At 71.0% G+C, this 49,581-nt stretch carries 46 protein-coding genes (1 of these 46 only partly in view); 26 read left to right on the forward strand and 20 right to left on the reverse strand.

What is annotated here, in order from left to right; all coding sequences use genetic code 11:
• On the forward strand, positions 1 to 206 hold the 3' portion of the coding sequence (locus tag ABD808_RS23960; protein ID WP_344900405.1) for a cupin domain-containing protein. The gene continues 151 nt to the left of window position 1, outside the view; only the last 206 of its 357 coding nucleotides appear in the window; its start codon lies off the left edge, out of view; its stop codon occupies positions 204 to 206.
• A gap of 4 nt (positions 207 to 210) precedes the next feature.
• Here the strand turns inward: ABD808_RS23960 and ABD808_RS23965 are convergent, their stop codons facing one another.
• Together ABD808_RS23965 and ABD808_RS23970 are read right to left on the reverse strand one after the other, a co-directional pair.
• Entirely contained in the window at positions 211 to 858 is a 648-nt protein-coding gene (locus tag ABD808_RS23965; RefSeq protein ID WP_344900407.1) for a maltokinase N-terminal cap-like domain-containing protein, read from the reverse strand.
• A gap of 10 nt (positions 859 to 868) precedes the next feature.
• A complete protein-coding gene (locus ABD808_RS23970) occupies positions 869 to 1,699 on the reverse strand; it encodes a TetR/AcrR family transcriptional regulator (RefSeq protein ID WP_344900409.1) in 831 nt (276 codons plus the stop codon).
• A 91-nt stretch (positions 1,700 to 1,790) separates the two neighbouring features.
• On the opposite strand from ABD808_RS23970, the gene ABD808_RS23975 reads away from it, so the two are divergent.
• The 8 genes from ABD808_RS23975 to ABD808_RS24010 all read left to right on the forward strand — a co-directional run bounded on the left by ABD808_RS23975 (position 1,791) and on the right by ABD808_RS24010 (position 9,784).
• Positions 1,791 to 2,774, forward strand: a complete 984-nt coding sequence (locus ABD808_RS23975; RefSeq protein WP_344900411.1) for an ATP-binding cassette domain-containing protein — start codon at positions 1,791 to 1,793, stop codon at positions 2,772 to 2,774.
• Positions 2,771 to 3,598 carry an ABC transporter permease gene (locus ABD808_RS23980; protein ID WP_344900413.1) on the forward strand — a complete coding sequence of 276 codons (828 nt, stop codon included), beginning with the start codon at positions 2,771 to 2,773 and terminating at the stop codon, positions 3,596 to 3,598. Before ABD808_RS23975 ends, ABD808_RS23980 begins: the two co-directional genes overlap by 4 nt.
• Before the next feature lie 176 nt (positions 3,599 to 3,774).
• Positions 3,775 to 4,560 carry an SAM-dependent methyltransferase gene (locus tag ABD808_RS23985; protein WP_344900415.1) on the forward strand — a complete coding sequence of 262 codons (786 nt, stop codon included), beginning with the start codon at positions 3,775 to 3,777 and terminating at the stop codon, positions 4,558 to 4,560.
• A 4-nt stretch (positions 4,561 to 4,564) separates the two neighbouring features.
• Positions 4,565 to 5,443 (forward strand): SAM-dependent methyltransferase, encoded by an 879-nt coding sequence (locus ABD808_RS23990; protein WP_344900417.1) that lies wholly within the window; start codon positions 4,565 to 4,567, stop codon positions 5,441 to 5,443.
• Between the two features lie 77 nt (positions 5,444 to 5,520).
• A complete protein-coding gene (locus tag ABD808_RS23995) occupies positions 5,521 to 5,874 on the forward strand; it encodes an effector-associated constant component EACC1 (protein ID WP_344900419.1) in 354 nt (117 codons plus the stop codon).
• Positions 5,871 to 8,012, forward strand: a complete 2,142-nt coding sequence (locus ABD808_RS24000) for a caspase, EACC1-associated type (RefSeq protein ID WP_344900421.1) — start codon at positions 5,871 to 5,873, stop codon at positions 8,010 to 8,012. The genes ABD808_RS23995 and ABD808_RS24000 overlap by 4 nt, the downstream gene beginning before the upstream one ends.
• Positions 8,013 to 8,037: 25 nt before the next feature.
• Positions 8,038 to 9,129, forward strand: coding sequence for an adenosine deaminase (locus ABD808_RS24005; protein ID WP_344900423.1), 1,092 nt, complete (start codon positions 8,038 to 8,040; stop codon positions 9,127 to 9,129).
• Positions 9,130 to 9,136: 7 nt separating this feature from the next.
• Positions 9,137 to 9,784, forward strand: coding sequence for a PH domain-containing protein (locus ABD808_RS24010; protein ID WP_344900425.1), 648 nt, complete (start codon positions 9,137 to 9,139; stop codon positions 9,782 to 9,784).
• Here ABD808_RS24010 and ABD808_RS24015 read toward each other — a convergent pair.
• The 3 genes from ABD808_RS24015 to ABD808_RS24025 are packed head-to-tail and all read right to left on the reverse strand — an operon-like array spanning position 9,777 to position 12,707.
• Positions 9,777 to 11,447 carry a phospho-sugar mutase gene (locus ABD808_RS24015; protein WP_344900427.1) on the reverse strand — a complete coding sequence of 557 codons (1,671 nt, stop codon included), beginning with the start codon at positions 11,445 to 11,447 and terminating at the stop codon, positions 9,777 to 9,779. The genes ABD808_RS24010 and ABD808_RS24015 overlap by 8 nt on opposite strands.
• Entirely contained in the window at positions 11,444 to 12,244 is an 801-nt protein-coding gene (locus ABD808_RS24020) for a purine-nucleoside phosphorylase (protein WP_344900429.1), read from the reverse strand. Before ABD808_RS24020 ends, ABD808_RS24015 begins: the two co-directional genes overlap by 4 nt.
• Before the next feature lie 10 nt (positions 12,245 to 12,254).
• Positions 12,255 to 12,707: a gamma-glutamylcyclotransferase family protein gene (locus tag ABD808_RS24025; protein WP_344900431.1), complete on the reverse strand. Its 453-nt coding sequence runs from the start codon at positions 12,705 to 12,707 to the stop codon at positions 12,255 to 12,257.
• 124 nt (positions 12,708 to 12,831) lie between these two features.
• On the opposite strand from ABD808_RS24025, the gene ABD808_RS24030 reads away from it, so the two are divergent.
• Complete coding sequence (locus ABD808_RS24030) at positions 12,832 to 14,217, forward strand: NAD(P)H-quinone dehydrogenase (protein WP_344900504.1); 1,386 nt, start codon at positions 12,832 to 12,834, stop codon at positions 14,215 to 14,217.
• Positions 14,218 to 14,231: 14 nt separating this feature from the next.
• On the opposite strand, the gene ABD808_RS24035 is transcribed toward ABD808_RS24030, so the two are convergent.
• Together ABD808_RS24035 and ABD808_RS24040 are read right to left on the reverse strand one after the other, a co-directional pair.
• Complete coding sequence (locus ABD808_RS24035; protein ID WP_344900433.1) at positions 14,232 to 15,515, reverse strand: ArsB/NhaD family transporter; 1,284 nt, start codon at positions 15,513 to 15,515, stop codon at positions 14,232 to 14,234.
• Positions 15,516 to 15,534: 19 nt separating this feature from the next.
• On the reverse strand, positions 15,535 to 15,966 hold the full coding sequence (locus ABD808_RS24040) for a CBS domain-containing protein (RefSeq protein ID WP_344900435.1): 432 nt from the start codon (positions 15,964 to 15,966) through the stop codon (positions 15,535 to 15,537).
• A 323-nt stretch (positions 15,967 to 16,289) separates the two neighbouring features.
• Between ABD808_RS24040 and ABD808_RS24045 the strand changes: the two genes are divergently transcribed.
• Positions 16,290 to 16,925, forward strand: a complete 636-nt coding sequence (locus ABD808_RS24045) for a response regulator (protein WP_344900437.1) — start codon at positions 16,290 to 16,292, stop codon at positions 16,923 to 16,925.
• Here the strand turns inward: ABD808_RS24045 and ABD808_RS24050 are convergent.
• The 6 genes from ABD808_RS24050 to ABD808_RS24075 all read right to left on the reverse strand — a co-directional run bounded on the left by ABD808_RS24050 (position 16,922) and on the right by ABD808_RS24075 (position 27,864).
• A complete protein-coding gene (locus tag ABD808_RS24050; protein WP_344900439.1) occupies positions 16,922 to 17,980 on the reverse strand; it encodes a hypothetical protein in 1,059 nt (352 codons plus the stop codon). The genes ABD808_RS24045 and ABD808_RS24050 overlap by 4 nt on opposite strands.
• A 26-nt stretch (positions 17,981 to 18,006) precedes the next feature.
• Entirely contained in the window at positions 18,007 to 19,008 is a 1,002-nt protein-coding gene (locus tag ABD808_RS24055; RefSeq protein WP_344900441.1) for a HAMP domain-containing sensor histidine kinase, read from the reverse strand.
• Positions 19,009 to 19,146: 138 nt separating this feature from the next.
• Positions 19,147 to 20,436 carry a hypothetical protein gene (locus ABD808_RS24060; RefSeq protein ID WP_344900443.1) on the reverse strand — a complete coding sequence of 430 codons (1,290 nt, stop codon included), beginning with the start codon at positions 20,434 to 20,436 and terminating at the stop codon, positions 19,147 to 19,149.
• A 60-nt stretch (positions 20,437 to 20,496) separates the two neighbouring features.
• Positions 20,497 to 22,260, reverse strand: a complete 1,764-nt coding sequence (locus tag ABD808_RS24065) for an acetyl/propionyl/methylcrotonyl-CoA carboxylase subunit alpha (RefSeq protein WP_344900445.1) — start codon at positions 22,258 to 22,260, stop codon at positions 20,497 to 20,499.
• Between the two features lie 547 nt (positions 22,261 to 22,807).
• Complete coding sequence (locus ABD808_RS24070) at positions 22,808 to 26,869, reverse strand: FtsK/SpoIIIE domain-containing protein (RefSeq protein ID WP_344900447.1); 4,062 nt, start codon at positions 26,867 to 26,869, stop codon at positions 22,808 to 22,810.
• Positions 26,870 to 26,919: 50 nt separating this feature from the next.
• Positions 26,920 to 27,864, reverse strand: a complete 945-nt coding sequence (locus ABD808_RS24075) for an NAD-dependent epimerase/dehydratase family protein (RefSeq protein WP_344900449.1) — start codon at positions 27,862 to 27,864, stop codon at positions 26,920 to 26,922.
• 122 nt (positions 27,865 to 27,986) lie between these two features.
• Between ABD808_RS24075 and ABD808_RS24080 the strand changes: the two genes are divergently transcribed.
• Positions 27,987 to 28,733, forward strand: coding sequence for a TetR/AcrR family transcriptional regulator (locus ABD808_RS24080; RefSeq protein WP_344900451.1), 747 nt, complete (start codon positions 27,987 to 27,989; stop codon positions 28,731 to 28,733).
• A 151-nt stretch (positions 28,734 to 28,884) separates the two neighbouring features.
• On the opposite strand, the gene ABD808_RS24085 is transcribed toward ABD808_RS24080, so the two are convergent.
• Complete coding sequence (locus ABD808_RS24085) at positions 28,885 to 29,043, reverse strand: Arc family DNA-binding protein (protein ID WP_344900453.1); 159 nt, start codon at positions 29,041 to 29,043, stop codon at positions 28,885 to 28,887.
• A 50-nt stretch (positions 29,044 to 29,093) separates the two neighbouring features.
• On the opposite strand from ABD808_RS24085, the gene ABD808_RS24090 reads away from it, so the two are divergent.
• The 12 genes from ABD808_RS24090 (at position 29,094) to ABD808_RS24145 (ending at position 39,972) form a co-directional block, all read left to right on the forward strand.
• Complete coding sequence (locus ABD808_RS24090; protein ID WP_344900455.1) at positions 29,094 to 29,498, forward strand: hypothetical protein; 405 nt, start codon at positions 29,094 to 29,096, stop codon at positions 29,496 to 29,498.
• Between the two features lie 166 nt (positions 29,499 to 29,664).
• Positions 29,665 to 29,922, forward strand: coding sequence for a hypothetical protein (locus ABD808_RS24095; protein WP_425548972.1), 258 nt, complete (start codon positions 29,665 to 29,667; stop codon positions 29,920 to 29,922).
• A 182-nt stretch (positions 29,923 to 30,104) separates the two neighbouring features.
• Positions 30,105 to 30,992, forward strand: a complete 888-nt coding sequence (locus ABD808_RS24100) for a hypothetical protein (RefSeq protein ID WP_344900457.1) — start codon at positions 30,105 to 30,107, stop codon at positions 30,990 to 30,992.
• A 2-nt stretch (positions 30,993 to 30,994) separates the two neighbouring features.
• Entirely contained in the window at positions 30,995 to 31,900 is a 906-nt protein-coding gene (locus ABD808_RS24105) for a hypothetical protein (protein ID WP_344900459.1), read from the forward strand.
• Entirely contained in the window at positions 31,901 to 33,199 is a 1,299-nt protein-coding gene (locus tag ABD808_RS24110; protein WP_344900461.1) for a TadA family conjugal transfer-associated ATPase, read from the forward strand.
• Positions 33,199 to 34,137, forward strand: coding sequence for a type II secretion system F family protein (locus ABD808_RS24115; RefSeq protein WP_344900463.1), 939 nt, complete (start codon positions 33,199 to 33,201; stop codon positions 34,135 to 34,137). The genes ABD808_RS24110 and ABD808_RS24115 overlap by 1 nt, the downstream gene beginning before the upstream one ends.
• A complete protein-coding gene (locus ABD808_RS24120) occupies positions 34,134 to 35,060 on the forward strand; it encodes a type II secretion system F family protein (RefSeq protein ID WP_344900465.1) in 927 nt (308 codons plus the stop codon). The genes ABD808_RS24115 and ABD808_RS24120 overlap by 4 nt, the downstream gene beginning before the upstream one ends.
• A gap of 75 nt (positions 35,061 to 35,135) precedes the next feature.
• Positions 35,136 to 35,357, forward strand: coding sequence for a Flp family type IVb pilin (locus ABD808_RS24125; RefSeq protein ID WP_344900467.1), 222 nt, complete (start codon positions 35,136 to 35,138; stop codon positions 35,355 to 35,357).
• Positions 35,358 to 35,404: 47 nt separating this feature from the next.
• Positions 35,405 to 35,797 carry a TadE family protein gene (locus ABD808_RS24130; RefSeq protein ID WP_344900508.1) on the forward strand — a complete coding sequence of 131 codons (393 nt, stop codon included), beginning with the start codon at positions 35,405 to 35,407 and terminating at the stop codon, positions 35,795 to 35,797.
• On the forward strand, positions 35,794 to 36,225 hold the full coding sequence (locus tag ABD808_RS24135; RefSeq protein WP_344900469.1) for a TadE/TadG family type IV pilus assembly protein: 432 nt from the start codon (positions 35,794 to 35,796) through the stop codon (positions 36,223 to 36,225). Before ABD808_RS24130 ends, ABD808_RS24135 begins: the two co-directional genes overlap by 4 nt.
• Positions 36,222 to 36,740: a TadE/TadG family type IV pilus assembly protein gene (locus ABD808_RS24140; RefSeq protein WP_344900471.1), complete on the forward strand. Its 519-nt coding sequence runs from the start codon at positions 36,222 to 36,224 to the stop codon at positions 36,738 to 36,740. The genes ABD808_RS24135 and ABD808_RS24140 overlap by 4 nt, the downstream gene beginning before the upstream one ends.
• Before the next feature lie 64 nt (positions 36,741 to 36,804).
• Positions 36,805 to 39,972: a BTAD domain-containing putative transcriptional regulator gene (locus ABD808_RS24145; protein ID WP_344900473.1), complete on the forward strand. Its 3,168-nt coding sequence runs from the start codon at positions 36,805 to 36,807 to the stop codon at positions 39,970 to 39,972.
• 18 nt (positions 39,973 to 39,990) lie between these two features.
• On the opposite strand, the gene ABD808_RS24150 is transcribed toward ABD808_RS24145, so the two are convergent.
• The 4 genes from ABD808_RS24150 to ABD808_RS24165 form a co-directional block, all read right to left on the reverse strand.
• On the reverse strand, positions 39,991 to 41,154 hold the full coding sequence (locus ABD808_RS24150; protein WP_344900475.1) for a YncE family protein: 1,164 nt from the start codon (positions 41,152 to 41,154) through the stop codon (positions 39,991 to 39,993).
• Positions 41,155 to 41,317: 163 nt separating this feature from the next.
• The gene (locus ABD808_RS24155) at positions 41,318 to 42,376 is read right to left on the reverse strand and encodes an NYN domain-containing protein (protein ID WP_344900477.1); all 1,059 of its coding nucleotides are present in this window, start codon (positions 42,374 to 42,376) and stop codon (positions 41,318 to 41,320) included.
• A gap of 55 nt (positions 42,377 to 42,431) precedes the next feature.
• Positions 42,432 to 42,668, reverse strand: coding sequence for an acyl-CoA carboxylase subunit epsilon (locus tag ABD808_RS24160; protein WP_425548968.1), 237 nt, complete (start codon positions 42,666 to 42,668; stop codon positions 42,432 to 42,434).
• A gap of 144 nt (positions 42,669 to 42,812) precedes the next feature.
• Positions 42,813 to 44,405, reverse strand: a complete 1,593-nt coding sequence (locus tag ABD808_RS24165; protein ID WP_344900479.1) for an acyl-CoA carboxylase subunit beta — start codon at positions 44,403 to 44,405, stop codon at positions 42,813 to 42,815.
• Between the two features lie 144 nt (positions 44,406 to 44,549).
• On the opposite strand from ABD808_RS24165, the gene ABD808_RS24170 reads away from it, so the two are divergent.
• Positions 44,550 to 47,117, forward strand: a complete 2,568-nt coding sequence (locus ABD808_RS24170) for a phosphoenolpyruvate carboxylase (RefSeq protein WP_344900512.1) — start codon at positions 44,550 to 44,552, stop codon at positions 47,115 to 47,117.
• Between the two features lie 3 nt (positions 47,118 to 47,120).
• Positions 47,121 to 47,558 carry a GNAT family N-acetyltransferase gene (locus tag ABD808_RS24175; RefSeq protein WP_344900481.1) on the forward strand — a complete coding sequence of 146 codons (438 nt, stop codon included), beginning with the start codon at positions 47,121 to 47,123 and terminating at the stop codon, positions 47,556 to 47,558.
• A 49-nt stretch (positions 47,559 to 47,607) separates the two neighbouring features.
• Here the strand turns inward: ABD808_RS24175 and ABD808_RS24180 are convergent, their stop codons facing one another.
• Both ABD808_RS24180 and ABD808_RS24185 read right to left on the reverse strand, forming a co-directional pair.
• Positions 47,608 to 48,363 carry an HNH endonuclease gene (locus ABD808_RS24180; protein ID WP_344900483.1) on the reverse strand — a complete coding sequence of 252 codons (756 nt, stop codon included), beginning with the start codon at positions 48,361 to 48,363 and terminating at the stop codon, positions 47,608 to 47,610.
• Between the two features lie 4 nt (positions 48,364 to 48,367).
• The gene (locus ABD808_RS24185) at positions 48,368 to 49,513 is read right to left on the reverse strand and encodes an AAA family ATPase (RefSeq protein ID WP_344900485.1); all 1,146 of its coding nucleotides are present in this window, start codon (positions 49,511 to 49,513) and stop codon (positions 48,368 to 48,370) included.
• Positions 49,514 to 49,581: the final 68 nt, after the last annotated feature.

Genomic DNA, 49,581 nt, shown 5'->3' on the forward strand with positions numbered 1-49,581 from the left:
GCACGGACCTGTGCGAAGTGCATCACAACGGCTACGTCGTCGAAGGACGGATGCGCATACGCATGCGGGACGGCTCAGAAGGAGAGGTCGGCCCAGGCGACGTGTTCGTCGCCACACCCGGTCATGACGCGTGGGTCGTCGGCGACGAACCCTGCGTGGTGTTCGACTTCGCCGGGGGCATCGGCGAGTACGCGAGGAGCGGCTGACGGGTCAGGCGCGCAGGACGGCGAACGGGCCACGACGCTCGACGCCGTCCCGTGAACGCCAACCGGCGGTGAGGTGGCCCGCGACCTCTCCGGGCTGAGTCTCGCGGAGGACGCGCGTCACGCCGATGGTCAGCGGGCCGCCCGGCGCGGTCTCGACCGTGATGTCGGTGCCGTGCCGGGCGTCCTCGGCGGCTGTCAGGGCGACCATGTCCGAAATCTCGGCGCCGGTGAAATGGCTGGTGACGGACGGGGCAGGGGTGTCGCTCTCGGTCTGGTGCTGCGCTTCGGCGCGGCCTTGGAGGAGAGCGAGGAACTGCCCGACGAGGACCGGGTCTCGCGTCCCGTCGTAGACCCAGCGGCGGCCAAGCACGCCGTGTTCGGTCGTGCCGACCAGCGCGTCGTCGGCCCCGTCGAGTGGTGCGCCCCGGTAGGAGAGCGGCACGTGGTAGGCGACGGGGCTGCCGCCGGACGTGTCCACGACCACCATGAACTCCATACCGACCTCGCCGTCCGGGTCGTCGAGCCGGAAGCCGCCCGCCCTGCCCAGCTCGGGCCCGTCCGGGGCGCCCGCGTACCAGGGGCGCGACGGCAGCCACGCGGCGAGAAGGTCCAGCTTGCCGGGCGTGAGGGTGGTGTCGTGGATGACGGCCATGGCGCCGAAGCTACCCGGCGCCCGCGCGGCCCTGTCCGGCGGGCCCGTCGAAGACGGACGCGAAACCCTCGTGAAGGCGGCTCAGGCCGAACTCGAAGAGCTGCTCCTGGGAGAAGTCGAAGGCGTGCGGGTCCAGGTCGGCCATGGTCGGGAAGGCGCCGCCGCGCAGGGCGCTCTCCAGTGTCGGCGCCTGCTCCGCCCAGAACTCCTCGTTGGTCACGCCGGTGCGCGCGACGGCGCGGCGTTCGTTGATGTGGCCGCGCGCGGCGCCGTTCACGTAGTCGTACTGGACGCCGATCACCATCATCAGTGACCGGTCGTCCGGCCCGAACGGGCGCAGCGCGCCAATGAGCTGGTCGAGCCCGCGCAGGGAGTTGGGGCCGAGCAGCGGACGGCTCTGGTCCACGAACGGATACCAGGGATGGTCCAGGCAGAGCCGCCAGTGCCCGTGCGCGTCGGCCGACAGGATCTCGCGCCAGCCGAGCCCGTCGAGCACGTCTCTCTCGTGGGGCTCGACGACGTGGTCGAGCATGAGGTCCAGCAGTTCGCTCTTGCCGGGGACGTACCGGTACAGCGACATCGTGCCGATGCCCAGGCGGTTCGCGATGCTCCGCATCGACAGCGCCTCCAGTCCCTCCGTGACGGCCAGCTCGTCGGCGACCTCCACGGCGGCGGCGACGATCCGGCCGAGGTCGAGCGCGGGTGGACGGCCCCGGGGCGGGCGGGTCCGGTCGCCCCACAGCAGTCTCAGGCTGCGTCCGAGATCGCGCTCGTCGCCGTGCTCCGTCGTCATCGTCCGTCCGCTCTTCCCATGTCCGGCGCCCGCCTGGTGGCCCGTCATGACGCTACCGCCCGGCCCGGTGAGGAGCCGCCCTTATTTCGGGTATGCTGTACGCTAATTTGCGTATGGCATACGCGAAATGGGAGGCGGCATGCCGGAGAACGCGATCCTCGCCGAGGGGATCCGCAAGGAGTACGGAAAGAAGCGGGCGCTCGACGGCTTCGACCTCGCCGTCCCGAGCGGGACGGTCTATGGCCTGCTCGGCCCGAACGGCGCAGGTAAGACGACCGCTGTGCGCATCCTGAGCACGCTCGTCCGGCTGGACGGCGGGCGTGCCGAGGTCGCCGGGCTGGACGTCGCCACGCGCCCCCGCCAGGTGCGCCGCCGCATCGGCCTCGCCGGGCAGTACGCCGCGGTCGACGAGGTCCTCACCGGGCGGCAGAACCTGCGCATGTTCGGCCGCCTGTTCCACCTGGGCAAGCGCCGCGCCGCCGAACGCGCCGAGGAACTGCTGGCACGGTTCGACCTGCTGGAGGCCGCCGACAAGGGCCTCAAGGAGTACAGCGGCGGGATGCGCCGACGGCTCGACCTCGCCGCCAGCATGATCCTCGCGCCGGACGTCCTGTTCCTGGACGAGCCGACCACCGGCCTCGACCCGCGCGGCCGCAGCGAGGTCTGGGACTCCGTCCGGTCGCTCGTCGCGCAGGGCACGACCGTCCTGCTGACGACCCAGTATCTGGACGAGGCCGACCAGCTCGCCGGGCGCATCGCCGTCATCGACCGGGGCAGGGTCATCGCGGACGGCCCGCCCGAGTCGCTGAAGCAGGTCATCGGCGGCGACCGCATCGAGGTCGTGGTGCACGACACCGCCGACCTGTCCGCGGCGGCGGCCGTGCTGGCGCGCGTCTCGTCCGCCGAACCGAAGATCGACGCGGCGGCCGCGCGGGTGCACGCGCCGGTCGCCGACCGGGTCGCCGCGCTGACCGAGGTCGCCCGCACCCTCCAGGACGACGGCATCACCGTCGACGACATCGGCCTGCGCCGTCCCACCCTGGACGAGGTGTTCCTGCGCCTCACCGGCCACCGCGCGCAGGAGAACCCCGACACCGTGACGAAAGAGAAGGTGGAAGCGTGAACGCCCAGGCCAACGCCGCCGAGGAGGGGATCGGCGCGCGCCTGTACTGGGCCGCCGCCGACTGCTGGACGATCGTCCTGCGCGGCCTCACCCACTACGTCCGGCAGCCGAGCAACATCGCCTGGCAGCTCGGCTTCCCCATCGTGTCCGTGCTGCTGTTCGGGTACGTGTTCGGCAGCGCGATGTCGGTGCCCGGCGGCGGCGACTACCGCGAGTTCCTGATGCCGGGCATGTTCGGCATGACGATGGCGATGGGATTCATGAACACCGCGTACGCCGTCGCGCACGACAGCACGCGCGGCGTCACCGACCGGTTCCTGTCGATGCCGATGGCGCCGTCTGCCGTCGTCACCGGACGCGGCGTCGGCGACCTGGTCGGCGCGTCCCTCGACCTCGTCGTGCTGGGTCTGACGGCGCTGGCGGTCGGCTGGCGCTCCAGCGGCGGCCCGTTCGACACCCTCGCCGCGTTCGCGCTGCTCCTGCTGCTGCGTTTCGCGCTGATCTGGGTGGGTGTGCTGTTCGGCCTGCTCGTGCCGAACGAGGAGGCGGCCGGGAACCTGTTCGCGGTCGCGTTCCCCTTCGCGATGATCTCCAGCGCGTTCGTGGCGCCGTCCCTGATGCCGGACTGGCTGGGCGCCATCGCGCGGTGGAACCCGGTCTCCTCAACCGTCACCGCGTGCCGCCAGCTGTTCGGCAATCCGGCGGCCGTCGGGGACACCTGGATCGAGCGGCACGCGACGCTGATGGCCGTCGTCTGGCCGATCGTCATGACGGCGGTGTTCCTGCCGCTCGCCGTCCGCCGCTTCCAACGCCTGAGCCGCTGACTGTCCGGGCCGCGCCGCTCCCTTCGTGACGGCGTGGCCCGGCGCGGTGCGGCCTGGCGGGGGGTGACAGGGGAGCCGACTGGGCGGTCAGGGTGTCCGGACAGGGCAAGAACGTTCCGGACGCGACGCCGCCGGTGCGAGGATCGAGGCTAACGATCTTGACGAAAGGACCGCGCATGGCAGCGTCCCCGGAGTTCGACACCTCCGTCGCACACCCCGCCCGGGTGTACGACTACTGGCTCGGCGGGACCGACAACTTCCCGGCGGACCGCGAACTCGGGGACGCGATGATCCGCGCCATCCCGACGCTGCCCGCGATGGCACGTGCCAACCGGTCCTTCATGGAGCGGGTGACCCGGCACCTGGTCGAGTCGGGCGTCACCCAGTTCCTCGACATCGGGAGCGGCATCCCGACGTCCCCGAACCTGCACGAGATCGCGCAGGGGGTCGACCCGTCCGTCCGGGTCGTCTACGTGGACAACGACCCGCTGGTCGCCGAGCAGGCGCGGGCCATGCTCGCGGACGTGCCCGGTGTCGCCTACGTCCACGGCGATCTCACCGACCCGGCGACGATCCTCAACGATCCGTTGGTCCCCGGGACGCTCGACCTGACCCGTCCGGTCGCGCTGATGGTGGTCGCGCTGCTCATGTACTTCCCGCCCGAGCGGCGACCGGAACGGTGGGTGGCGACGCTGCTCGGCTCGCTCCCGTCCGGCAGCCAGGTCGCGATCTCGCACCCCACCGCAGACTTCGACCCGGAGGCCGTCGCCGTCGCCAACGCCGCAGCGAACGCGGCCGGGATCCCGCTGGTCTCCCGCACGCGCGACGAGTTCACGGCCCTGTTCGGCGCGGCCACCCTCCTCGAACCCGGCGCGGCGCCGCTCGCCGCCTGGCGTCCCGACACGCCCCCGGCCGACCCGCACGAGGTGTACTACTACGCCGGGCTAGCCCGGAAGGACTGACCCGGTGACGGATCGGCCGGACGACGCGCTCGGTGGCACGCCATGGGAAGATCGACAAGCACGGCAGTCGGACTCCCGGAAGGCCGAGGGCATGGCGAACCTCCCGGAACTGAACACCGCGGTCGCGCACGAAGCCCGCGTCTACGACTACTGGCTCGGCGGCAAGGACAACTACGCCGCCGACCGGGAACTCGGGGACGCGATGACACGCGCGATCCCCACGCTCCCCCTGATGGCGCGCGCCAACCGGGCGTTCATGGAACGCGTCGTGCGACACGTCGTCGCCGAGGGCGTCACGCAGTTCCTGGACATCGGCACGGGCATTCCGACGTCGCCGAACCTGCACGAGGTCGCGCAGCGGATCGAACCGTCCTCGCGGGTCGTGTACGTCGACAACGACCCACTGGTACTCGCCCATGCGCGGGCGCTCATGCACAGTGACCCGGCGGGCGCGACCGCCTACATCCACGCTGACCTCACCGATCCGGACACCATCCTCGCCGACCCGCTGTTCACCGGGACGCTCGATCTGACCCGTCCGGTCGCGCTGACGATGGTCGCGGTGCTGATGTACTTCACCGACGACTCGGCGCCCGAACGATGGGTGATGACGCTGCTGGACGCGCTCGCCCCCGGCAGCCTCGTCGTGATCTCCCACCCGACCGCGGACTTCGACCCGCCCGCGGTGGCGGCGGCGGTCGACGCCGCGGCCGCCGCCGGGATCACGCTTGTCTGCCGCGACAGGATCGGGGTGGAGACGCTGTTCGGCGGGGCGACGCTGCTGGATCCTGGGGTGGTGCCGCTCGCCGCCTGGCGTCCCGACATGCCCCCGTCCGACCCGCACGCGGCGTACTACTACGCGGGCCTCGCACGTAAGAAATGACCCCTGTCCGGGGAATGTGAACCTTCGGTAGAGCCCGCACGTCGGTTGATGTAGTGGCGGCACGGGGAGGCGGCGGCATGCAGGCTCGGCTCAGCATCGGGGACGCGTCGGACGAGGCGGAACTGAGGTCCCTGTATCGGTGGCTGACGGACGACCCGGACGTCCGCCGACAGGCGAAGGTCACGGCCGTCGACGCGCCGACGCAGCGCGGCGACATGGGCCCGACGCTCGAACTGGTCAACGTTGTGCTGAGCAACAGCATCGCGCTGAGCAGCCTCGTCGTCGCGGTCGCGTCCTGGATCGGGTCCCGCCGGACGTCGAACGGGACCGTGGTGTGGATCGAGTACGAGGGCGTGCGCGTCGCCGTCGACGCCGACTCACCTGAGGCGATCGAGGCCGTCATACGGGCCCTCCAGGGTGGCGCTGAGTGACAGGGCTGCCCGACCCGAATGCCTCACGCGCGGTGCTGATCGGCGTCCACCAGTACGAGACCCTGGACGCCCTCCCAGCGGTCGAGCAGAACCTGACCGGCCTGCGTGACGTGTTCACCGACCCGGCGCTGTGGGGCCTGCCGGAGAGTAACTGCGTCCTGGTTTCGCAGCCGCAGTCGTCTCGGGCGGTCCTGGACGTCCTGTGGGAGACGGCCCGGCAGGCCACGGACGCGCTGATCGTCTACTACGCCGGGCACGGCCTGACCGATCCGCGTTCGGACGAGTTGTGCCTGGCGCTCCCCGACTCAGATCCCGAACGCTCCTACACGGCGCTGCCTTACGAGTCGGTGCGCCGCGTGGTCCTGGAGGCGGGCGCCCAGGCCGTCCGCAAGGTCGTGATCTTGGACTGCTGCTACAGCGGCAGGGCCCTGGGCCCCGGCATGAGCGCGTCCACCCAGATCGCCGATCAGGCCGTGGTGGACGGTTCCCACCTGTTGACGGCAACGGCGGCGACCCGCAAGGCGCTGGCTCCGCTGGGCGAACGGTACACGGCGTTCACCGGCGAACTGATCTCGACGCTGACGGAGGGTGTTCCCAACGGTCCAGAGCTACTGGACATGGAGACGGTGTACCGGCGGCTCCACGCCCGTCTGGCCGCGCGGTCGCTCCCGACCCCGCAGCAGCGCAACCGCAACGCGGGCGGCCTCATCGCCCTCGCCCGCAACACGGCCTTCGGCGTCGCCCCCGAGCCACCGCCCACGGCGCTGCCCTCGGCGCGGGTTGCCCAATCCACGTCGGACGACGTCCGCGAGGGCTTTGTACGGCTTGCCACGAGCATCGCCCGAACTCTCGGCCCGAGACCCACCCCATTCATGTACACCGAACCGGGAGGTGCCCACGCCGTCACCACGGACCCGGCGGTGATCTGCGCGGTCACTGCCGGGTCCGGCACTGGAACCGATCCCGGGGGCGACCTGGTCCGCGCGCTGGTCGACCAGATGCGCCGCGATTGGTCGGACGGCGCGGCCACCGCCGTCGTCATGGCCCAAGCGATGATCAGGGCCGCGCTCGACTTCTTGCGCGTCGACGGCGTGCTTCCCGCCCAACTCGGCGCCGAGCTGCTGAGGAACGGCGACTGGGCCGCTGAGACGATCCGCGGCACAGCCACTAAGGCACGGGAGAGGGACCAGCTCATCAGGGTCATAGCCGCCGCGACTGACAACCGGTCCGAGGCGACAATGCTGGTCAGGGCGGCCGGTCGGGTGGGGCGGGAGGGCGTGATCCAGGTGAAGCCGCGACCCTCGCGGCCGATGATGTTGGAGACCCATGAGGGGGTGTTCTTTCCGGCCAAGATTGGGAACTATCCCGCGCACACGTTCGCCGACGAGGCCCTTCTGCTGCTCCCGGGGCAACGGCCGCGCGACCTGCGGCGGTGGGCCCGGAAGGTGTACGGGACGGCGGTCCTCCTCCAAGCCCAGACGGACCAGCTGGTTCTCACGTTCGTCGGGGGGAGCCTCGCGCCGTGGTACATCAAGCTTGGTGACCCCCTCGGTGTGCTGGGCGACATCGCACGGCTGATCGGCGCCGACCTCACGGACCCACGGTGCTTTGTAGTGGTCCCGAAGATCAGGGTCGACGGCGATGGTCTCTATGTCGAGCGCGGCCCCCGTTACGACGCCGGTGAGGTCGCCCAGCAGGTCGAGGTGTTGCGCGTCATGTTGGCACACGCGTGCAGTGCCGCCGAAAGCGATCGGCTCAGACTGGGTCTGGCCCAGATGGCGGGAGACGTCGCCACAGTGTGGCTGGGCTCCTCGTCCAGTGACCGAGACGCCGACCTCGCGACGCGCGTGACCACCCTGCTCCGGGCGAGGGACGGCCTGTCCGCGCTCATCGAGCATGGTTTCGTGGACGGAGCCGGTGTGGCTCTACAGAAAGTGGCGTCCGAAATCGCGCGGGAGCAGTCGAGCCCGGCCATGACCGTCCTGCACGCGGGACTCGCGGCGCCCGCTCCCCGGCTCAAAGCGGTGAGCAATCGCCGCGTCTTCCGCCGGAGGAGCATCAAAGACTCCGCGGCCGTGACCGCCGGTGCCGTCCAAGCCGCCACCGCCACGACGGAGCGGTATCTGCGGCTCATCTGATGGAGCGCCGGGGTAGGTTCGGGGGATGACTGTTCGGCCGACTCTTGAGGACATTCGGCGTGCGCCGAAGGTGTTGCTGCACGACCATCTGGACGGTGGCGTGCGGCCCGGGACGGTCGCCGAGCTGGCGCGCGAGTCCGGGTACGGGGAGCTGCCGACCACCGATCCGGACAACCTGCGGGCCTGGTTCGAGGAGGCCGCCGACTCGGGGTCGCTGGAGCGGTATCTGGAGACGTTCTCGCACACCGTCGGGGTGATGCAGTCGGCCGAGGCGCTGGAGCGCGTCGCCTACGAATGCGGTGAGGACCTCGCGAAGGACGGGATCGTCTACGCGGAGGTCCGGTACGCGCCCGAGCAGCATCTGCGGGACGGGCTGTCGCTGGGCCAGGTCGTCGAGGCCGTTTTGGCCGGGTTCGCGCGGGCGGGCCGCGAGCACGGGATCCGGGTCGGGACGCTGGTCACGGCGATGCGGCACCAGGCGCGGTCCATGGAGATCGCGGAACTGGCCGTCCGGTATCGGGACGCGGGCGTCGTCGGGTTCGACATCGCGGGCGCCGAGGCCGGATACCCGCCGACCAGGCATCTGGACGCCTTCGAGTACCTCCAGCGGGAGAACGCGCACTTCACCATCCACGCGGGCGAGGGGTTCGGGCTGCCGTCGATCTGGCAGGCGATCCAGTGGTGCGGCGCGGACCGGCTCGGGCACGGCGTTCGGATCATCGACGACATCGAGGTGCGGGGCGACGAGGCGCGGCTCGGACGGCTCGCCGACTACGTCAGGGACAAGCGGATCCCGCTGGAGATGTGCCCGACGTCCAACATCCAGACGGGCGCGGCAAAGTCGATCGCCGAGCATCCGATCGGGCTGCTGCGGCGGCTGAGCTTCCGAGTCACCGTCAACACCGACAACCGGCTGATGAGCGGCACGACCCTGTCGGAGGAGTTCGCGAAGCTCGTCGAGGCGTTCGGGTACGGGTGGGACGACCTCCAGTGGTTCACGGTGAACGCGATGAAGTCGGCGTTCGCGCCGTTCACCGAGCGGCTCGAACTGATCAACGGGGTGATCAAGCCCGGTTTCGCGCAGCTGAAGTGGAGCGGAACCCGGCCCCTGGCATGATCGGGCCATGACCATTCGTTCCACGGGCGCGCGTGTCGCGGCGTACGCCTGGCTGACGTTCGCCGCGCTCAACCTCGTCGACCTGGTGTTCGGCATCACCGGAAACGCCAGCCGCTCGCTGACGGCCCTCGGCATCGGCACGCTGCTGGTGCTCGGCAGCGGCATCGCCTACACCGCCGGGCTGCGGCCCGCGATCATCGGGGACGACGACGCGGTCACGATCCGCAACCCGCTGCGGGACGTGTGGGCGCCGTGGGGCGCGGTCCGCGAGATCGAGGGCACGAACGCGGTCACGGTCCGGTTCGCCGGCCCGGACGGCGAGGAGCTGGTGACCCGCGCCTGGGTGAACCAGACGTCGCCGCGAGCCCAGGCGAAGGCGGAGCGGCGCACCCGCAAGGAGCAGAGCAAGGGGCCGGGTTTCGACCTGACGGGACGGACGCCCGCCGCGTTCGCCGCCGAGCAGCTGAACGACCTTCACGAGCGGCAGCGTCCGAAGACCAGGTCCGGGGCCCCGGACAAGGTCGCCCTGGCGAAGGAGGATGCCGCGGACAAGCCCTCCAAGGGGACGATCACGTGGTCGATCCCGGCGCTGGCGTCGCTGGTCGTGCCGCTGGTCGCGCTGATCGGCGTCGTGATCGCGGCGGCGGTCAGCTGAGGGTCGCCGCGACGTCCGCGCGAAGGGCGTCCAGGTCGGCGGCGGCGCGCGCCCGGTCGGCCGCGATGTCGCCGTCCACGGGCAGAACGACTTCCAGGTAGCACTTGAGCTTGGGTTCCGTCCCGGACGGTCGGACGACCACCCGCGAGCCTCCTGCCAGACGGAACCGCAGCCCGTCGGTGGGCGGCAACCCGTCCTCGCCGTGGGACAGGTCGTCGAACGACTCGACCGCGCACCCGCCCAGCCGCGCCGGGGGAGCGGCGCGCAACCGGTTCATCGCGGCGGTGATCAGGGACAGATCGTCCACCCGGATCGACAGCTGCGCGGTGGCGTGCAGCCCATACCGGCGGGCCTGGTCGTCGAGCAGGTCGAGCAGCGTGCGCCCGCCCTGGCGGGCCTCGGCGGCCAGCGCGGCGACAGCGAGGGCGGCGCCGATGCCGTCCTTGTCCGCGACGGGCACGCCCCGGTCGTCGCCGACGCTGTACCCGAGGGCCTCCTCGTACCCGAACACGAGCCGATCGGGTTTCCTGTGGGGGGACGACCCGCCACGCTCCCCGGCCACATCCGGCGGCCCGCCCGCCTTCATGATCCACTTGAAACCGGTGAGGGACTCGGCGAACCGTACGCCGTGCGCCGCCGCGATCGACCGCAGCAACGACGACGACACGATCGTCGTGACGACGAGCCGGTCGTCCCCGGACGTCTCTCGAAGCACGTGCTCGGCGAGCAGCCCGCCGACCTCGTCCCCGGTCAGCACACGCCATCCCTCGGGGCCCGGGACGGCGACGGCGCATCGGTCGGCGTCGGGATCGTTGGCGATCACCAGGTCGGCGCCCCGGTCGGCGGCGAGCGCGAGGGCCAGATCGAGCGCGCCCGGCTCCTCCGGGTTCGGGAACGCGACGGTGGGGAAGTCCGGATCGGGCTCGGCCTGCTCGGGGACGACGGCCGGTGCCGCGAACCCGGCCCGCTCGAACGCCGCGAGCAGGACGTCCCGTCCGACCCCGTGCAACGGCGTGTAGACGATCGACAGCCCCGGATCAGGCGTACCGAGGTTCAGGGACGAAACGGCATCAAGGTAAAGACCCGCACCATCGTGGACGAGCCATCCCGCCCCGAGCAGCAGTGCGTCCACGCGTCCCACACGGTCGATGGCGGCGGAGATCTCCGCGTCCGTCGGCGGGACGATCTGCGCCCCGTCCGCCCAATACACCTTGTAGCCGTTGTCCCGAGGCGGGTTGTGGCTGGCCGTTACCATCACGCCCGCCACGACGTCGTCGAACGCCCTGGTGAAGTGGGCGAGCACCGGCGTCGGCACCGGGTCGGCGAACACCTCGGGCCGCAGCCCCGCCCCGGCGAGCACGGCCGCCGTGTCGTTCGCGAACCGCCGCGACCCGTGCCGCGCGTCGAACCCGACGATGACCCGGCCGCCGGACGGCAGGCAGGCCGCGAGCCCGGCCGCCGCCCGCATGACCGTCACCCGGTTCATCCGGTTGGGTCCGGCGCCCAGCTCGCCCCGCAACCCGGCCGTGCCGAACTCAAGCCGCGCGCCGAACCGGTCGGCGAGCGCCTGATCGTCGTCCAGGATGTCGCGCAGCTCGGCACGGGTCGCGGGGTCGGGGTCCTGCGCAAGCCACTCCTCGGCGGCGCGGCGGAGATCGCTCACAGTTTCGCCAGGACGGTCGCGAGCAGCGCGCCCATGCGTCCCGCCGACGCGCGTCCCGCCGCCAGGACCTCCTCGTGGTCGAGCGGCTCCTCGGCCAGCCCCGCCGCGATATTGGTGACCAGGGAGATCCCGAGCACGTCGGCGCCGCCCTGCCGGGCCGCGATCGTCTCCAGGACGGTCGACATGCCCACCATGTCGGCGCCGAACGTCCGCAACATCCGGATCTCGGCGGGCGTCTCGTACGACGGGCCGGGCAACGCCGCGTAGACACCCTCGGAGAGCGTCGGATCCACTTCCTTGGCAAGCGTCCGCAACCGCCCCGAGTACGCCTCCGTGAGGTCAAGGAACGTCGCGCCGAACAGCGGGTTCGCGCCCGACAGGTTGAGGTGATCAGAGATCAGCACCGGGTCGCCGACCTGCTGCCGCTCAGGCCGCAGCCCGCCCGCCGCGTTGGTCAGCACGACCGTCTTGACCCCGGCGGCCAGCGCCGTCCGGACGGGATGCACGACCGCGCCGACCCCGTGCCCCTCGTACATGTGGGTGCGGCCGAGGAACACCAGGGCGCGGCGTCCGGCGACCTCCACGGCCCGGACGCGTCCGGCATGACCCTCGGCGGCGGGCGGCGAGAACCCCGGCAGGTCGGTGACGGCGAGGTCGGCGACGGGGTCGCCCAGCACGTCGGCCGCGGGCCTCCAGCCCGAACCCATGACGAGCGCGACGTCGAAGGAGTCGACGGACGTGCGGGCGCGCAACTCGTCGGCGGCGGCCCGCGCCGCCGCGAAGGCGTCAATGCTCACATCGCTGACACTAGTCGCCGAGGGAGGCGCACGGACGGGTCCGCAGGTCCTTGACGTAGTCGTCGGGGGCGCCGGCCTTCTCCGCCGCGTCCGCGAGGATGCCGAGGTATCGCGCGGACGGCAGCCCGCCCTCGTAGTCGTCCAGGACGTACATCCAGCACAGCACGTCGCCGTCCAGCGTCTGCACCCGCACCCTGGTCTTGCGGTAGACGCCGAGCGCCGCGCCCTCCCAGGCGTCGAGTTCCTTCTCGTCCCAGGCGGGGACGTCGTAGTACACGACGAAGACCTGCTCGAAGTCGTCCTCGACGACGGTGGCGAGCGCGCCGTCCCAGCCCTTGTCCTGCCCGCCGAAGGTCAGCCGCCACCCGGCCAGCCAGCCGGTGCCGCGCATGGGCGAGTGCGGAGCCCGACTCGCCATCTGGTCGGGATCCATGTTGGAGGCGTACGCCGCGTACAGTGCCACGCTGCCCAAGGCTACGCCACCCGTCCCCGCCACCCGGGAGGAAGCCCACAACGAGGGCACCGAGCCCCGGACATGAACCCCGGACGGGACTTTTCATCGCTGACGATAGGAAACAATGGAAGATGTGACCCGGATCGTGATCATCGGAGGAGGGCCGGGCGGCTACGAGGCGGCGCTCGTCGCGGCACAGCTCGGCGCGGACGTGACCGTCGTCGAACGGGACGGCCCCGGCGGCGCCTGCGTGCTGACCGACTGCGTGCCCTCCAAGACGCTCATCGCCACCTCGACCCGCCTCGCGGTCATGTCGGAGTCGGCGGGCCTCGGCATCCGCTTCAACGGCGGTCCGGACGGCATCGTCGGCGCGTTGGAGGCCGACATGGCCACCGTCAACAAGCGCGTGAAGGACCTCGCCCGCGCCCAGTCGTTCGACGTGGCCGAACGGCTCGCCTACGAGGACGTCAAGATCGTCCGTGGTGCGGCGCGGCTGGTCGAACCGCATGTCGTCGCGGTCGGCGACCGGCGCATCGACGCCGACGTCGTGCTGATCGCGACGGGCGCGACGCCCCGCGTGCTGCCCGGTGCCGAGCCTGACGGCGAGCGCATACTGAACTGGCGCCAGCTCTACGACCTGCCGGAACTGCCAGAGGAGCTGATCGTGGTCGGCTCCGGCGTGACCGGTGTCGAGCTGGCCGGGGCGTACCTGTCGCTCGGGTCGCGGGTGACGCTGGTGTCCTCGCGCGACCGGATCCTGCCGACCGAGGACGCCGACGCCGCGACCGTCCTCCAGGAGGTCTTCCTGCGGCGCGGCATGAACGTCATGTCACGGTCGCGGGCGGCGGCCGTCGAACGGTCCGGCCACGGCGTGATCGTCACACTGGAGGACGGCACGAAGGTCGAGGGCACGCACTGCCTGATGACCGTCGGGATGATCCCGAACACCCGGGGCATCGGCCTGGAGGACGTCGGCGTCCGCTGCGACCCGCGCGGCTTCGTCGAGGTCGACAAGGTGTCGAGGACGTCCGTGCCGCATATCTACGCGTCCGGCGACTGCACCGGCGTGCTGATGCTGGCGTCCGTCGCCGGGATGCAGGGCCGCATCGCCATGTGGCACGCGCTCGGCGAGGCGGTGCAGCCGTTGAAGCTCGGCTGGGTCGCGTCCAACATCTTCACCGACCCCGAGGTGGCGGCGGTCGGGGTGACGCAGCAGATGGTCGACTCCGGCGACGTCAACGCCCGGACGGTGATGCTGCCGCTGTTCACGAACGCGCGCGCCAAGATGCAGGGCTTCGAGGACGGATTCGTGAAGCTGTTCTGCCGTCCGTCCACGGGCATCGTCCTCGGCGGCGTCATCGTGGCGCCCCGGGCCAGCGAACTGATCCTGGGCGTGTCGATGGCCGTCCAACAACACCTGACCGTCAACCAGGTGGCCCAGACATTCGCGGTGTACCCGTCCTTGTCAGGCAGCATCACCGAAGCGTCCCGCCGCCTAATGGCCGAACACGCCTACTAGAACCACCCCAGCCTTTAGAAGTAGCGCAGCGCCACGTAGGCCCAGGCCATCAGCGTGCTGAACACCGTGACGACGATCCCGTACTTGGTGAACTGCCAGAAGCTGATGCGGTGCCCCGTCTTGGCGGCGATGCCGAGCGCGACGACATTGGCACTGGCCGCGACGCCCGTTCCGTTCCCGCCGAAGTCGGCACCGAGAGCGAACGACCACCAAAGCGCGTCCGCCGTCGTCTGGTCCGGCGCGCCCTCCGCCATTCCCTCCACGATCGGCGCCATTGTCGCCGCGTAGGGGATGTTGTCGAAGAAGGCCCCGAGCACCGCCGACCCGAACAGCAGGCTCGTCGCTGCCGCGAAGTAGTTGTCGCCGACCGCGTCCGCCGCCCAGGTGCCGATGCTCTCGATGACGCCGGTGTGCCCGAGCGCGGACACCATCACGAACAGCCCCATGAAGAAGACCAGCACGGGCCATTCGACCTCGTTCAGAACATCGGACACCTCAACTCGCGACACCAGTAGCATCACGCCCGCACCGACCAGCGCCACAATCGACGGCTCGACGTGCAACACCGAATGCAGCGAGAACGCGACAACGACCAGCCCGAGCACGGCCAAACACCGAAACAGCAACGCCGGATCGGTGATCGCCTTCCGCTCGTCCAGCGACATCACCTCCGCCGCGTACCGCTCGTCATACGTGAACGACTTGCGGAACAACACCCGCGAGAACAGCACAAACGCCACGAAAACAATGACCACGATCGGCGTCATGTGAACAAGGAAGTCGTTGAACGTCAGCCCCGCCCGACTCCCAATGATGATGTTAGGCGGATCCCCAATGAGCGTCGCGGCACCACCAATATTGGACGCCAGCACCTCCGCGATCAGATAAGGCTGCGCCGGAACCCGCAACCGATCACACACGACCACAGTAACGGGCGCGACCAACATAATCGTAGTGACGTTGTCCAGGAACGGCGACGCCACAGCCGTAATGGCCATCAACATCACCAGCAGCCGATAAGGCCTGCCCTTAGACCGTTTCGCCGCCCAGATCGCCAGATAGTCGAACAGCCCGGTCCCTTTGATCACCCCAACGATGACCATCATGCCGAGCAGCAGGAAGATGACGTTCCAGTCGATCCCGTCGTGCTCGGAGAAGAAGACCTCGGCGCCCGGCGCGAGGCCCAGCACCGTCAGCACGCCCGCCGCGATCAGGACGACCTTGACCTTGTCGACCTTCTCCGTGGCGATGAAGAAGAAGGCGACGACGAAAACGGCGAGCGCCGCCGTAGCGGTCACCGCCCGCCCCTTCTACGAATCAGTCGTCGGGCCTGGTCAACGCCAGTGCGGACCACATCCGATCGAGCGTGATCGCGCCCGCCAGCAGCCCGGCGCCGTCCACCACGGCCACGAGCGGGCTGCGCTGCCGCGCCATCAACGTGGCGAGCTCCAGCAGCGTCGCCGTCTCCTTCGCGACGACGGGGCGGGGAGTGTGCGTGCCGAGGCAGTCGCCGACCGTCCGGTCCCGCAGCTCGTGCCAGAACACGTCGGCGTGCGCCTCGTCCACGGCCCTGGTCAGCGCCGGATCGTCCTGGTACGCGGCGGGCACCGCGAGCCGCAACACCTGCGTCCCCGGCAGTACGAGCCGGGGCCGCTGCTCCGCGTCGATCACGATGAGCCCCGGCAACCGCCCGAGCGCCATCACCTGGATCGCGTGCGCGATCGAGTCGGTGAGCCTCACAGTCGGCACCTGTATGGCGATGTCCCGCGCTTGCATACTGTCCTTCCGGCCCCCGGAGAGCCACGTTCCTCGGGTGAATAGATCCCTCCTCCTGGCGCCGGGAAACGGCCCGTCACAGACCGGCCGCCGCGCCGTGGGCAGGGGACGGTGTCCGTGCTGCTGTGCCATGCGTCCGCCCCTTTCCGCGTTCACCCCCAAGTCTTCGCGGACGCGCCCGACACCGATATCGGGTCCACCACCCATATCCGCCAGGAGAAACCATGTATCTACAGGTCAGCGAAGCCTCTCGCCGCCGCCGAGCCTACGATGGAGGACGAGACCGGAGGTGATCGGTGACCCGGATACTGCTGGCCGACGACCACGCCCTGGTGCGCCGGGGCCTACGCCTGATCCTGGACGCCGAACCCGACCTGACCGTCGTGGCAGAGGCCGCCGACGGCGCCGAGGCCATCGAGTCCTGCGCGCAGGGCGGCATCGACCTGGCGATCCTCGACATAGCGATGCCCCGCATGACGGGCCTACAGGCAGCCCGCGAAATCGCCCGCCGCTACCCCACGGTCCGAATCCTGATCCTCTCCATGTACGACAACGAGCAGTACCTCTTCGAGGCCCTCAAGGCAGGCGCCTCAGGCTACGTCCTCAAATCGGTGGCCGACCGCGACCTCCTCAACGCCGTCCGCTCCGCCATGCGCGACGAACCCTTCCTCTACCCAGCAGCAGTAACCGCCCTGATCCGCGAATACCTCTCCCGCGACACCGACACCCCAGACCGCCTCCTAACCCCCCGCGAAGAAGAAATAATCAAACTAATAGCCGAAGGCTACTCTTCCAAACAAATAGCCAAAACCCTGACCATCGGCATCAAAACAGTAGACCGCCACCGCGCCAACATCCTATCCAAACTAGGCATGCGCGACCGCCTAGAACTAACAAAATACGCAATCCGCACAGGCCTAATAGAACCCTAATCTCGCGGCGTTTTAGTCGCGGACTCGGGCTTGGCCCTTTCGCTGTAGATCACGTTCAGGATGGCTTCGTCGGTGCGGGCGAGCGACCACAGTTGGGATTCGTCCACCCAGCCGTTCCAGAAGGCGCTCCTGCCCGCGGCGGCGGGCGTCGCGCCGACGATGAGGGGCCCCGAGCCGGGCACGGGCGTCCAGGTCGTGGTGGCCGCTTTGATTTCCGGTGCCATGACCCGCACGTTGGAGCAGAGCCACGGTGCCTCGGGGTCGCACACCTCGACGCTTCCCTCGGCTTGGGTGCGCAGCCATATCTCCTGGGCGGACGGGTTATAGCCCCCCATCAACGAAACCCAGTGGGCGCTCCACGGCTGTCCATCCCCTGCCTGCGCCATATCGCGCGTGACTGAGGTCAGGACAGTTCCGTCGGCCTTGCGATGCCGGAACGTCCACCTGTCGTTCAGCCAACCGAGTTCAAAGACCGTTCCGTCGGAGGCGGCCTGGCTGGCGGCGACATGGTCGCCTTGAACGGAGGCGAGTCTCACCCGGGTCGAGAACATGAACCGCTGGCTGGTGTCGACCAGGGTGACCGTCTTGCCCTCCGCGTCCGTCCACGGCTTCACCTCAGCGAATTGTGCCGAACCGTTCAGCCGGATCGCGAGGTCGTCCCACTCCGCGCCGAGGTCGCCCGGCTCCCCGAACGTCGCGCCACCGCTGAAGACCAGGTCGGCGTTCGGGTTCGCCGATCCGCCCGGTCCGATCGCGTGGGCGACGTCTCCGGTGGGTTCGTCCATCCACCATGCCGCGCCCCGCTGTGGCTGCTCCACACCGAACTCGTGCTTCACCTCCGCCTGCGCTGGGACCGTTGGTGCTGAGACCAGCGAGGTCACCAAGGCCAATGACAGCAGGCCAGGAAGAGCCCGAGAACGACGCCACTTTCTGTCAATGATCCGTGACAGCCGTAAAAGGTGCCGATCGTCAGAGAAGCGCATCATGACCTCACTGGTAAACCTCGTCAAAGTTTCATTAAAGGTAAACCGAAGATCGTCGAGCTGGAAGATCAAGGACCCGGCCAGACCTGTGATCTAGATCACACATCAGTTCGGCGGCTCGCAGGGGGGACGGTAAGCTTTACCTCGGTGCCGCCGGTGCCGCCGGTGCCGCCGGTGCCGCCGGTGGGGGCTGGGGTGATGGTCAGGTGGGCGCCTATGAGCATGGCGCGTTCTTGCATGCCGTGGATGCCGGAGCCGGGCTTGGCGGGCGGGCCCGAGCCGTCGTCGACGATTCGGAGCGTGATGCGACCGTCGGGGGCCTGGGTTAGGGAGAGTTCTGCGTTTTGGGCGGCGGCGTGGCGCCAGACGTTGGTCAGGCCCTCTTGGGCTATGCGGTAGATCACCAGTTCGGCGTTCGGGCTCAGGCCCTCCAGGGGTTGGATGTGGCGGGCTATTCGGGGGCCGCTGGTGGCGGAGAAGTCTGTGGCCAGGGCGGTCAGGGCGCTGGTCAGGCCCAGGTCGTCTAGGACGCCGGGGCGTAGGCGGCGGGCTACATGGCGGACCTCGTCGAGGCTTGAGCGGACGGTCTCCTGAACGCCGCGTAGTTCTTCGGCCACATCGGCTGGGGCCCGGTTCACCACTGATTTCAGTTCCAGGAGGACGACGGTCAGGCTCTGGCCGATTTCGTCGTGCAGTTCTTGGGCGATGCGGCGGCGTTCGGCCTCCTGGGCGTCCAGGACGATGGCGGTGCTGGTGCTGCGGTCGGCTTCGAGGCGGTCGAGCATGGCGTTGAACTGGTCGACCAGGTGGAAGAGGTCGCCGTTGCGGCTGGTGGCCAGGCGGTCCCCGGAGCGGAGGGAGTCGAGTCGGGCCATGAGGGTCGTGAGGCCCTCCAGGGGGGCCAGGCTGGCGCGGAGGAGGAGTGCGTTCGCCGCCATCATCACCGCCAGGCCGACTGCCAGGACGGGGAGTTCTCGTAGCAGGACGAACGAGGAGATCGTGACGGGTGCCACGGCCAGGACGGCTGTTCCGAGCGCGAAGATCAGGCCGTTGATGCCGAGGATGCGCCAGTAGAGGGCCGAGGCGGGTGTCCTGGTCATAGTTCCAGGTCATCGCATGGAACGGGGCGTTGTCCATGGGTGTCGCGGGCGTGGCGTCTGCATGGTGCGGGCCCGCGGGGATGGGTGGACGGGCCGATGGTGGGGCCGCGTCGATGCGGTGGTGCCGGTTCGTCCAGGTCAGAAGCCGCCGAAGTCGCCGCCTCCGCCGAAGTCTCCGAAGTCGCCTCCGCCGAAGTCCCAGCCGCCGCCCATGTCGCCGCCGCCCACGCCCGGGTCGCCCCAGCCGCCCATCATCGAGCCGAGCATGGTGCCGACCATCATGCCGCCCAGCAGGTCGAACCCGCCGTAGCCGTAGTAGTAGCCGCCCGCGTAGGGGGCGTAAGCGGGGCCCGCGTCCCAGTAGGGGCGACGGCCGCCGCCGGACGGGACCATGCGGACGTCCGGGTCGGTGCCGTGCAGGACGGCCTCAGCGTCGGCCGCGCACGCCGGGACGAGCCGCCCCACGCCCCCGGGCGGCGCCCACAGCACGTCCTCGACGGACGGCCCGTGCTGCGGGTTGAAGAAGCAGGGCGGGCGCCGTTCGGGAACGGGGTCGCCGGAGAGACGGGCTCGGGTCGCCGTCATGTAGTAGCGGCCGTCTTCCAGCGCGGTGGTCACGGACTGCATGTCGTGGGGTCTCGTGGCGCGTTCGGTCGACCGCTTGGCGTCGTCGTAGGAGTTCATCGCGCGTTCGTAGTCGGTGCGGGTGTCGGGGTCGAGGGTCGGGGACATGACGTCGAGATCGAGGCGGGCGATGTCCTCGCCGAGGAGCGTCACGTCCTCCTGGACGCCGGACTTCAGGTCGGCCATCTCGCGGGCCTCGCGGTCGTGGCGCCTGCGGCGGGCGACGAGGAGACCGGCCGTCACCGCGGCGACGACCAGGACGAGCGCCCCGAGCAGTACGTATCCGCGGGTGGCGCTGGACTTGGCGTTGTCGTCGACCTTGTGCTCCGCCAGGTCGCCGAACTTGATCAGCCGGTTCTTCAGCGTCTCGCCGTTGGTGCGGGTGACGAGCTGGTTGATCTCCTGTTCGTCGAGCTTCTTGGAGATGCCGCCCATCCGGCTGCCGTCCGCCGTGATCGCCACGTACGTCTCGCCCTTGCCGACGCGCTCCGCGACGGCCGGGAGCATCTGCCTGACCTCGGCCCGGGAGACGCCGTTGCTGACGACGACGGCGCGGATGTCGGCGTCGTTGTCGCCGCCCAGGGACGTCTTGATCGCGTTCTGGTCGGCGGGCGACAGTGCGTTCCCGGCCTCGCTCGTCACGTAGAGGCGCGAGTCGAGCAGGCCCTTGGCGATCTGCCCGACGGTGTCGGCCCGCGCGTCCTGTGCGGGCGCCGCGGCCTGTGCGGGCGCGACGAGGGCGAACATCAGCAGGGCGACGATCACCGCGAGGGCGCCTCGGCGGGTCGTGCGGGCGGTGCTCATTCCTCCAGTCTGCCCACGTCACAGCGAAATCCGCCCTCCGGAGGACGATTTCCCCGCCGGTCAGCTGTCCTTGATCTCGCAGATGACGGCGCCCGCGGAGACGGTCTGGCCGACCTCGGCGGACAGGCCGGTCAGCGTCCCGGCCTTGTGCGCGGTGATCGGCTGCTCCATCTTCATGGCCTCCAGGACGACGATGGTGTCGCCCGCCGCGACCGTCGCGCCGTCCTCGACGACGAGCTTGACGATGGTGCCCTGCATGGGGCTGACGAGGGAGTCGCCGGACGCCTGCGGGCCGCCGCCCTTCGTCCCGCCGCGCCGTTTGGCGGGACGCGCCGCCGCCGGGGCCGCCTGCGCCGAGCCGAGGCCCGCCGGGAGGACGACCTCGATGCGGCGGCCTCCGACCTCGACGGTGACGTGCTCGCGCGGCCGGTCGTCGGGCTCGGTGGCGGCGGCTGCCTCGAACGGCGGGATCTGGTTGTCGAACTCGGTCTCTATCCACCGGGTGTGGACGGAGAACGGCGTCGTGTCGTCGGACGGGACGAACGCCGGGTCGTCCAGCACCGCGCGGTGGAACGGCAGGACGGTCGGCATCCCGTCGATGACGAACTCGGCGAGCGCGCGACGGGCCCGTTCGACGGCCTGGCGGCGGGTGGCGCCCGTGACGATCAGCTTGGCGATCAGGGAGTCGAACTCCTGGGGGACGGTCTGCCCGGCGCCGTAGCCGGTGTCCAGGCGGACGCCGGGGCCGGTCGGCGGCTCCCACGCGGTCAGCGTGCCGACGGCGGGCAGGAAGCCGCGCCCTGCGTCCTCGGCGTTCAGCCGGAACTCGATCGAGTGGCCGCGCAGGACGGGGTCGCCGTAGCCGAGCTCCTCGCCGTCGGCGACGCGGAACATCTCCCGGACGAGGTCGATCCCCGAGACCTCCTCGGTGACGGGGTGCTCGACCTGGAGGCGGGTGTTGACCTCCAGGAACGAGATCGTCCCGTCCTGGCCGACGAGGAACTCGCAGGTGCCCGCGCCGACGTACCCGGCCTCCTTGAGGATGGCCTTGGACGAGCTGTACAGCAGCTCGACCTGCTCGTCCGACAGGTACGGCGCGGGGGCCTCCTCGACGAGCTTCTGGTGGCGCCGTTGCAGCGAGCAGTCGCGGGTGGACACGACGACCACGTTGCCGTGCTTGTCGGCGAGGCACTGCGTCTCCACGTGCCGTGGCTTGTCGAGGTAGCGCTCGACGAAGCATTCGCCGCGTCCGAACGCGCCCACGGCCTCGCGGACGGCCGACTCGTACAGCTCGGGGACCTCGTCCAGCGTCCGGGCGACCTTCAGGCCGCGACCGCCGCCGCCGAACGCGGCCTTGATCGCGATGGGCAGCCCGTTTTCGGTGGCGAACGCGACGACCTCGTCGGCGCCGGACACCGGGTCCTTGGTGCCCGCGACCAGCGGCGCCCCGACCTTCTGCGCGATATGCCTGGCCTGCACCTTGTCGCCGAGCGCGGTGATCGCGGCGGGCGGCGGACCGATCCAGGTCAGGCCCGCGTTGGTCACGGCGGTGGCGAAGTCGGCGTTCTCGGCCAGGAACCCGTAGCCGGGGTGGACGGCGTCCGCGCCCGACTCGGCGGCGATCTTCAGCAGCTTCGCGATGTCCAGATAGGTCTCGGCGGCGGTGCGGCCGCCGAGGGCGAACGCGTCGTCCGCCACCCGCACGTGCAGGGCGTCCAGATCGGGTTCGGCGTACACGGCGACGCTGGCCAGCCCCGCGTCGCGGCAGGCGCGGGCTATGCGGACAGCGATCTCGCCGCGGTTGGCGATCAGGACCTTGCGCACGTGGGTCTCCTCTTCTTGACCTCACGCAGTCTAGATAGTCGCCGTGCAACGGTTTCGTAAGGCCCTGCCCATGAGGGTCCGGCCGGGGGACGCGCGTCCGGTGAGCGTCCCGGGCGGGCCCGGCGCGCGTCCGGTGAGCGCCCCCGGCGGGCCCGGCCCGGGGGGCGACCGCCCGCCGTCGCCCGACTCGGAGTGGTTTCTCCCGTAATGGGGGAGAAAAGCGGGTCTGAAATCGGCTTGACGGGCAGTAAGTGCGCTGGTCACAAGGGATGCGCGGCATCGTGAGTAAGGCCGTGTGTGGCCACATCCGGCCACACCGGGATGGGCGGAATGTGGTCCGAACGGCGGACGATCCGCCTTGTGGCACTGGATCAACGTGATCGTTCGGGCGTAAGCTGTCGCCATTCTTGGGCTACCGGATGGAAACGTTCCACATCCGGTGGTGAAAGGCAGAAGATCGGGGCCGCCGCTCGCCGTGGCCTCCCATGTGCCGCGGGTCCCGGCCCATCCCCCCGAGGTCGGGACCCGCATTCATGCGCGGCCCATCTCAGTCCGAGGCGGCCGGGGGCGGCAGCGCCGCCTGAATTCGGGTGGAGACCCCTGCGGCGACCAGCAGACCACGGCCGGTCGGGCCGCCGAGCGGAGCGTTCCGGGGCAGGTCGAGCCCGAACAGATCACCGTCTCCCGGCGACTCCACCGACAGCAGGACGCCCGAGCGGGACCGGAGGATCTCGGCGAGGAAACCGCGACCGCCCCGGCCGAGGTCGGCGGTGGTGCCGCCGATGACGACGGCGTGCTCGCCCTCTCTGGCGGTGCGCAGGATGTCGCGCAGGGCACTGTCCAGTCCGGTCCCGTCGAGCAGCCCGGCGTCGTCCACGACGACGGCGTAGCGGTGCTCGTCGCCGATGGCTTCGGCGAGGTCGTCCACGCCTGACCCGGACGTCAGCACCCCGAGGACGCCCGGATGCCCCGACAGCAGCCGCAGCGGTGAGCGGCGCGGCGTGACGAGCACGACGGGCACGAGGCCGCCGCCGACGGCCGGGTCGAGCAGCGAGTGGGCGATCGTCCGGAGCGTCGTGGAGCGGCCGGAGCGGGGCGGTCCCGCGACGGCGAAGCCCGGCCCGGCGAGGTGCAGGTCGATGCCCACGGGGGCGAGGGTGTCGCCGCCGACGCCGACCAGCGCCCACAGGGCGGACGGGGCGAGGAACGCGCGGCCCAGCGACATCGCCTCGCGGTAGGTGACGCGGACGGGCAGATCGTCCACCCGCAGGGGGCTCCGGCGCGGGGGCAGCCGCCCGTAGCGGGACGCGCAGCCGCGCGCGATCTCCTGCAACGCGGCGACCTGTGCGGCGGCGGACGGGTCGTCGCCGAGCAGACCGATCTGCGACTCGCGCGGCGCCGCTCCCGGCGCGACCGGTTCGAGGGCGCGGCCCGGCGGCAGCGCGGCGGGCACCTGCCGGTCGTGCAGGCCGCCGTAGCCGTAGTCGTCGGGGTCGTCCATGCGCAGGATGAGGTGGCGGTCGAAGGCGGTGGAGAGCTGCCCGCCGAGCCCGGAGCGGTCGCCGGTGACGACGGCCCGCAGGCCGACCGGGGCGCCGTCGCGCAGCAACCGGACGACCTGGTCGGCGACGCGGCCCTGGTCATGGGGCTCGAACGCGCTGAGGAAGCCCTCCCAGCCGTCCAGGAGAAGGACAGCCCAGGGAAGCCGGTCGGTGGCGGCGACGGCCGCGCGCTGTTCGGCGAGCGACGCGAAACCCGCCTCGGCGAGGAGCCGTCCGCGCCGCTCGACCTCGGCGGCGAGCGCGGCGAGGAGCCGTTCGCAGCGGTCGGGCTGGTCGCTGGTGACGACCGCGCCGCAGTGCGGCAGGGACGTGAGCGGCAGCAGCGCGTTCGCGCCGCTCTCGATCGCGTACAGGTGCGCGTCGTAGGGGGAGCAGGCGGCGGCGAGCGACCCGGCGAGGGTGCGCAGCGCGGTCGAGCGGCCCGACCGGGCCGACCCGGCGATGTACAGGTGGCCGCCGGACGCTAGGTCCAGCGCCAGATCTTCGCGGGACTGGACGGTCGGCAGGTCGGTCACGCCGAACGGGATCGGCGGGACGTCCACGACGGAGCCGCCAGCCGCGATCCGGGGCGTCAGCGTGACCCGTTCCGGCAGCGGGTTCAGCCACGGCGACGGCTGCCGGGCGATGCCCGCGCGGCGGACGGCCTCGCCGACCGCCTGGACGAGCACGCCGAGGTCGGTGGCCGCGTCGTCGTCGGGCTCTCCCGGCGGGGCGGGCAGCGGCTGGCCGAGGCGCCGCCACGACAGCGGCAGGACGGCGGCGCCGCGCTCGGTGGACCCGGTTCCCGGGCGGTGCCCCCCGGTCCGCGCGGGCTGGACGGGCTGCGGCGCCGACTCACCGGAGCGCACATGGCAGCGTCCTGGGGGAGCCTTGGCGGCCCGCGCCAGGACCATGTGCACGCCGAGAGGCCCGCCGCGCCGCCCGATGTCGACCGGGAACCCGGGCGGCTCGGCGGCGGTCTCGTCGACGGCGAGGACGAGACGTGGCAGCGGCGGCAGGACGGGGTCGTCCCGGCGCAGCTTGTCGTAGCCGTCGATGTCCTTGACGCCCGCGTCGAGGAGGGTCTCCTCGCGGCGGCGGAGTTCGGCGGCGAGGGACTCCAGCGCGCGCTCGGCGGCGCGCCCCGCCAGGTCGGTGACGGTGCCGATCGTGTGGGGAAGGTCGGCGCACTCCCGGAACGCGGCGCCGCCCTCGGGGCCGACGAGGACGAACGCCAGTTCGTCGGGACGGTTCGCGACCGCCAGGGACGCGATCAGCGTGCGCAGCGGCTCCGGCTCGCCCGTGATCAGGACGTGCGGCCCGTCCGCCCGCAGGTCGATCTCGAACGGCCGTCCGGCGGCGAGGCCGAAGGGGACGTGGGACGCGCGGCCGCCCGTCCGCGCCCACGACTGGAGGATGTGGTCGGCGGTCGGCTCGGGCATGTCGAGAAGGTCGAGAAGCCGCACATCGGAGGAGACGGGCCCTGGGGCGTCTTCGCGCGGCACGTCTCGGACGGGTGCCAGCGCCCGCGCCACCCGGTCCGTCCAAGTGGGGGAGACACCGTCGGCCAGCGCCAGGACGTCGAGACCAGGGCCGCGCAGACGGAGAGTCGATGGGTTCTGCGCGTCCCACGCGGCCACGGCGCGGCACTCCTCGGGGAGGCCGTTCTGCCCGTCGTCCACGCAGATCGTGTGCAGACCGAACTCGGGGCCGCGTGCCAGGAGCATCGGCATCCCGGGGACACGGCGCAGGGCGCGCGCCCCGTCCAGCACGATCAGGATGTTGTACGGGGGCGGCTCCGCCTCGTCGGCGCGGCGCCGCTGCGTCACCTTGATCGCCAGTTCGGTGACGCGGCGCGCGACCGAGTCGGGGTCGGCGCCGACGAGCGCGACGCACTCCTCGCCCTCGCGCGGCGCGCAGTGCGGCAGCCAGCGCACCCAGTTCCACTCGTCGCCGGCGGCCGGGTCGTCGGTCAGGACGATGATCGCGAGGTCGCCCGGGCCGTGCAGCGCGGCGGCCTGCGCGACCATCCAGCGGGCCAGCGCGCGGGACGCGTGGCGCGGCCCGGTCAGCCCGACGACGCCGAGATCGGTCAGCGGCAGGACGACCGGCACCAGGCGCGCGGGCGGCACCCGGACGGTGCCGCCGGTCGGCTCGATGTGGGCGGGCAGGTCGGCGAGCCCCACCCGCAGGCGCAGGACGTCGGGGTCGTCGCGGCGACGCTCCCACAGCCGCCGCCGGGGCCCGGTCGCGGTGAGCAGGATCTCGGCCGGGTCGGGGTGCAGCGCGCGGCGCTCGGCCTCGTCCTCCCGGCGCAGCCGTTCCAGCTCGGCGTCGAACTCGGCGGCCCGGCGCTCGTAGTCCTTGGCGGCCCTGCGTCCGAACAGCCGGGCCCGTTCCGGGGGACGGGGAACCTCCAGCGTCCGAACGTGACGCGCGACGCCGGGCCGGGACGGACGGTCGAAGGCGAGGCCGCCGTCCGGCAGGGGCTCCAGATGCGCGTCGGGCGCGGTGCTCGGCGCGAGCGCGAGGACGCTGGACCCCACCGACAGCAGAGCGCCCGAAGGCCAGATCGTGCCCGAGGTCAAGGGCTGCCCGTCCAGCGCGGCGGTGCCCTTGATCGGGGCTTCGACCTGGACGGTCTCCCGCCCGACCGTGAGGCGCAGCGAGTGGGGCGGCACGGACGGGTCGTCCAGCACGACGTCCACGTCCCGCCCGGACCCGATCGCGGCGGACCCGAGGCCGAGGCGGTGCACCGACCCGGCCGCCGGACCGCCGACGACGCGCACCTCCACCAGCCCGGTCGGCTCGGCGAGGACGGTGGCGGCCGCGCCACGGCGCTCCACCGCGACGACCGCGCCGTCCCGCAGCTCCTTGACGGCGAGGGCCTGCGGGTCCAGCATCCGCCCGCCGATCCACAGCGGGGCGCCGCCCGTTAAGCGGGGCCCCGGGCCGTCGAGCAGCGCGGCCAGCGCGCGGGCGACGCCGTCCACGGTGGTGTCGGAGTCGACGTCCATCAGGACGTCGCGCGGGCCGTCGCCGGTCAGCGCCGTGAACGAGATCCGCATCCGAGCCCCTCCGAAGTCCTGCGACGGGGTCAGCTTAATTACCCCGCGCCTCAGGCGGCGGCCCGCGCCGCGCGCTCCCGGTGGTCGGCGATGACCGCGCGCAGGCCCTCGTCCAGTGGCGTCGGGGCCATCCCGAACGTCGATTCGAAGGCGGAGGAGTCCAGGATGTAGGGCTTGTCGAACTGGTAGCGGGTCTCGCGCAACTCCTTCACCATCGGTGAGAACAGGCCGAGCGCGTTGAACAGGAAGCGCGGAACCTCGGATATGCGCGGCGCCGGGGCCCCGGCCAGCTCGCACAGCCGCTCGCCCACCTCGTTCGTGGACACGGCCGGGACGGTCGGGACGTGCCAGGGGCGTCCCCATGCGCGCTCGTCGGTCCCGGCGATGGCGAGGGCTTCGGCGACGTCCGGCAGGTACGTCCAGGCGTGCGGGACGGACGGGTCGCTCAGGTACTGCACCCGCTTGCCCGCCAGCAGCGGCTTCACGAACCGGACCTCGCCGACGTACGACTGGTCGGTGCTGCCCGGCCCGTAGTAGTCGGACCCGCGCACCTCGGTCGTCCGGATGCGGCCCTCCTTGTGCGCGGCCAGGGCGTCCTGCCACATCTTCGCGCGGACCTGGCCCTTGACGCCGGGCGCGGTGAGCGGCAGGTCCTCGGTCATCGGGCCGTCCACCGGCCCGTACACGTACAGGTTGCCGAGCGTCACCAGCACCGCTCCGCTGGACTCGGCGGCGCCGAGGAAGGACGCGGCCATCGGCGGCCAGTCCTGCGTCCAGCGAGGGTAGGGCGGGTTGACGCAGTTGTAGAGCACGTCGGCGCCCCCGGCGATCTCGCTGAGCCTGGCCCGGTCGGCGGCGTCGGCCTTGACGCGCTCGACTCCGTCCGGGCCCGAACCCGACCGGGTCACGACGGTGACGTCGTGCCCGCGCTCCAGCAGCTTCCCGGCCAGGTGCGCGCCGACCTGCCCGGCTCCGACGATCACGTGCTTGCCCATGGTCCTCATCCCTCTCGGCGGGTGGTGTGCCGCTCTGCGACGAGAGCAATGCTCTCTTTTGAGAGCGGGTTTGTCAAGAGCGGTGCTCTCGTTTCGGTTCGGCGCTCTGATAACCTCGGGGCATGAGCGCGAGTCGGACGGCACGGGAACGGGTCAGGGCGGAGCTGGTGCGGGAGATCACCCGGGTCGCCAGACGGCAACTCGGCGACGCGGGCGCGGCCGGGCTGTCGCTGCGCGCGGTGGCCCGCGAGCTGGGCATGGTCTCCTCGGCGATCTACCGGTACTTCCCGAGCCGCGACGATCTGCTCACCGCGCTCATCATCGACGGGTACAACGCGGTCGGTGAGGCCGTCGAGCGCGCCGACGCCGCGTCCCGTGACGGCGGGCGGGCGGACGACTTCCTCGGCCGGTGGCTCGCCGTCTGCCGGGCCGTCCGGGAATGGGCGTTGGCGCACCCGCACGAGTATGCGCTCCTGTACGGGTCGCCCGTCCCCGGGTACGAGGCGCCCACCGACACGGTCCCGGCCGCCGTGCGCGACACGGTCGTCTTCTCCCGGATCGTCAGCGAGGCGTACGCGGCGGGAGCCGTCCGGACGCCGGACGACGACCCGCCGCCGGTGCCGTCCTCGATGGTGGAATCCCTGGGTGGCGTGCGCACCATGGTGGGGCTGGACGTCCCCGATGACGTGATTGCCCGAGCCCTTACGGCATGGGCTGGTTTGTATGGAACTGTCAGTTTTGAATTGTTCGGCCAGTTCAACGACGTGATCGACGCACGCGCCGACCACTTCGACCACACCATGACGCTCCTCGGGCGGGTGATGGGGCTGCGCGCGGCGCCGCCTCCGGTCAGTGACGAAAGTGACTGATGGTAAGTGCCCACGTGATCAACGAAAGCGCAGGTCATCGCGGTAGGCCCGGATAATGGCCGCTTCACCGGGTTCCTCCGAGGATGTTCCGGTCTTCAGCCGGAGAGGAATCGGACTCCTGCGGAGTGGGGCAGGGAAAGCCGAGTCACTGTCAGGGCGATTCGGCGTCCGCCACGGCGTTGTCGCGCTCGATCTCCAGCCGGTAGACGATCTCGGAGTTGAGGGACCTGCGAGCGGACCTGGCCTGAGCGGCCAGCCACGCGTGCAGGTCGGCGGGCAGACGGAGCGTGATGCGCTTCTCTTCATCCATGACCCTAGAGTAGTGCGCTTCCAGTGGTCAGCGAGTGGTAGTATGGTGTCATGGCGACACGAGAGAAGGGTGCGGGGGATACCGGGCATGCCCGGTACACCTACCGGCTTCGCGTGTCGTCGACCGCCCGCGCGACTCTGATGGCCGAGTGGGCGCGCTGCCGATGGTTGTGGAACGAGTGCGTGGCCATGTCCCGCAAGGTCCACGCCGCCAACCAAGACGCCGTCGAGAAGGCGACGTGTGGTCCGGCGCGGCTCGACGTGATGCTGACCGAAGCCCGCAACGCGATGTCGTGGCTGCGTGAGGGCGCGTCGGTGCCGCAGCAGCAGACCATCCGCGACTTCGCCAGAGCGCGCGCCAAAGCGCTCAAGGACATCAAGGCGAGGCTCGCGGTGAGGCAGCGCGCCGGGATGCCCCGCATCAAACGCAAGCGGGACTCGCTGCCCACTCCGTGATCATGACGCGGTCGCCGTCGAGGACTTCCGGCCGAAATTCCTCAGCCGTACCACCATGGCACGTAAAGCCGCTGACGCGGCGATCGGCGCCACCAAGGCGGCCCTGATCGAGATGGGCCACAAGCACGCACGGGACATCCGGCTCGTGCATCCCGCGCATACCACCATGGACTGCGCGTTGTGCGGAGCGAGAACCAAGCACGCACTTCCTCTTTCGGAACGTACCTACACCTGCACCGTGTGCGGAGTCGTCTTGTCTCGGGACAAGAACTCCGCGCGTGTGATGCTGGTCCGGGCTGGTCTCTACCCGGCTGGTGCTGATCGTGTAAGAACTGGCGGACCGCTGGTCCCCAGCCAACGTGAGCCAGGAATCCCCGCCCTTCACGGCGGGGAGGATGTCAATCCACCGAATCCATTGACGTGACCTTGCCGCCCCCGTAAGCATGGAGCGCTCGGTGATGCGGACACTCCTGAGACGACGTCCACTGGATGGCGTTCACAGGACGGCGGAAGGGGCGCGTGGGACACGATGACCGCAGCGAAGCGAGGATCGTCGTGTCCAGGATTCGGGGGTCTGGGGGGCGCCCCCCAGAAGGGCGGGGCGCGATGAAGACCAACCAGTCGACCATCTCCGAGGGTTCGGCGGGTCTCGGCCGTACCGGTCTCGGCACGTCGGGAGGGCAGCGGCTTCCCGCGTCCCCCCGCGAACGCAAACCGGCGCTGGCCGCGCTCGCGGTCCTGCTCATCCTCGGCGGCGCCCTCGCCAGCGCGTACCTGGTGATGGCGAGCGGCGAGCGGGTGTCGGCGATCCGGATCGCGCAGCCGGTCGCGGCCGGGCAGCAGATCCCGGCGTCGGCGCTCCAAGAGGTCCAGGTCGGCGACACCGGGATCGAGTTCCTCGACTGGTCGGAGCGGGCGAAGGTGACGCGGCACATCGCGGCCGTCCCGCTCGTCAAGGGCGCGCTGCTGACCAACTCCATGATCAGCCCGCTGGACGCCCCGACGAGCGGCCGTCTCACCGTGGGCCTCGCGCTGAAGCCGGGCCAGTTCCCGTCCGGCGGCGTCGAGGTCGGCGGGCACGTCCTGCTCTACGCGGTCGGCGGCGGCACGAACGGCGGGCCCCGTCCGGGGACCGTCCTGTCCCGGGACGCGATCGTGGTCGGCGTCGGCAGCGACGACGGTGGCGGCGGCGGGCTCGGTGGCACCCGGCTGCGGTCCGAGCAGACCAGCGTGGACGTCGCCGTCTCGCCCGCCGACGCGCCCTTGGTGACGCAGGCGGCCTCCGCCGGGACGGTCGCGCTCGCGCTGTTCCCGGCCGGAACGACGCCTGCCGCCGCTCCGCCCGCCAACCCCGTCCCGCCGAACGGTCAGCCCGGCGGCCAGCCCGATGGACAGCAGGGCGGTCAGCCTGGAGGACAGCAGGGCGGTCAGCCCGGCGGCACGGTGCCCGTTTCTCCCGGACGCGGTGCGCCCACAGGCACGGGCGGTAACTGACGGTGGCACTCATCGCGCTCGCGGCCGACAAGGGGGCACCGGGCGTCACGACGGCGGCGGTCGCGCTCGGCGCCGTGTGGCCGCGTCCGGTGCTCGTCGCGGAGTGCGACCAGGCGGGCGGCGACCTGGTGTACCGGCTGCCCGCCTCCGCCGACGGCGACGCGAGCGGCGACACGGACGGCGGGATGCTCAACCCGTCGCGCGGGCTGCTCAGCCTCGCCGCCACCGCCCGCCGCGGGCTGCGGCCCGACCAGATCGCCGAGCACTGCCAGCGGCTCGTCGGCGGCCTCGACGTGCTCGTCGGGATCACCAACGCCGAGCAGGCGCAGGCGATGACCTGGCTGTGGGGCCCGCTCGGCCGCGCGTTCGCGGGCCTCGCGCCCGTCGACGTGATCGCCGACTGCGGACGGCTCGGCGCCGAGACGCCGCTGACCGGTCTGCTGCGGGAGGCCGACCTGATCGTCCTGCTCACCCGCGCCACCCTCGAACAGGTCGCCCACCTGCGCGAACGTGTGATGGCCCTGTCCGAGGACATGCGCGGCGGGCCGCCCGTCGGGGTGCTCGTCCTCGCCGACCCGCGCGACTTCCGCGCCTCGATCGCCGAGGTCGACCGCATCCTCGCCGGGGCCCGCCAGCGCGGCCAGGACGCGCGGGGCGGCGACGTCGCGCAGGGCAGGCCGCCGGACGTGACCGTCCTCGGCGGCCTGGCCCTCGACCCGAAGGGCGCGGAGCTGTTGTCGGGTCGCTGGGGCGGGCGTCTGGACCGTTCGCTTCTGATCCGCTCCGCCCGTGAGGCGGCGGGTGACCTGGTCGGACGCATCCCGTCCGCCGCGCCGCCACAGCTGCCGCCGCCATCGCCGGAACAGGCGTCCGAGCAGGCACCCGCGCCGATGCAGGGGAGGCGGTAGATGGACCACGGTCTCGTCAAACGTCTCCGGCAGGAGGTCGGCGACCGGCTGGCGCAGCAGCGCCGTCTCGACGCCGCGAGCGGCCTGCCGTCGATGACCGGGGAGGACGAACGGCAGTTCGCCCGCGCGCTGATCGGCCAGGTCCTGGAGGAGTTCGCGCGCGGCGAGATCACCTCGGGCCGCCGTCCGCCGAACGCGGACGAGGAGGAGGCGCTCGCCGCCGGAGTCCACGCCGCGCTGTTCGGCGTCGGCCGCCTCCAGCCCCTGCTGGAGGACCCGGAGATCGAGAACATCGACGTCAACGGCTGCGACCGCGTGTTCATCGGCTACGCCGACGGCCGCGAGGTGATGGGTGAGCCGGTCGCCGAGAGCGACGAGGAACTGGTCGAGCTGATCCAGATCCTCGCCGCCTACAGCGGGCTGTCGTCGCGACCGTTCGATACCGCGAACCCCCAACTCGACCTGCGCCTGCCCGACGGTTCGCGGCTGTCGGCGGTGATGGACGTGACCGTCCGTCCCGCGCTGTCGATCCGGCGCGCGAGGCTCGGCAAGGTGTTCCTCGCCGACCTGGTCGGCAACGGCACGTTCCCGCCGGAACTCGGCGACTTCTTCGGCGCCGCCGTCCGCGCCCGGAAGAACATCATGATCGCCGGGGCGACGAACGCGGGGAAGACGACGCTGCTGCGCGCCGTCGCGAACGAGATCCCGCAGCACGAACGGCTCATCACCGTCGAACGGGCCCTCGAACTCGGCCTGGACGCCTTCCCCGACCTGCACCCGAACTGCGTCGCGTTCGAGCAGCGGCTGCCGAACCCCGAGGGGCAGGGCGCGATCTCGATGGCGGAGCTGGTCCGCCGGTCGCTGCGCATGAACCCGTCCCGCGTCATCGTCGGCGAGGTGCTCGGCGACGAGATCGTCACGATGCTGAACGCGATGACGCAGGGCAACGACGGGTCGCTGTCGACGATCCACGCGAACTCGTCGGTGGAGGTCTTCAACCGTGTCTCCACGTACGCGATCCAGTCGAACGAGCGGCTGCCGGTCGAGGCGACGCACATGCTGATCGCGGGCGCGATCGACTTCGTCGTGTTCATCGAGAAGCGCAACGACTACGCCTCGGGCGGACGGCTGCGCCGCTTCGTGTCCAGCGTCCGGGAGGTCACGGGCGTGGACGGGCGGGTCCTGTCGTCGGAGGTGTTCGCGCTCGGCAACGGCGGGTTCGCCGTCCCCGCCGCCCCCATCCAGTGCGCCGGGGAACTCGCCGAGTACGGCTACGACCCGTCCGCCGGAGGCTGGTGATGTACACGCCGGACGTCATGCTCGCCATCGTCGCGGGCGCCGTCGCGGGCGGCGGGCTGATCCTGCTGGTCGCGGCGCTGCGCGGGCTGCCCACCCGGTCCGTGCCCGGACGGCGGCACGTCCGGGGCCACAGCCGCGAGGAGCTCGTCCGGACGCTCACGACCCGCACCGCCGTCGCCGTCATCGTCGGCGTGGCCGTCCTGGTCGTGACGCGCTGGCCGATCGCCGCCGCGGGCACCGGCGCGCTCGTCCTCGCCTGGAACGGCCTGGCGGGCGGCGCCGCCGAGGAGCGCAAGGCCATGGCGCGGCTGGAGGGCCTCGCCGCGTGGACGGAGTCGCTCCGCGACACCATCGCCGGGTCCGTCGGCCTCGAACAGGCCATCCCCTCCTCGCAGCGCGCCGCCGCGCCCGCGCTCCAGCAGCCGCTGCGGAACCTGGTGGACCGGCTGCACACCCGCGTCCCGATGCCGGAGGCGCTGCGCCGGTTCGCCGACGACCTGAACGACCCGTCCGCCGACCTGGTGATCGCCGCGTTGATCCTGAACGCGAAGCTGCGCGGCCCGGGCCTGCGCGACATGCTGAGCGCGCTCGCCGGTTCGGCCCGCGCCGAGCTGGACATGCGGCGCCGCGTGGAGGCCGACCGCCGTTCGACCCGGCGCAGCGTCCGGATCGTCGTCGCCGTGTCCGTCGGCACGGCGCTGGCCCTCGCCGTGTTCAACCATTCGTACGTCGAGCCGTATGACGACGTTCTTGGGCAGCTCGTCCTGTGCGTCGTCGTCGCGTTGTACGGGGCGGCGTTCCTGTGGCTGCGGCGGCTGTCGAACTACGAGCTGCCCGGGCGGTTCCTCAGCGAATCGCGGAAGGCGTCCCAACCCGGCGTGCCCGGCGAGGTGCCGAGCACCGTCGCCGGTTGGCAGGGGGGCGGTGGCGCGCCGTGAACGGACTGAACGCCGCGCTGCTGGCGGGCTCCGTCGTCGGCCTCGGCCTGTACCTGCTCGTCCGGGCGCTGTTCCCGCAGCGTCCCGGCCTCGCCGCCCGGATGGCCGCGCTCGACGCCACCCGCCACCGCGAGCTGGCCGAACAGCAGGCCGGACGGCTGTCCCCGACGCTCGACAAGGTCGGCGGGATCCGCTCCAGGCTCGGCACCGAGCTGGCGCGTTTTTACGAGGCGCGCGGGTGGCGGCTGCGGTCCGTCCGCGCCGACCTCGCGATCACCGAACGGTCGCTGGAGGGGTTCCTCGCGACGAAGTTCCTGCTGCCCGCCGCCGCGCTGCTGTTCATCCCGCTGATCGTCGCGTACTTCACGTTGCTCGGACTCGGCTCGTCCGTCGCGGTGCCCGTCTGGTTCTGCGTGCTGTTCGCCGTGCTGTTCTTCTTCTTTCCCGACATGCAGCTCCGGCAGGAGGCGCAGGCCCGCAGGCAGGACTTCCGGCACGTCGTCGGCGCGTTCCTCGACCTGGTCTCGATGAACCTCGCGGGCGGACGCGGCGTCCCGGAGGCGCTGATGACCGCGTCCAACGTCGGCGAGGGCTGGGCCATGCACCGCATCCGCGACGTCCTGGCCAACTCCCGCATCACCGGGCAGACGCCCTGGCAGTCGCTTGGACGGCTCGGCGAAGAACTCGACATCGCCGAGCTGCGCGACCTCGCCGGGGCGCTCGCGCTCGTCCAGGACGACGGCGCGCAGATCCGCAAGTCCCTCGCCGCTCGCGCCGCGTCGATGCGCAGCCGGGAGCTGTCGGAGCTGGAGGGCAAGGCGGGCGAACGGTCCCAGTCGATGCTCGTCGCGCAGCTGTTCCTGTGCGCCGGATTCCTGATCTTCCTGGCCTACCCGGCCCTGATGCGGGTGCTCGCCTCATGACGCCCGTCCCCACCACCGACCCCACTACTGACCGCACTGCCGACACCGCCGAGACGGCCCTCTGGAGGTGCCACGATGAGTCAGCACAACCCGTTCAACGACCCGTTCGTCGCGTATTTGCGCGCCCAGGTCGCCGTACGCCTCGCCCGGCTGCGTGCCGAGGAGCAACGCGACCGGGGCGCGTCCGCGATCGAATGGGCGATCATCACCGCGATCCTGGCGCTGCTCGCGATCACGATCGGCGCGATCATCACGAAGAAGGTCACCGACAAGGCCAACACGATCAACACCGGCTGACGCGGCGGCTCCGGTTCCGGCTTCGCTCGGACGCCGGGGTGTCGTCGATGGAGTGGGCGCTGCTCACTCCCGTCCTGATGTTGTTGATGTTCGTCGTCGTGCAGTTCGCGATGGTGTTCCACGCCCGTCATGTCGCGCTCGCGGCGGCGCAGTCCGGCGCGCGGGTCGCGCGGACATCGCCGGTCGGCGGCGGCTGGGAGGGCGCGGCGTCCACGAAGGCCCGCGACGACGCCCGCGCCATCGGCCCCGAACTGCTGGACGGCCTCCAGGTCCGCACGGGCGAGGACGGCGACGAACGCTGGGTCGAGGTCAGCGGCTACGCGGTGTCCGTCGTCCCGTTCATGAGGTTCCACGTCTCGCAGCGTTCGCGGGGGCCGATCGAATGCTTCCGTCCCGACGTCGGCGACGGCACCGCCTGCCAGCGCGGAGGCGGGCCGTGACGTTGACCGACCGGGGCTCGATGTCGCTGGAGATGGTGCTGGTCACGCCCATCTTCGTCGCGTTCCTGCTGTTCCTGTCCGCCGCCGGGCGAATGGTCGACGCGCAGAGCCAGGTGGACGGCGCCGCCCGGGACGCGGTGCGCGCGGCGTCCATCGCCCGCAATGCCGCGTCCGCGCAGAACCTCGCCGCCGAGACCGCCGCCGCCGGGCTGCGTGACACCGAATGGTGCGCGGGCGGCCCGACCGTGCGGACCGACGTCTCCGACTGGCGGCCCGGCGGCCGCGTCGGCGTGACGATCACCTGCGACGTGGACTTCGGCGACCTGTCGTTCATCGGACTGCCCGGCAGCAAACGACTCCAGGGCGACGCGATCGCCCCCATCGACACGTTCACGTTCCGTGGCACGGACCCCGGAGACGAACCATGACCCTGCCGAGCCGACGCCGCGATCCGGCCAACCGCGATCGAAACCGGGCCCGGGACCTGGGCCGGGATGGCGACCGGGATCGGGGCCGGGATCGGGGCCGGGGCGGCGACCGGGGCACGATCGCCCTGTACACGGTGCTGTTCACACCCGCCGTCCTGATGCTGGCCGGGCTGCTGGTGGACGGCGGCCTCGCCATCCACGCCCGGCAGCGCGCGGCGGACATGGCCGAGCAGGCCGCCCGCGCGGGCGCCAACCAGATCGACACCGAGCGGCTCCGGCAGACCGGTGAACCCGTCCTCGACCCGCCCCGTGCCCGCGCCGCCGCGTGCGACATGCTCGCCGCCTATCGCGACGAGGTCACCGGGTCCCGGTGCGAGGCCGACGAGCGGCAGGTGGCCGTGACCGTGCGGATCAGCGTCCGGCCGCAGCTGCTCGGCATCATCCCCGGCCTCGGCGAGTTCGAGCTGACCTCCGGCGCGACCGCGCGTCCGGTCACGGGAGGCGACGAGCCGTGAGCCGAAGCGGAAACAGTCCTACGATGAGTGCGACGTCCAGGCGTGGTGCGGGCAGGGGCGCTTGATGGTGACTCGGCAAGGGCAAAGGACACCGGTTCGGGTCCGGCGGCGCGGCCCGGGTGACGTGCTGGCCGGGATCGCCGCCGTCGTCGCACTGGCCGTGCTGATCGTGGGCGTCCCGTTCGCGCTGCTCACCCTGTTCGGGTCGCCGCTGCCGGACGACGTGCCGTCCGCGTCCGACCTGACGCGGCGCGTGGGGCCGGGCTCGCTCATCGACATCCTGGCTGTGCTGGTGTGGCTCGCCTGGGTCCAGCTCGCGGCGTGCGTGGCCGTCGAGCTGTACGCGGGGATCCGTGGTGTCGGCGTCCCGGCGCGGGTGCCGCTGGCGGGCGGGACGCAGTCACTGGTGCACCGCCTGGTCGTGGCCGCGTTGCTGCTGTTCAGCGCCACGTCCGTGATCGTTCCGGCGTTCGCCGGGGGCGGCGGGCTGACGCAGCGTCCCCCTGCCCAGACACAGGCGCAGACACCCCCGCAGGCGCCGGAGACGCAGCCGCGGCCGGTGGCCGCGCCGCTGAACACGGCTCTGACCGACCACGCCGAGCCGGTGGTGGCCGAGACCCTGATGGAGGACACCGCCACCACCAAGATCTACCGGGTGCATCCGCCGGAGGGACGCCACCACGAGAGCCTGTGGGAGATCGCCGAGAAGTGCCTGGGGGAGGGGCGCCGCTACAAGGAGATCTACTCCCTCAACAAGGACCACATCCAGCCGGACGGGACGAGGCTCACCATCGCCAGCCTGATCCGTCCCGGCTGGATCCTGGAGATGCCCGCGGACGCCAAGGGCGCGAAGGTCATCCCGGTCAAGGACCTCAAGGACTACTTCCGCTACGGCCACGCCGTCCACGACGCGCCCGCCAAGCCCAAGCCCAAGCCGCCGCAGACCCCGCAGAAGCCGGACAAGCCCGAGCAGCCCACCGAGTCCGCCCCGACCACACCGCAACCCGAACCAAAACCACAACAACCCGCCCCACCCCCCGCGTCCAAGCCCCCAGCAACGCAACCACCCGCCTCCCAACCACCTGCCACCCATCCGCCCGCGACGCAGCCGCCCGCGACGCAGCCACCCGCGACCCATCCGCCCGCGACGCAGCCACCTGCCACTCACCCGCCCGCGACGAAGCCGCCCGCCTCCCAGCCGCCCGCGACGCAACCGCCCGCGTCTCAACAGCCAGCACCGAAGGCGCCCGAGACGCAGGCGCCCGCACCGGAGGCGCCCGCTACCGAGGCGCCGCCGTCGCAGGGGCCGGTGGCGGAGCTGCCGGACGCGCAGCCGTCGGCCGTTCAGGAGGACACCGGGCGCTTCGACGTCGGCTGGCCGCATGGGCTGGCGGCGGGGTCACTGCTGGCCGCCGGGCTGCTCGTCGTGCTGGGACGGCGCCGCCGCGCCCAGCTGCGCGACCGCGAGTTCGGGGACATGATCGTCCGGCCGGAGGGGGACGCCGCCACGGCGGAGCGGGCGCTGCGGCTCGGCGCCGACGAGGACGCGGCCAAGCTGCTCGACCTCGGCCTGCGGCAGCTGTCGAAGTCGATGGCGGCGGGCGGACGTCCGCTGCCGACCGTGTACGGCGTGCATCTCGGCCGTGGCCGGAGCCTCGACCTGTGGATCGCGCCCGCCGACCGGAACCCGCCCGCGCCGTGGGAGGCGTTCGACGGCGGGCAGGTGTGGCGGCTGCACGGCGACGCGCTGGCCGCGCTTGAGGCGTCCGACCTCGGCGACGTCCTCGCGCCCTATCCGGGTCTGGTGTCGATCGGTACGAACGACAACGGCCGCATCCTCGTCGACCTGGAGGCGGCGCACGGGCTGATCGCGTTGCGCGGGCCGGAGGAGGTTCGCCGGGCGGCGCTGTCCGCGATCGCGATCGAGCTGGCCACCAACCGCTGGTCCGACCACATGCGGATCACGCTCGTCGGGTTCGACGGGGAGCTGGGCGAGGCCCTGGCGGAGATCGCGCCGGACCGGGTCAGGTCCGTCCCGACGCTCGCCGACGCGCTGCCCGAGCTGGAGGGACGCAGCGAGGAGGTGCGGCAGGCGCTCGCCGCGTCCGGCGTCGACTCGGTGCTCACCGGACGGTGCCGCGGCGTGTTCGGCGAGGCGTGGATGCCGCACTACCTGATCGCGGCGGACCACCCGTCGGAGCGGGACGCCGAACGGCTCGTCGCCCTCGCCCGCACCGGTACCCGGATGGCCTCCGGATACCTGGTCCCCGGCGACGTGCAGGGCGCCACCTGGACCTGGGACGTGAACGCCGCCGGGCGCCTGCACGCCGGGGTGCTCGGCTTCGACGTCGACGCGCAGCTCGTCCCCGACGACGCCTACCGCCGCGTGTTCGACCTGTTCAGAACGGCGAACCGAACCGAGTCGGTGCGGCTGCCCGACCTGGACGGCGGCGTGGAGCCGCCGACCGCGCAGCAGTCGTCGGTCGACGTCCGGCTGCTCGGCCCGATCGAGGTGGCGGCGCCGGGCCCGATGGACGAGGAGCGCCGCGAGCTGTGCACCGAACTGCTGGTGTACCTGGCGGCGCATCCGGAGGGCGTCCACCCGACGGTGCTGTCCGGCGCGATCTGGCCGCGCGGGGTGAGCGCGGGCGTCCGTGACGCCAGCGTGGCGCGCGTGTCGGACTGGCTCGGCCGGGACGCGCGGGGCCGCCCGAACCTGTACTACGACGAGCGCGGCCGGATCAGGCTGGGCTCGGAGGTGCGGGTCGACCTCGCCGTGTTCCGCTGGCTGGTGTGGCGGTCGGCGGCCGAGCCCGCGTCCGAGACGGCCTACATGTCGTACGCGCTGGACCTGGTCCGGGGGCCGCTGCTGGCGGGCCGCCCGCGCGGCCGGTACTCGTGGCTCGCCGACCACGTCCTGGAGTACGAGGCGTCGGCGCGGGTCATCGACGTCGCGCACCGGCTGGTCGTGCTCCGGCTGGACGAGGGCGACGCGCGCGGCGCGGTGAGCGCGGCCCGCGCCGGGCTGCGACTCGCACCGGACGACGAGGGCCTGTGGCGCGACCTGCTGCGCGCCACCCACGCCACCGGCGACGTCGCGCAGGTCCGGGTCATCGTGGACGAGATGCGCGGCCGCATCGCCCGCGACGCGCTGTTCGACCGCCTGCAACCCCAGACGGAGTCGCTGGTGGAGGAGCTTCTCCCGGACTGGGGCGGCGTCGGCTCCCGCTGACCGCCACCGGTCCGTCCGTCACCGGTACACGCCGGTGCCGCCGAGCGAGTACCGGCCCGGCGGCGGGTGGACGCACAGCCCCACCGGGCGCCCGCTGATCCTGAACGTGCGCAGGACGCGGCCCGTGCTGGTCGACACGGCGTAGACGAGACCGGTGGGGTCGGCGAGCCACAGGGCCGTCCCGTCCGGTGACACCCCGCCCGGCACCGGGGAGCCGCGGCCCGGCAGCGGGCCCCGGGAGGTGACCCGCTGGGTCGCGAAGTCGACGGCGGTGAGGACACCGCCGCCCACGACGAACAGCCGCCGCGCGTCCCGGCTGATCGCGAGGCCGCGGGCGCCCGGCGCGGTCGGCACGAAACCGAGCAGCGCGAACCGGCGGGCGTCCACGAGCCACAGGCCGCCGGTGGCGGGGTCGGCGATGTGGAAGGCGGTGCCGTCCGGGGACAGCCGCAGGTCGCCTGGCCTGGCCCCTCGCGGCAGCCGGATCGTCCCGGTGACGCGGCGGGTGGCGCGGTCGACGCGGACCAGCGTTCCGGTGGACGCGCAGGTCGCGACCAGCGTCGACCCGTCCAGCGTGAAACCGGCGTGCCCGGCTCGGCACGGCAGCGGCACCGACGCCCTCGGCAGCATCGTTGCGCGGTCACGGACGTCGATGCGGTTCGGCGTCTGGGCCAGGACCAGCGCGTCATGCCCGTCCGGGGAGAAATACAGCCTGACCGCTCCGGTCACCCAGACCGGACGCCCCGGCCCACCAGCCGAAACCGGGACGAGGACCCCGTGTGCCCGGTCGGCGGCCCACCACCGCCGCAGATCCCAGGACGGCACGATCTGCGACGCCACCATCCCCGTGCGCAGGTGGCCGACGATCCGCAGCGTGCGGAGGTCGACGATGTCGATGACCCGGCCCTTCGCGACGTACAGCCGCGCCCGCCTCCCGCCGCCCGGCCGGTCGGGCGCGGGCGCGGGCGCGGGTTCGGGGAGCGGCGCGGTCGGCGGGGCGCCCGGACGCGCGGGCAGATACGGCGCCGGGGCCCCGAGCCCGACGACCGGGCCGTCGCGCGGCCCCTTGCCCGGAGGGTAGAACGGGACGGACGACTCGCACCCCGCGACCGCGCCAGCGGACAGCGTGAGAGCCACGGCGATCCGGAACGCGGCGGCCCGCGATCGTCCCCCACACCCCATGCGCGGCCTCCCCCCGTCCCGGCGGGGACCTTACCGAGTCACGACTCTCCGTGTCAGGGCAATCGCGAAACGCGACAGAACGCGGGCGGGACGGACGCGGCGGGGCAGGTGCGGCCAGCGGGGCGAATGGAGCGCGCGGGGTGGATGGGAGTGGGCGGCGACGTTAGTCGGACTTGCCGATTCCGATGCCGAACTCGCGGTAGACGCGCTCCCAGAAACCGTCCCGCAGCCAGGTGCGGGCCTCCTGGTAGGGGCGCAGCGACCCGCCGAGCTCCTTCTCCGCCTCGATCAGCAGTTCCTTGTCGATGACGGGCGGCAGGATCGGCCCGGGCAGCAGGTCACGGATGTTGTCCCGGCCGCGCTCGAAGATCCACTTCTGCGCGACATGCTCGCCGATCTCCAGCATGTGGTCGCGGTCGGGGCCGAGCTTGCCGTCGGCGGCGGCCGCGGCGGCCGAGTTCATCGACGCGGCCACCGTCGCGGGCGTCACGCCGCCGGGGACGGGCACGCTGGTGCGTGCGGCGGCGGGCACCGGCTTGACCGCCGGGGGACGTCCCGCGAACACCTGCGACGGGGACGGGACGGGGCTCGTGCGCTGCGCGGCGGCCGCGGCGTCCCGGACGGCGGCGGCGGTGCCCGGCGCGGGCGCGGGCAGCAGCTTCGCCTTCGTGAAGTAGGGGCGCAGGAAGTCGGCGGGCAGCACCTCGACCGTGTCGGACTCCCACACCAGCCACTCGGCCTGGTTCGACCCGTGCGTCGGCTCGACGCCCCACAGGTGGACGCGCACCCCGTACCGCTGCGCCGCCTCGACCGCGGGCAACATGTCCTCGTCACCGGCGAGCAACACCGCGTCGGTGATCGCCCGGTGCCGGGCGAGGGCCTCAAGGTCGGCGCGCAACTGCGCGTCCACGCCCTTCTGCTGGCCCTGCGCGTTCAGGTTTCCAAGGCGCAGCTTCACCAGCGGAAGGTTCGCTATGACGCGCTGGTCAACCGTCGGCTGTCGCTTCGGAGCAGCGTCGAACCAGTACACCCGGAGGAGTTCGCCGCGCCGCTGTTCGTCCGCGTGGTCGGTCAGCGCTTTGATCAGCTTCTCGGCCGCGACCCGGTACTCCCGCCTGGACCCGCAACTGAGCAGCAGGGCCCCGGAGGCCGCGTAAAGGTATCCCGCGTCGACGAATATGGCGTAGCGCGCGGGCTGTGGGACGAACTCCGAGGTGGCCATGGCCTTCCACCTTATTCGTGCGGGACCGTCACCGGGCGCGAACGACGGTTGTCCGTCAGCGCGGCAGGGCGCTCGCCCGCCACGCTCCGCGGCCGCGCGGTCGCGGTTCGCTCGCGTACGTAGCGCGCACGAGCCGTGACCGATCGGCCCACCGCGAGGGACTCTCCCCGGCGTCGTTCCCGGTGGCGGCCGTCCGGGCGCGGGCGGTCAGCACGGCGACGAGGGCGGCGATCTCCTCCGGCCCCGGGTCGCCCCGCACGATCTGGAGGAACGGTTCGTCCTGCGCGGTCACCAGACTTCCTCGCCTTCTGGGAGCGTCGGGTCAATGCTCCCATCCGGGGGCGGATCCCCAGCTCCCGGGGGGCTCCGTCCCAAAGCGGCTCAATGCTCTCACCTGGGGCTGGATCCCCAGCCCCTCGGCTCCGCCCGAAGCGGGTCAGAGGGGGATGTTGCCATGTTTCCTCGGGGGCAGCGTCTTGCGCTTGTCGCGCAGCGCCCGCAGCGCGCGCACGACCTGCCCGCGCGTCTCGGACGGCTTGATCACATTGTCGACGTAACCGCGTTCGGCCGCGACGTACGGGTTGGCCAGCGTGTCCTCGTACTCGGTGATCAGTTCGGCGCGGCGGGTGTCCGGATCATCGGAGGCGGCCAGCTCCCGCCGGTACAGGATGTTCACCGCGCCCTGCGCGCCCATCACCGCGATCTGCGCGGTCGGCCACGCCAGGTTGATGTCGGCGCCGAGGTGCTTGGACCCCATCACGTCGTACGCGCCGCCGTACGCCTTCCGCGTGATGACCGTGACGAGCGGGACCGTCGCCTCCGCGTAGGCGTACAGCAGTTTCGCGCCCCGCCGGATGATGCCGTTCCACTCCTGGTCGGTGCCGGGCAGGAAGCCGGGGACGTCCACGAACGTCAGCACCGGGATGTTGAAGGCGTCGCACGTCCGGACGAACCGGGCGGCCTTCTCGGAGGCGTCGATGTCGAGCGTCCCGGCGAACTGCATCGGCTGGTTCGCGACGACGCCGACCGAGTGGCCCTCGACCCGTCCGAACCCGACGATGATGTTCGGCGCGTACTGCTCGTGGACCTCCAGGAACTCGCCCTCGTCCAGCACGTGCTCGATGGCGGTGTGCATGTCGTAGGGCTGGTTGGGCGAGTCGGGAATGAGGGTGTCGAGCTCGTCGACGAGCTCCTCCGGATCCACCGGCACGTCGAACGCGGGAGCGTCGGACAGGTTGTTGGACGGCAGGTACGACAGCAACGCCTTGACGTACTCGATCGCGTCGTCCTCGTCCGACCCCTGGTGGTGCGCCACGCCGGACCGGGAGTTGTGCGAGCGCGCCCCGCCCAGTTCCTCCATCGTGACCTCTTCACCGGTCACCGTCTTGATCACGTCCGGTCCGGTGATGAACATGTGGGACGTCTGGTCGACCATCACGATGAAGTCGGTGATCGCGGGGGAGTACACGGCGCCGCCCGCGCACGGCCCCATGACCAGCGAGATCTGCGGGATCACGCCCGACGCGTGCACGTTCCGCTTGAAGATCTCCGCGTACAGCCCGAGCGCGACGACGCCCTCCTGGATCCGCGCGCCGCCGGAGTCGTTGATGCCGACGACCGGGCAGCCCGTCGTCATCGCGTGGTCCATGACCTTGCAGATCTTCTCGCCGAACACCTCGCCGAGCGACCCGCCCGACACGGTGAAGTCCTGGGAGAACACCGCGACCGGACGCCCGTCGACCGTCCCGTACCCGGTGACGACGCCGTCGCCGTAGGGACGGTTCTTCTCCATCCCGAAGTTCGTGGACCGGTGCCGCGCCATCTCGTCGAACTCGACGAACGAGCCCGGGTCGAGCAGCGCGTCGATCCGCTCCCGCGCCGTCATCTTCCCCTTGGCGTGCTGCTTCTCCACGGCACGCGCCGACCCGGCGTGCACGGCCTCGTACCGGCGCCGCTCCAGGTCCGCGATCTTTCCCGCCGTCGTGTGGACGTCGTAGTCCACGGGGGGTTCAGGGGCTTCCGTCGCCATGCGCGCCAGGTTAACCGCCCGTGGACCGCCAGGGACACGCCGGGGGGTGTGGGGGGTCGTCCCCCCACAGAGACAGGCGCGGGCGGGGGACTCGTTACGCTGGGTCGGGTGGCCACGAAGACACGCGACACCATCCGGCAGGACATGCCCGAACCGCTCCGCCGCGACGTCCGCCTGCTCGGCGCGATGCTCGGCGACGCCCTGGTCGAGTACGCCGGACAGGACCTGCTGGACGACGTCGAACGCCTCCGCCACGCGGTCATCGCGGCCCGCCGCGGCGACACGGGCATCGAGGAGGTCGCGTCCCTCGTTGACGGCTGGACGCTGGAACGTGCCGAACAGGTCGCCCGCGCGTTCACGGTCTACTTCCACCTGACGAACCTGGCGGAGGAGCACCACCGAATCCGGACGCTCCGCGACCGCGACACCGGCGCCATCGTGCCCGGTTCGGTCGCGGCGGCCGTCCAGCAGATCCCCGGCGGTCGCCTCGACGCCCTCATCGACGGCCTGGAGTTCCGCCCCGTCTTCACCGCCCACCCCACCGAGGCCCGCCGCCGCGCCGTCGTCACCGCGATCCAACGCATCAGCGACCTGCTGACGTCCCTGAACAACACGCCCGGCGCGACCGAACGCGACGAGATCGAGCGGCGCCTCCGCGAGGAGATCGACCTCCTCTGGCGGACGGCCCTGCGCCGCGCCGCCCAGATGGACCCGCTCGACGAGGTCCGCACCGCCATGGCCGCCTTCGACGAGACGATCTTCCGAACCGTGCCCCACGTCTACCGAGCGCTCGACCGAGCCCTGGGCGGCGACGGCACCAATCCACCGTTGGCCCGCCCCTACCTGCGGTTCGGCAGCTGGATCGGCGGCGACCGCGACGGCAACCCCTACGTCACCGCCCAGGTCACCAGGGACGCCATCATGATCCAGGCCGACCACGTCCTGCGCGCCCTGGAAACGGCCTGCGCCCGGATCGGCCGCGAACTGACCGTCCACGAGGCCACCACACCCGCCTCGCCCAACCTCCTGAACATCCTCGCCGCCGCCCGCACAGCCCACCCCGCCCGCCTGGACGAGATCGCCAAACGCTCACCAGGCGAACCGCACCGCCAACTCCTCCTCCACGCCGCCGCCCGCATAGCCGCCACCCGCGACCGCGACGCCGACCTCGCCTACGCGACCCCGGACGACCTTCTCGCCGACCTGCGGACCGTCCAGAACTCCCTAGCCCTCGCAGGCGCGCCCCGGCAGGCATACGGCCGCGTCCAGAACCTGATCTGGCAGGTCGAGACGTTCGGCTTCCACCTGGCCGAACTGGAGATCCGCCAACACTCCGAACTTCACGAGCAGGCCCTGTCCGAACTGGACGGCGAACGCTCCGACATGACCAACGAGATCCTCGAAACGCTCCGCGTCGTCTCGTGGATCCAGCAACGCTTCGGCGTCCGAGCCTGCCACCGCTACATCGTCTCGTTCACCCGCTCCGCCGACGACATAGCCAACGTCCACGCCCTGGCAGCCTCACTCAACGAAGCAGCCCCCACCCTCGACGTCATCCCGCTCTTCGAAACAGGCGAAGACCTAGAACGCGCACCCCACGTCCTGGACGGAATGCTCAAGCTCCCGGCAGTCCAACAACGCCTAGCTGAAACAGACCGCCGCCTAGAGGTAATGCTCGGCTACTCCGACTCCGCCAAACAACTAGGCCCCACCAGCGCCACCCTCCGCCTCTACGACACCCAAGAAGCCCTCACAGCGTGGGCGTCCCGCAACAACATCACGCTCACCCTCTTCCACGGCCGCGGCGGCTCATTGGGCCGAGGCGGCGGCCCCGCCAACCGCGCGATCCTCGCCCAAGCCCCCGGCTCGGTAGCGGGCCGCTTCAAGGTCACCGAACAAGGCGAAGTCATCTTCGCCCGCTACGGCCACGGTGAAATCGCAAAACGCCACGTGGAACAGGTCACCAGCGCCGTCCTCCTAGCCTCCACAGACGCGGTTCAAGACCGAGCCCACGAGGCCGCCGCCCGCTTCCGTCCCCTAGCAGACAAGATCAGCGAAGCCGCCCGCACAGCCTTCCGCTCCCTAATCGAAACCGACAACTTCGCCGCCTGGTTCGCCCAAGTCAGCCCCCTGGAAGAGATAGCCGACCTGCGCATAGGCTCCCGCCCGTCCCGCCGCAAGGCCGCCCGAGGACTAGAAGACCTCCGAGCCATCCCATGGGTGTTCGCCTGGACGCAGACCCGCGTAAACCTCCCCGGCTGGTACGGCCTGGGCAGCGGCCTGGCGGCCGTCTCAGCCGACGGCGCCGACCTGACCGAACTCCGCGACGCCTACGAAACCTGGCCCCTGTTCAACACCCTGCTCGACAACGCCGATATGAGCCTGGCCAAGTCAGACCGAGCCATAGCCGAACGCTACCTAACTCTAGGCAGCCGCCCCGACCTAACCGAAACCGTCCTAACCGAATACGATCGCACCCGCCGCCTGGTCCTAGCGGTAACGAACCACGACCGCCTCCTAGAAAACCGCAGAGTCCTCTCCCGAGCAGTAGAACTGCGCAACCCTTACGTAGACGCCCTCTCCCACCTCCAACTAAGAGCCCTAAAAGCGCTACGCAAGGGCGTAACAAACGAAAACGAAAGAACCCACCTAGAAGCCCTACTCCTACTCTCCGTAAACGGCGTAGCCGCAGGCCTCCAGAACACGGGGTGACGAATGATCAGACCAGCCACCCAGGCCGATCGCCCCCGCATAGAAGAAATAGTAGAAGCCGCCTACACCCCATGGGCAGAACTAATAGGCGTCCGCCCAATCCCCATGGACGCCAACTACACCGAGTTCATAGAAGCAGGCCAGATATTCGTCACCAACGACGACCTAAACGGCCTAATCGTCCTGATCCCCGAGAAAGACACGCTCCTAATCGAGAACGTGGCCGTAGCCCCCACCCACCACGGCCAGGGCATAGGCCACCGCCTCCTCTCCTTCGCCGAAGACCACGCCCGCATGCTGTCCCTCCCACGCATACGCCTCTACACAAACGAACTGATGAAGACCAACATCGCCCTCTACACATCCCTCGGCTACCACGAAACCGGCCGCCAAGACGTAGGCGGCCGCTACGTAGTCCACATGTCCAAGGACCTCGCCTAACTGTTCCGTCCCCTGAGGTTGGGGACACGGGACCCGTGGGATTAGAAGCCTACGCTGACCGGGCCTCCGGCCAGAAGTGAAAGACCGGGTTATCCAAGAGTGCAGGCAGGTTCGGATCTCCCAGCACCGTGGAAGCCCCAGGAAAAGCGCGGAAACGCAGCATCGCGTACAACACGTCGGCGAAGGGCTGGTCCCGGAGAGAGGCCACTATCTCGTGTGCTTCTTCATCCTTGCCATCCTGCCCCAGTTGAGCGTGGTCCCGCAGCATCGACTTGATCCGAACGAAGGCGGATCTCCGGCCTCGTTCCAGATCGGGCCGGTTCAGCCGGAAGATCTCGATCGTCGCTTTACCACGGGCGGTGAGCTCCGTATAGAGGCCGGTGCTCGGCATGAGTTCAAGATGGTCGTACGGGTCCTCGCTGGACGGATCGATGAGCAACGGCTCTCCATCCTCCCCACGAGGAAAGAGCTCGCGCTTGGCGTTGCTGTTGCAGTACGAGCAGGCGAGAAGATGGTTGGGCCAGTCGAAGGCCCGCGGCGGGGCCTCTGCCAAGGGCTCGAAATGATCGATGTCCGTTCCGAGGCTGTCTCCGCAGTACATGCACCGACGAATGCCAGATGCCATAAGCGTGAGGTGTTCCATGAGGTCACGACGGACCGTTCTGGCGGACTTCCAGGCTTCGCGGGCTTCGGTGACTCGGGTGTCCGGCTTGACCCTTCCAAGCGTGGCATGCAGACGCGCCGCACGCTCCTGCAATCGATCGTGGGCCTCGGACAGAAGCGTGGTCCGCTGGAGGGGGATCATTCGGTCAGGCGATCCTCGCGGCGACCTCGTCCACCCGGGCGGTGAGTGAACTGGTCAGCCGGTCGCGCAGCCGTTCGTACTCCTGTGTTTCCTCTTCGCTCGCTCGGCCATGCAGGACTGCTCGTTCCAGCGACGTGAGTCGGCGACGCAATTCCTCGGCCTGGCCCGAGTATGGCGAGTCGACGCCGAACAGGTCGGTGAGCAGTGCGTCGTCGCCACTTCCGTACACGACACGCCTAAAGAGGTCTTCGTCCACTACACGCGGCGGTACGTCTTCACCAAGCCCGGGTAGCCGAATCAGACCGCCAGGGTCGGCGCTCTGGCAGATGTACGGGCTGTGTGAACTGACAATGAACTGAATTCGCGGAAAGTGACTCTTAAGCCATTCGCCGATCTTCTTTTGCCAGCTCACATGCAGGTGGACGTCGATCTCGTCGATGAGCACGACGCCGGGTGTGCTCGCCAGAGCTTCCGCCGTAGCGGCTTCAGCCCGGTGAACCTGATGCAGCTGTCGGACCAGATCTAGCACCAGCGCCGTGACAGTGCGGTAACCATCGCTCATCTCACGTAGCGGGATCACATCATCGTCCCGGCTGGCCCACAGTCCATCGCTGTCCACACGCAAGACCTGGAAGCCGTCGGGCAACAATCCATCATTGAGCAGGGAGAGAACGAACGTGAGCAACTCTGCCGCACCCGGACGTTGCTCCAACTGGCGTAGGTGCAGGTCGACCAACCAGCTGACACTTTCGGCCAGCGAAGCATCCTCGTTGAAAAGGCTGGCCAACCGCGAAACCGGACCGGATGCCAGCATCAGCCGCTGAGCGTCGGCGGAACCACCGATAAGCCTGCGGAACGGCCCATAGGCAGCACAGAACCATCCCCGGGGGCGATCGATCCACGGGCCGCGCTTTGCTGTCGGGCCGGTGCCCTTTAGGTCAACCGACCGGCTGGGCTCTTCAGGAGACGGCTCGTTGATCCAAGTGAGGCCGACCGAGAACGAGTCTGTCGGCCGACGACCCTTGCCGGTGAACGAGTCCCATTCCGGGTCGAAGATGATCTTTGCCTTGACGTGCCCCTCCGCGGCACCCGCTGTGACCCAGCCGTCAAAGGAAGGCATCAGCGCGCGTGCATTGTACGGCCCGGCCAAAGCCCAATGCCATTTAGATAAGCATGTGGCCTCACAGTATCCACATATCCACAGTTGAGGTTGTGGGT

This window comes from Actinomadura meridiana (genome assembly GCF_039537545.1).
Lineage (GTDB): Bacteria > Actinomycetota > Actinomycetes > Streptosporangiales > Streptosporangiaceae > Spirillospora > Spirillospora meridiana.

Bases quoted from the DNA above. Each gene is read 5' to 3' on its own strand.
- ABD808_RS23965 (WP_344900407.1), bottom strand. From the start codon at position 858: ATGGCCGTCATCCACGACACCACCCTCACGCCCGGCAAGCTGGACCTT.
- ABD808_RS23970 (WP_344900409.1), bottom strand. From the start codon at position 1,699: ATGACGGGCCACCAGGCGGGCGCCGGACATGGGAAGAGCGGACGGACG.
- ABD808_RS23975 (WP_344900411.1), top strand. From the start codon at position 1,791: ATGCCGGAGAACGCGATCCTCGCCGAGGGGATCCGCAAGGAGTACGGA.
- ABD808_RS23985 (WP_344900415.1), top strand. From the start codon at position 3,775: ATGGCAGCGTCCCCGGAGTTCGACACCTCCGTCGCACACCCCGCCCGG.
- ABD808_RS23995 (WP_344900419.1), top strand. From the start codon at position 5,521: ATGCAGGCTCGGCTCAGCATCGGGGACGCGTCGGACGAGGCGGAACTG.
- ABD808_RS24005 (WP_344900423.1), top strand. From the start codon at position 8,038: ATGACTGTTCGGCCGACTCTTGAGGACATTCGGCGTGCGCCGAAGGTG.
- ABD808_RS24010 (WP_344900425.1), top strand. From the start codon at position 9,137: ATGACCATTCGTTCCACGGGCGCGCGTGTCGCGGCGTACGCCTGGCTG.
- ABD808_RS24055 (WP_344900441.1), bottom strand. From the start codon at position 19,008: ATGACCAGGACACCCGCCTCGGCCCTCTACTGGCGCATCCTCGGCATC.
- ABD808_RS24060 (WP_344900443.1), bottom strand. From the start codon at position 20,436: ATGAGCACCGCCCGCACGACCCGCCGAGGCGCCCTCGCGGTGATCGTC.
- ABD808_RS24070 (WP_344900447.1), bottom strand. From the start codon at position 26,869: ATGCGGATCTCGTTCACGGCGCTGACCGGCGACGGCCCGCGCGACGTC.
- ABD808_RS24075 (WP_344900449.1), bottom strand. From the start codon at position 27,864: ATGGGCAAGCACGTGATCGTCGGAGCCGGGCAGGTCGGCGCGCACCTG.
- ABD808_RS24080 (WP_344900451.1), top strand. From the start codon at position 27,987: ATGAGCGCGAGTCGGACGGCACGGGAACGGGTCAGGGCGGAGCTGGTG.
- ABD808_RS24085 (WP_344900453.1), bottom strand. From the start codon at position 29,043: ATGGATGAAGAGAAGCGCATCACGCTCCGTCTGCCCGCCGACCTGCAC.
- ABD808_RS24090 (WP_344900455.1), top strand. From the start codon at position 29,094: ATGGCGACACGAGAGAAGGGTGCGGGGGATACCGGGCATGCCCGGTAC.
- ABD808_RS24095 (WP_425548972.1), top strand. From the start codon at position 29,665: ATGGACTGCGCGTTGTGCGGAGCGAGAACCAAGCACGCACTTCCTCTT.
- ABD808_RS24100 (WP_344900457.1), top strand. From the start codon at position 30,105: ATGAAGACCAACCAGTCGACCATCTCCGAGGGTTCGGCGGGTCTCGGC.
- ABD808_RS24110 (WP_344900461.1), top strand. From the start codon at position 31,901: ATGGACCACGGTCTCGTCAAACGTCTCCGGCAGGAGGTCGGCGACCGG.
- ABD808_RS24115 (WP_344900463.1), top strand. From the start codon at position 33,199: ATGTACACGCCGGACGTCATGCTCGCCATCGTCGCGGGCGCCGTCGCG.
- ABD808_RS24125 (WP_344900467.1), top strand. From the start codon at position 35,136: ATGAGTCAGCACAACCCGTTCAACGACCCGTTCGTCGCGTATTTGCGC.
- ABD808_RS24130 (WP_344900508.1), top strand. From the start codon at position 35,405: ATGGAGTGGGCGCTGCTCACTCCCGTCCTGATGTTGTTGATGTTCGTC.
- ABD808_RS24140 (WP_344900471.1), top strand. From the start codon at position 36,222: ATGACCCTGCCGAGCCGACGCCGCGATCCGGCCAACCGCGATCGAAAC.
- ABD808_RS24145 (WP_344900473.1), top strand. From the start codon at position 36,805: ATGGTGACTCGGCAAGGGCAAAGGACACCGGTTCGGGTCCGGCGGCGC.
- ABD808_RS24150 (WP_344900475.1), bottom strand. From the start codon at position 41,154: ATGGGGTGTGGGGGACGATCGCGGGCCGCCGCGTTCCGGATCGCCGTG.
- ABD808_RS24155 (WP_344900477.1), bottom strand. From the start codon at position 42,376: ATGGCCACCTCGGAGTTCGTCCCACAGCCCGCGCGCTACGCCATATTC.
- ABD808_RS24165 (WP_344900479.1), bottom strand. From the start codon at position 44,405: ATGGCGACGGAAGCCCCTGAACCCCCCGTGGACTACGACGTCCACACG.
- ABD808_RS24170 (WP_344900512.1), top strand. From the start codon at position 44,550: ATGCCCGAACCGCTCCGCCGCGACGTCCGCCTGCTCGGCGCGATGCTC.
- ABD808_RS24175 (WP_344900481.1), top strand. From the start codon at position 47,121: ATGATCAGACCAGCCACCCAGGCCGATCGCCCCCGCATAGAAGAAATA.
- ABD808_RS24180 (WP_344900483.1), bottom strand. From the start codon at position 48,363: ATGATCCCCCTCCAGCGGACCACGCTTCTGTCCGAGGCCCACGATCGA.